This window comes from Paenibacillus sp. FSL W8-0187 (assembly GCF_037969755.1).
Taxonomy (GTDB): domain Bacteria; phylum Bacillota; class Bacilli; order Paenibacillales; family Paenibacillaceae; genus Paenibacillus_AQ.
Window position 1 is genome coordinate 3,162,363 of record NZ_CP150206.1, and the last position, 57,671, is coordinate 3,220,033.

At 48.5% G+C, this 57,671-nt stretch carries 44 protein-coding genes (2 of these 44 cut by a window edge); 33 read left to right on the top strand and 11 right to left on the bottom strand.

Annotation, left to right across the window (positions count from 1 at the left end; translation table 11 throughout):
* Positions 1-380, bottom strand: partial view of an anthranilate phosphoribosyltransferase gene (locus MKY48_RS14360; RefSeq protein WP_339272764.1) — the 5' portion only. The gene continues 745 nt to the left of window position 1, outside the view; only the first 380 of its 1,125 coding nucleotides appear in the window; the start codon lies at positions 378-380; the stop codon falls past the left edge of the window.
* The gene (locus MKY48_RS14365) at positions 377-1,000 is read right to left on the bottom strand and encodes an ANTAR domain-containing protein (RefSeq protein WP_339293270.1); all 624 of its coding nucleotides are present in this window, start codon (positions 998-1,000) and stop codon (positions 377-379) included. The genes MKY48_RS14360 and MKY48_RS14365 overlap by 4 nt, the downstream gene beginning before the upstream one ends.
* 363 nt (positions 1,001-1,363) lie before the next feature.
* Here MKY48_RS14365 and nirB point away from each other — a divergent pair, with 363 nt between their 5' ends.
* The 6 genes from nirB (at position 1,364) to MKY48_RS14395 (ending at position 9,240) form a co-directional block, all read left to right on the top strand.
* Positions 1,364-3,796 carry a nitrite reductase large subunit NirB gene (gene nirB, locus MKY48_RS14370; protein WP_339293271.1) on the top strand — a complete coding sequence of 811 codons (2,433 nt, stop codon included), beginning with the start codon at positions 1,364-1,366 and terminating at the stop codon, positions 3,794-3,796.
* 12 nt (positions 3,797-3,808) lie between these two features.
* Entirely contained in the window at positions 3,809-4,129 is a 321-nt protein-coding gene (gene nirD / locus MKY48_RS14375) for a nitrite reductase small subunit NirD (RefSeq protein WP_339272770.1), read from the top strand.
* 22 nt (positions 4,130-4,151) lie between these two features.
* Positions 4,152-5,027 carry a formate/nitrite transporter family protein gene (locus MKY48_RS14380; RefSeq protein ID WP_339293272.1) on the top strand — a complete coding sequence of 292 codons (876 nt, stop codon included), beginning with the start codon at positions 4,152-4,154 and terminating at the stop codon, positions 5,025-5,027.
* A gap of 8 nt (positions 5,028-5,035) precedes the next feature.
* The gene (cobA, locus tag MKY48_RS14385) at positions 5,036-5,791 is read left to right on the top strand and encodes a uroporphyrinogen-III C-methyltransferase (protein WP_339293273.1); all 756 of its coding nucleotides are present in this window, start codon (positions 5,036-5,038) and stop codon (positions 5,789-5,791) included.
* A 321-nt stretch (positions 5,792-6,112) separates the two neighbouring features.
* Entirely contained in the window at positions 6,113-7,762 is a 1,650-nt protein-coding gene (locus MKY48_RS14390) for an FAD-binding dehydrogenase (RefSeq protein WP_339293274.1), read from the top strand.
* Positions 7,763-7,908: 146 nt separating this feature from the next.
* Positions 7,909-9,240 (top strand): MFS transporter, encoded by a 1,332-nt coding sequence (locus MKY48_RS14395; RefSeq protein ID WP_339293275.1) that lies wholly within the window; start codon positions 7,909-7,911, stop codon positions 9,238-9,240.
* Positions 9,241-9,289: 49 nt separating this feature from the next.
* On the opposite strand, the gene MKY48_RS14400 is transcribed toward MKY48_RS14395, so the two are convergent.
* Positions 9,290-10,207, bottom strand: a complete 918-nt coding sequence (locus tag MKY48_RS14400) for an aldo/keto reductase family oxidoreductase (RefSeq protein ID WP_076326090.1) — start codon at positions 10,205-10,207, stop codon at positions 9,290-9,292.
* A 213-nt stretch (positions 10,208-10,420) separates the two neighbouring features.
* Positions 10,421-11,665, bottom strand: a complete 1,245-nt coding sequence (locus MKY48_RS14405) for a cytochrome P450 (RefSeq protein ID WP_339293276.1) — start codon at positions 11,663-11,665, stop codon at positions 10,421-10,423.
* A 236-nt stretch (positions 11,666-11,901) separates the two neighbouring features.
* Here MKY48_RS14405 and MKY48_RS14410 point away from each other — a divergent pair, with 236 nt between their 5' ends.
* Complete coding sequence (locus MKY48_RS14410; protein ID WP_339293277.1) at positions 11,902-12,411, top strand: AraC family transcriptional regulator; 510 nt, start codon at positions 11,902-11,904, stop codon at positions 12,409-12,411.
* A gap of 320 nt (positions 12,412-12,731) precedes the next feature.
* Here the strand turns inward: MKY48_RS14410 and MKY48_RS14415 are convergent, their stop codons facing one another.
* Together MKY48_RS14415 and MKY48_RS14420 are read right to left on the bottom strand one after the other, a co-directional pair.
* Positions 12,732-13,451, bottom strand: coding sequence for a glycosyltransferase (locus MKY48_RS14415; protein ID WP_339293278.1), 720 nt, complete (start codon positions 13,449-13,451; stop codon positions 12,732-12,734).
* Positions 13,448-14,188, bottom strand: a complete 741-nt coding sequence (locus MKY48_RS14420) for a glycosyltransferase family 2 protein (protein WP_339293279.1) — start codon at positions 14,186-14,188, stop codon at positions 13,448-13,450. Before MKY48_RS14420 ends, MKY48_RS14415 begins: the two co-directional genes overlap by 4 nt.
* A 124-nt stretch (positions 14,189-14,312) precedes the next feature.
* Between MKY48_RS14420 and MKY48_RS14425 the strand changes: the two genes are divergently transcribed.
* From MKY48_RS14425 to MKY48_RS14435, 3 genes are all read left to right on the top strand, one after another.
* Entirely contained in the window at positions 14,313-15,296 is a 984-nt protein-coding gene (locus MKY48_RS14425) for an aminoglycoside phosphotransferase family protein (protein ID WP_339293280.1), read from the top strand.
* Positions 15,297-15,481: 185 nt separating this feature from the next.
* Positions 15,482-16,393 carry an NAD(P)/FAD-dependent oxidoreductase gene (locus tag MKY48_RS14430; RefSeq protein WP_339293281.1) on the top strand — a complete coding sequence of 304 codons (912 nt, stop codon included), beginning with the start codon at positions 15,482-15,484 and terminating at the stop codon, positions 16,391-16,393.
* Between the two features lie 238 nt (positions 16,394-16,631).
* Entirely contained in the window at positions 16,632-18,368 is a 1,737-nt protein-coding gene (locus tag MKY48_RS14435) for an ABC transporter ATP-binding protein (protein WP_339293282.1), read from the top strand.
* Positions 18,369-18,480: 112 nt separating this feature from the next.
* Here the strand turns inward: MKY48_RS14435 and MKY48_RS14440 are convergent, their stop codons facing one another.
* The gene (locus MKY48_RS14440; protein WP_076326096.1) at positions 18,481-19,305 is read right to left on the bottom strand and encodes a TerC family protein; all 825 of its coding nucleotides are present in this window, start codon (positions 19,303-19,305) and stop codon (positions 18,481-18,483) included.
* Positions 19,306-19,569: 264 nt separating this feature from the next.
* On the bottom strand, positions 19,570-20,493 hold the full coding sequence (locus tag MKY48_RS14445) for a DMT family transporter (protein ID WP_339272797.1): 924 nt from the start codon (positions 20,491-20,493) through the stop codon (positions 19,570-19,572).
* A gap of 127 nt (positions 20,494-20,620) precedes the next feature.
* Between MKY48_RS14445 and MKY48_RS14450 the strand changes: the two genes are divergently transcribed.
* The 4 genes from MKY48_RS14450 (at position 20,621) to MKY48_RS14465 (ending at position 23,667) form a co-directional block, all read left to right on the top strand.
* The gene (locus MKY48_RS14450; protein WP_339293283.1) at positions 20,621-21,490 is read left to right on the top strand and encodes a LysR family transcriptional regulator; all 870 of its coding nucleotides are present in this window, start codon (positions 20,621-20,623) and stop codon (positions 21,488-21,490) included.
* Positions 21,491-21,648: 158 nt separating this feature from the next.
* Positions 21,649-22,242: an RNA polymerase sigma factor gene (locus tag MKY48_RS14455; protein ID WP_339293284.1), complete on the top strand. Its 594-nt coding sequence runs from the start codon at positions 21,649-21,651 to the stop codon at positions 22,240-22,242.
* Positions 22,208-23,407 carry a DUF4179 domain-containing protein gene (locus MKY48_RS14460; protein ID WP_339293285.1) on the top strand — a complete coding sequence of 400 codons (1,200 nt, stop codon included), beginning with the start codon at positions 22,208-22,210 and terminating at the stop codon, positions 23,405-23,407. Before MKY48_RS14455 ends, MKY48_RS14460 begins: the two co-directional genes overlap by 35 nt.
* 83 nt (positions 23,408-23,490) lie before the next feature.
* A complete protein-coding gene (locus tag MKY48_RS14465) occupies positions 23,491-23,667 on the top strand; it encodes a hypothetical protein (RefSeq protein ID WP_339293286.1) in 177 nt (58 codons plus the stop codon).
* On the opposite strand, the gene MKY48_RS14470 is transcribed toward MKY48_RS14465, so the two are convergent.
* Positions 23,664-24,284: a flavin reductase family protein gene (locus MKY48_RS14470; protein WP_339293287.1), complete on the bottom strand. Its 621-nt coding sequence runs from the start codon at positions 24,282-24,284 to the stop codon at positions 23,664-23,666. The genes MKY48_RS14465 and MKY48_RS14470 overlap by 4 nt on opposite strands.
* A gap of 100 nt (positions 24,285-24,384) precedes the next feature.
* Between MKY48_RS14470 and MKY48_RS14475 the strand changes: the two genes are divergently transcribed.
* Positions 24,385-25,074 carry a winged helix-turn-helix domain-containing protein gene (locus tag MKY48_RS14475; RefSeq protein ID WP_339293288.1) on the top strand — a complete coding sequence of 230 codons (690 nt, stop codon included), beginning with the start codon at positions 24,385-24,387 and terminating at the stop codon, positions 25,072-25,074.
* 140 nt (positions 25,075-25,214) lie between these two features.
* On the opposite strand, the gene MKY48_RS14480 is transcribed toward MKY48_RS14475, so the two are convergent.
* On the bottom strand, positions 25,215-25,754 hold the full coding sequence (locus tag MKY48_RS14480) for an NADPH-dependent FMN reductase (RefSeq protein WP_339293289.1): 540 nt from the start codon (positions 25,752-25,754) through the stop codon (positions 25,215-25,217).
* A 305-nt stretch (positions 25,755-26,059) separates the two neighbouring features.
* On the opposite strand from MKY48_RS14480, the gene MKY48_RS14485 reads away from it, so the two are divergent.
* Positions 26,060-27,232 carry a GNAT family N-acetyltransferase gene (locus tag MKY48_RS14485; RefSeq protein ID WP_339293290.1) on the top strand — a complete coding sequence of 391 codons (1,173 nt, stop codon included), beginning with the start codon at positions 26,060-26,062 and terminating at the stop codon, positions 27,230-27,232.
* A 17-nt stretch (positions 27,233-27,249) separates the two neighbouring features.
* Positions 27,250-28,029, top strand: coding sequence for a GNAT family N-acetyltransferase (locus tag MKY48_RS14490; protein ID WP_339293291.1), 780 nt, complete (start codon positions 27,250-27,252; stop codon positions 28,027-28,029).
* Positions 28,030-28,636: 607 nt separating this feature from the next.
* On the opposite strand, the gene MKY48_RS14495 is transcribed toward MKY48_RS14490, so the two are convergent.
* Positions 28,637-29,329, bottom strand: a complete 693-nt coding sequence (locus MKY48_RS14495) for a DUF421 domain-containing protein (protein ID WP_339293292.1) — start codon at positions 29,327-29,329, stop codon at positions 28,637-28,639.
* A 267-nt stretch (positions 29,330-29,596) separates the two neighbouring features.
* On the opposite strand from MKY48_RS14495, the gene MKY48_RS14500 reads away from it, so the two are divergent.
* From MKY48_RS14500 to MKY48_RS14575, 16 genes are all read left to right on the top strand, one after another.
* Positions 29,597-29,743, top strand: a complete 147-nt coding sequence (locus MKY48_RS14500; protein WP_179090733.1) for a hypothetical protein — start codon at positions 29,597-29,599, stop codon at positions 29,741-29,743.
* 451 nt (positions 29,744-30,194) lie between these two features.
* Positions 30,195-32,111 carry a threonine--tRNA ligase gene (thrS, locus tag MKY48_RS14505; RefSeq protein ID WP_339293293.1) on the top strand — a complete coding sequence of 639 codons (1,917 nt, stop codon included), beginning with the start codon at positions 30,195-30,197 and terminating at the stop codon, positions 32,109-32,111.
* Between the two features lie 67 nt (positions 32,112-32,178).
* Positions 32,179-33,219, top strand: coding sequence for an AraC family transcriptional regulator (locus MKY48_RS14510; RefSeq protein WP_339272818.1), 1,041 nt, complete (start codon positions 32,179-32,181; stop codon positions 33,217-33,219).
* A gap of 271 nt (positions 33,220-33,490) precedes the next feature.
* Positions 33,491-34,951, top strand: coding sequence for an MFS transporter (locus MKY48_RS14515; protein WP_339293294.1), 1,461 nt, complete (start codon positions 33,491-33,493; stop codon positions 34,949-34,951).
* 76 nt (positions 34,952-35,027) lie between these two features.
* Positions 35,028-35,558 carry a ClbS/DfsB family four-helix bundle protein gene (locus tag MKY48_RS14520; protein WP_339272821.1) on the top strand — a complete coding sequence of 177 codons (531 nt, stop codon included), beginning with the start codon at positions 35,028-35,030 and terminating at the stop codon, positions 35,556-35,558.
* Between the two features lie 561 nt (positions 35,559-36,119).
* Complete coding sequence (locus tag MKY48_RS14525) at positions 36,120-37,241, top strand: glycoside hydrolase family 88 protein (RefSeq protein ID WP_339272823.1); 1,122 nt, start codon at positions 36,120-36,122, stop codon at positions 37,239-37,241.
* The gene (locus tag MKY48_RS14530; protein ID WP_339272825.1) at positions 37,231-39,399 is read left to right on the top strand and encodes an alginate lyase family protein; all 2,169 of its coding nucleotides are present in this window, start codon (positions 37,231-37,233) and stop codon (positions 39,397-39,399) included. Before MKY48_RS14525 ends, MKY48_RS14530 begins: the two co-directional genes overlap by 11 nt.
* Positions 39,400-39,467: 68 nt before the next feature.
* Positions 39,468-41,192, top strand: coding sequence for a histidine kinase (locus tag MKY48_RS14535; protein ID WP_339272826.1), 1,725 nt, complete (start codon positions 39,468-39,470; stop codon positions 41,190-41,192).
* Positions 41,189-42,778 (top strand): response regulator, encoded by a 1,590-nt coding sequence (locus tag MKY48_RS14540; protein WP_339272827.1) that lies wholly within the window; start codon positions 41,189-41,191, stop codon positions 42,776-42,778. The genes MKY48_RS14535 and MKY48_RS14540 overlap by 4 nt, the downstream gene beginning before the upstream one ends.
* A gap of 497 nt (positions 42,779-43,275) precedes the next feature.
* Positions 43,276-44,196 carry a sugar ABC transporter permease gene (locus MKY48_RS14545; protein ID WP_339293295.1) on the top strand — a complete coding sequence of 307 codons (921 nt, stop codon included), beginning with the start codon at positions 43,276-43,278 and terminating at the stop codon, positions 44,194-44,196.
* 12 nt (positions 44,197-44,208) lie between these two features.
* The gene (locus tag MKY48_RS14550; RefSeq protein ID WP_083659837.1) at positions 44,209-45,051 is read left to right on the top strand and encodes a carbohydrate ABC transporter permease; all 843 of its coding nucleotides are present in this window, start codon (positions 44,209-44,211) and stop codon (positions 45,049-45,051) included.
* A gap of 150 nt (positions 45,052-45,201) precedes the next feature.
* The gene (locus tag MKY48_RS14555) at positions 45,202-46,584 is read left to right on the top strand and encodes an extracellular solute-binding protein (protein ID WP_076326114.1); all 1,383 of its coding nucleotides are present in this window, start codon (positions 45,202-45,204) and stop codon (positions 46,582-46,584) included.
* A 120-nt stretch (positions 46,585-46,704) separates the two neighbouring features.
* The gene (locus tag MKY48_RS14560; protein WP_339272830.1) at positions 46,705-49,056 is read left to right on the top strand and encodes a glycoside hydrolase family 95 protein; all 2,352 of its coding nucleotides are present in this window, start codon (positions 46,705-46,707) and stop codon (positions 49,054-49,056) included.
* A gap of 76 nt (positions 49,057-49,132) precedes the next feature.
* On the top strand, positions 49,133-50,392 hold the full coding sequence (locus MKY48_RS14565; protein ID WP_339272832.1) for an alpha-L-fucosidase: 1,260 nt from the start codon (positions 49,133-49,135) through the stop codon (positions 50,390-50,392).
* Positions 50,393-50,429: 37 nt separating this feature from the next.
* Positions 50,430-52,289: a beta-galactosidase gene (locus tag MKY48_RS14570; protein ID WP_339272834.1), complete on the top strand. Its 1,860-nt coding sequence runs from the start codon at positions 50,430-50,432 to the stop codon at positions 52,287-52,289.
* 581 nt (positions 52,290-52,870) lie between these two features.
* Positions 52,871-57,671, top strand: the 5' portion of a protein-coding gene (locus MKY48_RS14575; protein ID WP_339293296.1) for a polysaccharide lyase family 8 super-sandwich domain-containing protein. 179 nt of this gene lie beyond the right edge of the window; only the first 4,801 of its 4,980 coding nucleotides appear in the window; it begins with the start codon at positions 52,871-52,873; its stop codon lies off the right edge, out of view.

Sequence of the window (57,671 nt, forward strand, 5' to 3'; positions counted from 1 at the left end):
AGTATATCCGACAAAGTGATCCCCCATTTCGGGGGCAGTGATGCAGTCCCGTGCAGAGTGACAGGCAGATCAGCAGCAGCCAGCACAAACGAGGTGGCTAACGTAGAGAAAAAGGAGGACTTTCTGCCATCATAAGGTCCTGCGCAGTCTACACCCTCATGTACAAACGAACGGTCCGCATATTTACGGCCAACCTTCACGAATGCCTCCAATTCTTCCACACTTTCCATTTTGATGCGTTCCGCAATGAAAAAGGCACCGATCTGTGCAGGGGTTGCCTTCAATCCGAGAATCGATTCTGCAGCCTGCAGCGCTTCCTCGTAAGTCAGGTCACGCGCGCCTCGTTTGCCGCGGCCGACTTCTTTTAATAAGTGGATCATAATTTTTTTGCACCTCCTGAACCGGTCTCCTGGAGCAATTGATACAACTTAACGATCGAGGTTGCGACATCCACCATTCTTTTTCTTTCATTCATCGCCTGTCTGCGCAGGACATCGTATGCTTCGGATTCCGAAATATTTTTCATCTTGCATAGAATGCCTTTGGCCATATCAATCCATTTTCGCTCTTCAATGCGGGCAAGGAGCTGTGTTCTTTCATTATGCCACTGCTCTCGTTCGTAAAAATGCTTGCAACTAAAATGCAGCGTCCAATGCAGCTCATGCTCTTTCATAGTGGGAAATAAAAGTCCATCAACTGTAACATCATCCTCACATGCTTCGAGAGATTGTGAAGCGGCATGATCGCTGCACCACCACAGAACCGGAACGCGTTTTTGCTGATCGAGGGTGCCGGACCACGATTTGATTGCGGCAACCGGGAGGTGGAGAATCGTTCCGTCTGCTTCCATGATTCTGGCCAGCGCTTGCTTCTCACTGCGGGCAAGGTGGACCTTGTAGCCATATGAACGAAGGATAAACTCCGGAAGAAGCGCCTTGGCATCTGTGCCACTTCGCTCTGATGCAGGGACCGGATGGTGAATAACCAGCAATGAACGCATGGATTGACGCTCCTTTCATAACATAAATGATATCCTGTCAGAGTTCTAAGCTGATAGCACAAAGCAGATATTATGTTAAATTATATAACATAAATCGCAGGGGGATGTCGATATTTAATAACAATTCTATATTTCATGTCAAATATGTTGACAATTGGTTTGGGTGTAGTGTATATTTCCCTCAAGAACTTTAGATTTCCCGGATACAACGGTGTATCCATTAGCGGCAAAGAAGCCTGCTTTCGTTCCTGGTAAGAGTGTGCCTACTCTACTGGAGCGAATGCAGGCTATTTTAATTTCTTTAAGGCTTCTGATGCATGAACAAGTACATTCTAAGGTGTTAGACGGAGGGGAGCGAAAACCATGACAAAAAAGAAGTTAGTCATGATCGGGAATGGTATGGCAGGGGTACGGGCAATTGAGCATTTAATTAAGCTTGCGCCTGACGCTTATGAGATTACGATATTCGGATCGGAGCCTCATCCAAACTACAACCGCATCATGCTGTCATCTGTCCTGGCAGGTGGTACCGATATGAAGGAAATCATCATCAATGATTGGGATTGGTATAAGGAGAATCGGATTCAGTTATATGCGGGTCATACGGTGACACGGATCGACACCCAGAATCGTCAAGTCTTTTCCGATCAAGGAACTGTTGCTGACTATGATGTATTGATTATAGCCACCGGTTCCAATCCATTTATGCTGCCTTTGCCTGGTGCCGACAAGGAAGGCGTTATCGCATTCCGGGATATCAAGGACTGTGAAACGATGGTGAAGACATCGCAGCAATACAAGAAGGCGGCGGTTATCGGCGGGGGTCTGCTGGGTCTGGAAGCTGCTAGAGGGCTTCTGCATTTGGGCATGGATGTATCCGTGGTTCACCTTAACCCCTATCTTATGGAACGACAATTGGACGAAACGGCGGCCAGAATGCTGCAGCGTGAACTTGAAACCCAAGGAATGAAATTTCTGCTGAGTAAAAATTCGGAATCCATCTCAGGGCGGAAGCGGGTGAAGGCACTCCGTTTTACGGACGGGAGCCGTGTCGATACCGATCTGATCGTGATGGCCGTCGGGATTAAGCCGAACGTTTCCTTGGCACAGTCCTCAGGGGTTGAAGTGCATCGCGGAATCATGGTTAACGACTACATGGAGACGAATATCCCCGGTATCTATGCGGTGGGCGAATGCGCTGAGCATCGAGGAATCGCTTATGGTCTTGTGGCACCACTATACGAACAGGGAGCAGTTCTTGCCAAGCATCTGGCGGGTGTGGAGACGAGTGGATACGCCGGTTCCGTAACGTCAACGAAACTAAAGGTATCCGGCGTGGATGTGTTCTCGGCAGGTCATTTTTCAGACCCGGAAGGAACAAGATCGATGCGATATCAAGATGAAGTTGAAGGAGTATACAAAAAAATCGTGATCCGCGAAGACCGGCTTATCGGAGCCGTCATGTTCGGCGATACGGGGGATGGACCAAAGCTGTTCTCACTTATGAAAAGCGGCGAGTCAATCAAGGGCCGAGAGAAGGAGCTTCTGTTAGGCTTCACGGGTCATGCCGGTACCGTATCGACGGAACAGCGGCTGGCTCAGCTGGCGGATGATGAGATCATTTGCGGCTGTATCGGCGTATTGAAAGAAGCGATAAAAGATGCCATTCTTACGAAAAATTGCAACACCGTTGCTTCCGTTAAAGCTTGTACAAAAGCATCGGGATCCTGCGGCGGCTGCAAACCGCTCGTTGAGGGACTGGTTCAGTTATACGCCGGAGATGCAGCAGGGGAGCCCGTGAAAGAAGGGATATGCGGGTGTACATCGCTAGGCCGGGATGAAATTATCAGCGAGATAACCCGTCTTGGACTTGGAACCGTCAAAGAAGTGATGAATGTGCTGGGATGGGACAATCCGGAGGGATGTTCTAAATGCAGGCCATCCTTGAACTACTATTTGGGCATGCTGTTTCCGGAATCCTACGTGGATGAGAAGGAATCCCGCTTCACCAACGAGCGATACCATGCCAACATTCAGAAGGATGGCACCTATTCCGTTGTTCCCAGAATATATGGCGGGGTGACGTCGCCTTCGGAGTTAAAGAAAATTGCAGAGATTGCGGAAAAATTCGATGTCCCGATGGTTAAGATTACAGGCGGACAACGGATCGACTTGCTTGGCGTTAAGAAGGAGGATCTGCCGAAGATGTGGGAGGAGCTGGATATGCCTTCCGGTTATGCTTACGGTAAAGCCCTCCGTACCGTTAAAACTTGCGTGGGGTCCACGTTTTGCCGATTCGGCACCCAGGATTCCATAGGCCTGGGTGTGCGCTTGGAGAAAGAGTTTGAGCGGCTGTGCACCCCGGCTAAAGTGAAACTCGCGGTTTCCGGATGTCCTAGAAATTGTGCAGAAGCGACCATCAAGGATTTTGGAGTCGTAGCGATTGATGGCGGATGGGAACTGCACGTCGGCGGTAATGGAGGCGTTCATGTTCGGGCAACGGAGTTATTATGCATCGTGAAGACGGAAGATGAGGTGCTCGAATGGGCCGGGGCATTTATCCAATACTATCGGGAAAACGCGCAGTGGAATGAGCGGACATCGGTTTGGATCGAGCGAGTAGGCTTGGACCATGTGAAAAAAGCATTAGAGAAGAAGGAGGACCGCGTCGCGCTCTTCTCGAGAATAAAGTTGGCTTTAAGCAAGCAGAAGGATCCGTGGAAGGAAATTACGTCGGACAGCGGGCTTCGTAAAAACTTCGTGCCTTTACCTGATGCTGAACCTGTGACGAAATAGGGGGAATCCAAAATGACGAAACTTCATGTAGGATATGTGAACGAAATTGATCATAAGGGCTCAAGGACCCTTGAGGTCGGTGGAACGGAAATCGCGCTGTTCCGTTTATCGGATGGGGATATTCTGGCCGTGGAGAACAAGTGCCCGCATAAAGGAGGCAAGCTTTCGGAGGGAATGGTGTGCGGGAAGCAGGTGCATTGTCCGCTGCATGATTGGAAGATTGACTTATGCAGCGGGCAGGTTCAAGAGCCGGATACGGGCAATGTAAACACCTATCAGGTAGAAGTTGACCCGGTGAGCGGCGCGATTTACCTGCAGGATCGTACGGCTTAACGCATAAGAGAGGGTGCAAAATATGGATTATGTGAAACCGAATCAGGTAATGAATGACATGATCGAAGCCGGTGCTGCGAAAGCCTGGCTGAAGACTTCGCAGATGCTCATCCGCGGCATGTTGTCAGGCGCCATCCTGGCGTGTGCCACCACGCTGGCTTTTACCGCTTCAAACCAAACGAATATCCCGATGGTGGGCGCACTCCTATTTCCGGTTGGCTTTGTGATGATTGTACTGCTGGGCTTAGAGTTGGTAACTGGAAGCTTTGCACTCTTGCCATTAGCCGTCCTGCAAAAGAAGGCTTCAAGTGCTTCCATGCTTGCGAATTACGGATGGGTTATTCTCGGACATGTGATAGGCTGTCTGATTTATGGGGGGCTCTATGCTCTTACCGTGACCAAGATGGGGACGGATATGAGCCATCCGCTTGTTCAGATGATCATCGACACGAGCGAGACGAAGACACTCGGCTATAAGGAGCTGGGCATGAACGGCATGCTGCTGGTGATGATCAAGGCTATGCTCTGCAACTGGATGGTGACGTTAGGCGTTGTCATGGCGTTTACGTCAAGCTCAACGATAGGAAAAATCGTTGCGATGTGGCTGCCCATCCTGATCTTCTTCGGTCAAGGATTCGAGCATGCCGTGGTTAATATGTTTGTGATTCCGGCGGGCATGATGCTCGGAGCGGATGTCAGCATGGCCGATTGGTGGCTCTGGAACCAAATCCCCGTTCTCATAGGTAATTTTATTGGCGGAGCGGTATTTACCGGGGCGATGTTGTACTTATCCCAATATGGATTCGGAAAGCGCAGCGAGGTTAAACCGATAGCGAAGACCCAGCATGGACTCAGGGTTATGGAGGAGACGGCGGTTCCGGTCGATAAAAGACGATGAGGCCGGGCATGGTGTATATTGTTGGCGCAGGTCCGGGAGATCCGGAGCTGATTACGCTGAAAGCCCTCCGGCGTATTCAGGAAGCGGACGTCATTATGTACGATCGACTGGTAAACGATGAGCTGCTGAGTTACGCGAAGAAGGATGCTTTGCTCGTATTCTGCGGTAAGGCACCCGGCAGCCATTCCATTCCGCAGGAGAAAATTAACGAGAACATGGTGACTTATGCCCTTACCGGTCATCATGTCGTAAGGCTCAAGGGAGGCGATCCGCTGATCTTCGGACGAGGTGGCGAAGAGGCGTGCGAATTGGCTGCGCGAGGCATTCCCTTCGAGATCGTGCCCGGCGTTACCTCGGCTTTGGGCGCAGCCTCCTCCACAGGGATACCTCTGACCCACCGTGGAGCCAGCACTTCGGTAGCTTTTGTCAGCGGAACGAGCTGCAATGGAAATGAACGAAGCGTGAAGTGGGACTTGCTGGCTCACAGTGTGGATACGCTTGTGGTGTACATGGGCGTCAGCAGAATGGACGACATCTGCAAGGAGATGCTCGCTCATGGCAAGTCGCCGTCAACTCCCGTTGCTATCGTAGAACAGGGGACACGGGCAGAGGAGCGAACCATCACGGGAACGCTCGGAACCATCCACAAGATTGCCCTTCTTATGAACGTGAAGAATCAAGCGCTTCTGATCATCGGTGACGTTGTGCGAGTGAGGGATCAGCTCCTCAAACTGGCTGCGGAGGCGGAGGAACGAACAGGATAAAGCTTATGCAGGTGTGAGGACGATGGATGACGAAGCATGAGCATCGTTTAGTACATTGGAACGAAATACAGATACGCTGACAAAAAAAGTGAACCCTTATCCACTCGGGGTTCACTTTTATTTTGGTGTTAAACATGTTTGTGGCACAGGGAAGGCATACACTATATGAATCCGGCAATATGAGGTTCCACGATTCCATTTCGCAGTAAGAGGGAAACGCTTACACATCGGAGAATATCATGTTTACACAACCAGTCATGATATTGCGAGAGTGTTGAAAGTTTTACATGTTTATATCTGAAAAAAATGGAGGTGGCACATATGAAATATGACGTAATCGTGGTGGGAGCAGGCTTATCCGGTCTGGTGGCAACCGCGGAGATGGCCGAGGCCGGCAAACAGGTGCTGCTGCTTGATCAGGAACCGGAAAGTTCGCTGGGCGGGCAGGCATGGTGGTCTTTTGGCGGGTTATTCCTTGTTGATTCGCCGGAACAGCGAAGACTGGGCATCAAGGATTCCCGTGAACTGGCGTGGCAGGACTGGCTGGGAGCCGCTGGTTTCGATCGGGAGGATGACGAGGATCGATGGGGGCGGAAATGGGCAGAGGCCTATGTCGATTTTGCGGCCGGCGAGAAGCGGGCATGGCTTCATTCGTTAGGGGTTCGGTTCTTTCCGGTTGTAGGCTGGGCCGAACGCGGCGGATATCTCGCGGAGGGTCATGGCAATTCCGTGCCACGCTTTCATATTGTGTGGGGCACAGGTCCTGGAGTCGTACAACCATTCGAGTCCAGAGTCAGAGACGCCATACGTTCAGGAATGGTTGATTATCGCTCCCGTCACCAAGTGGATGAACTTATTACGCGGGATGGTGCCGTGACAGGCGTAAGGGGTTCAGTCCTTGCTTCGAGTTCTGCTTGTCGTGGCGAAGCAAGCACGCGGGAAGTAGTCGGCGACTATGAATTTTTTGCAGAGGCCGTCGTTGTCTCCAGCGGAGGAATCGGCGCCAACCATGAGCTGATCCGGCAGCATTGGCCGTCTCGGCTGGGGAAGCCTCCCCAATCGATGCTCTCTGGCGTTCCCGCACATGTGGATGGACGGATGCTGGGAATTACGGAGCAAGCAGGCGGCCGGATCGTCAATAGAGACCGGATGTGGCACTACACGGAAGGGATTAAGAATTGGAGCCCGGTGTGGTCACAGCACGGCATCCGGATACTGCCGGGTCCTTCTTCTGTTTGGCTTGATGCCAAAGGGCAAAGGCTCTCCGCCCCGAATTTCCCGGGTTTCGATACGCTGGGAACCCTGAAAGCCATTCAGGATACAGGCTTTGATTATTCCTGGTTCATTCTCACCAGAAAAGTGATAGAGAAGGAATTCGCCTTGTCCGGATCAGAGCAAAACCCGGATTTGACCGGAAAGAGCATCCGCAAAGTGTTAGGCAGAGCAGGTTCGGGTATCCCGGGGCCGGTGCAAGCATTCCTGGATCATGGGGAGGATTTTGTTGTTGCCGATTCCCTGCCCGAGCTTGTGGACGGTATGAATAAACTGACAGGCAGCGATCTGATCAAGCGGGTGGACATTGAGCGTCAGTTGGCCGCAAGAGACCGCGAGATGGATCATGCATTCACCAAGGATCTGCAGATTACAGCGCTTCGGGGAGCAAGGAATTACATCGGCGATCGGCTGATACGCGTAGCCAAACCGCATAAATTTCTTGATCCGGCCCATGGTCCTTTGATCGCGGTACGCTTACATATTCTTAGCCGAAAAACGTTGGGCGGGCTGCAGACGGATCTATCCGGGCGGGTACTGAATGCAAACGGCGAGCCGGTTCCCGGACTCTACGCGGCTGGAGAAGCAGCGGGATTCGGAGGGGGAGGCGTTCATGGATACCGTGCATTGGAAGGAACATTTCTGGGAGGCTGCCTGTTCACGGGGAGACAGGCAGGCCGGAGCATTGCGAAGCTCTGATGATAGGCTGTCCGTGTTTTGGGTCAACGTACGGCAGATTGCCGTTTAGTTAGCAAATCCTGTATGAGGAAGCGAAATGAAAATTTCTTCTTACTGTAAGATAGTCTATGGTATTCTGTTTGGTAGCACATGAAAGGAGAATGTCCATGTCCCATGAACAGGATATTACTGAAACCAACACAAAACGGCTGTCTCATATTCAATCTTACATAGATTCGCCCGACTTGCAAAACAAGCTGTATAAGAAGACCCTCATCGTTGTGATCCTCTCGCAAATATTCGGTGGGGCTGGTCTGGCCGCAGGATTGACGGTCGGTGCGCTTTTGGCACAGGATATGCTCAAGACGGACGGCTATGCAGGAATCCCGGTTGCTCTTATAACGGTCGGTTCCGCACTGGGGGCCTGGTATATTGGCCGGCTTACCCAGCGATATGGAAGAGGGCCGGGTTTGGCTGCCGGATTCCTGGCGGGCGGTATTGCCGCGATCGGAGTCATATTGGCTGCCGTTTATCAAAATATTTATCTGCTGTTCGCTTCGTTGTTGATATACGGTGCAGGTACCGCAACGAATATGCAAGCTCGTTATGCAGGCACGGATTTGGCTAAACCTTCACAGCGGGCAGGAGCGGTCAGCATGGCGATGGTTTCCACCACCTTCGGTGCCGTTGCAGGTCCGAATCTGGTGGGGGTTATGGGGAACGTTGCGGAATCCTTCGGGATTCCTGGATTGGCAGGACCGTTTATGTTGGCGGCCGTGGCTTTTATTCTGGCAGGCCTGATACTGCTAGTATTCCTGCGTCCGGATCCCTATGCGATTGCCCAAGCGATTGAGGAAGCTAACATTAAAATTTCCGGTGATTCTTCGGCCGGAACGGTAAACGGATCAGAACGAAACAAACGGGGAATCATGGTTGGAGCCTGCGTGATGATATTGACTCAGGTGGTCATGGTCTCAATCATGACCATGACACCCGTCCATATGAAACATCACGGCCATGATCTGAGTGCGGTTGGTTTGGTGATAGGCATTCATATCGGAGCAATGTACCTGCCTTCGTTAATCACAGGTTTCCTCGTGGACAAAATCGGCCGCATCAGCATGTCAATCGCTTCCGGAGCCGTGCTTCTGAGCTCCGGGATTCTAGCCGCTGTGGCTCCTGCCGAATCCATGGCGCTGATCATAACGGCGCTGGCTCTGCTGGGGCTGGGTTGGAACCTTGGCTTCATCAGCGGAACGGCGCTCATCATAGATGCTACCCATCCTTCCGCCCGCGCCAGAACGCAGGGAACGGTGGATGTCTTGATTGCTTTATCGGGAGCGTCGGGCGGCGCTTTATCCGGTATGGTGGTTGCCCATACCAGTTACGGTACACTCTCGATTGCGGGAGGTTTGCTGTCACTGGTGATGATACCTGTTTGTCTAAGTTCGGTGAACAAGCGCAAACCTTCGTCATCCTCAAACAACGCGGCATTATAATGAAACAGCCTCCTATCGTAGTCGATAGGAGGCTGTTTAGTAATGGCCATTAAGGAAGGATATTGCCTGCCGCACGGTAAATGGCATACCATTCTTCGCGGGTGAGCGTTACATCGCCGGCTTTAATGCAGTCTTGCAACCGACTGATATTCATCGTCCCGATAATTGGCTGCATGTGTGCAGGGTGACGAAGAAGCCATGCAATGGCAATCGTCGTGTTGGTTACGTTGTATTTTTCCGCAATCTCATCGATCTTCTGATTAAGTTCAGGGAACTTGTCGCTTCCAAGGAACACGCCTTCAAAGAACCCGTATTGGAAAGGCGACCAAGGCTGAATCGTAATGTCGTGAAGTCGGCAGAAATCCAGTACGCTGCCATCACGGTTAACTGCGGCATCATTTTCCATATTGACGTTGATTCCGCTTTGAATCATGGTGGTGTTCGTGATGCTAAGCTGCAGTTGGTTGGCTACGAGCGGCTGCTTCACTGCTTTTTTCAAAAGCTGGATTTGCATCGGATTCTGGTTGGATACGCCGAAATGACGCACTTTACCGGAGCTTTCGAGTTGATCGAATGCTTCAGCCACCTCTTCAGGCTCAACTAACGCATCCGGACGGTGAAGAAGGAGTACGTCGAGATACTCGGTTTTGAGTCTTTTCAGGATGCCATCGACGGAATTCAAGATATGCTCTTTGGAGAAATCGAACATGCCTGGACGAATCCCGCATTTGGATTGCAGAATGATCTTCTCGCGGACTTCTGCATTCATATGTATAGCATCCGCAAAAATTTCCTCGCAAGCTCCGCCGCCATAGATGTCGGCATGGTCGAAGAAGTTAGCGCCTTCCTCCAGTGCGGATAACACAAAACGCTCGGCTTCCGCTTTTTCCAGCGAGTTTATACGCATGCAACCCACGGCTACAACAGGTACTTCTAGTGAACTAGTTCCAAGCTTCATCGTTTTCATGATTACGGTCCTCCAATTCAAAAATAGGTTGATTGTGCGACCACCTCGCTGTAGTTGCAGGGGGCAGCAGAGAACTTGTAAGCGAAACTACGTGGATGAATAGGTCCATGCTGACAGTCTCTAGTTTATTGTGACATGCAGGTGGTGAGGTGTACAAGCTTAAATTTGACAAGAGTGCTGGGATGAAATAAATAGTTGATGGGACTTGGCTTATTACAGTCCTTTGACATTCCGGATGACGATACGGCTGTGAGGAAGAGACGGCATATTATGAAAGCTGAAGCTTACGTCCTGTACAGGCACTTCATAACTCATCTTGTTCGCAAGAAAGTCGAGGCTCTCCTTCATGATCTCGAGCGTAATCCACTCCCCGGCACAGCGGTGTCCCCTATGATGGTCTCCGCCTCCTTGGGGGATGAAATTAAAGGGGCTCCCGTTCCAATCGTCGAAACGATCCGGCTTGAACAGCTCCGGCTGATCCCATAGATCCGGATGATGGTTCGTTCCGTATAAATCGAGGATTGTGAGCACACCTTTATCGAATGCATATCCGTTCCAGGTAAAATCCTTCCGTGCACGCGCAGGCGCAAAGGGGAAGAAGGGGTAGAACCGCCGCACTTCTTGAACAAAATTCTTGAGCAGCTTCTCGTCGGACGTCATCAATTTCTCACGCTCTTCGGGCTGCTGAATGACAGCTAAAGCAGTAAAGCACACATAAATGGCAACCGCTACGATGGGACGAAGAATGTTAAGGATTTCTACCGCTGCGGTTTCCTTGTCCAGGAGCTCGCCCCTAAGATCGCGGTGCCAGGACATCGTATGCAGGGTGCTGCCCTGTTGCGGATCTATTGCTCCACTGCGCACGTCATCTACGAGGTACTGTATCCATTTTTCCGCTTTGGCACGGGCATATCTTCCCTTCCTATGCTTGATACCCAAGGCTGCTGTAGCCTCAATCAAGCCCGTTTTCTCTTTCACTTCCGCTTCGGGAAGTGGCACAGCCGCCCATTCGCAGGCCACTCGGCACAGAATTTCTTGAGCTTCTTTATAAATTTCGACTTTATCCTCAGATTCCCATCGTCTTACAGCAAGCTCCCAATGTTTGCGGGTGATTTCTCTTATGTTATAGAGAGCCTCCCTGGACATCAAGGACATGAACATCGTTTTGCGATGATGATGCTCTTCGCCATCCAGCGTCTGTACACCGTCTTCACCGAACAGGGTTTTCAGCACGCGTTTCGGTGCTGCACCACCTCGAACAAACTTCTCCTGGTCATAAAATAGCCTGGCCGCTTCTTCTCCGCGCATGCAGATGGCACGTTCGCCCAATAGACGCGTCTCGAAAAGATCAGATTGAAAGCCGATGGTTCTGTTGGTAATGAACAAGTAGCCTTCGCGCAGCACATTCAAGCTGTGGTCCAGCCCCTCTTCCTTGGGAATCGGTTTGATATTTTCCATAACGGTCGCCTCCTGGATATTCAAGATTAGAAATGATTACGTGCTTCCAACACAATATCTTAAATACCCGTTCTCATCCGATTTGAACAAACCAAGTTTCTACTCCCATGTCTAAAGACTGGCCATCTGTTTTAGAAATATGCGGGCTTATGGTCCATCCTTTGCAGGATTCTCATGCTTGCGAGAGAAATCAATTAGAATGTACATAACTAAAAATGAGCAGGAGGGTGAGGATCGTGACAGCAGAAGTAACCAAGGTATATAAAGAACATAGCCCGTCAGCGCGCTTGATCGGCAAACGGTATTCCGATGAGCATCGGAATGCGGCCGGAAGCTTCGTGGACCGATGGGATGAATGGTCCGCCAATGGCTGGTTCGAAGAGATCGGGAAGCTTGGCGCACTGCCGGAATCTGAGGGTTCTTCTTACGGTATCATGCGAATGAGCGGGAATCAGTTTGAATATTGGATCGGGATGCTGTTCCCGGAGCACACGGAAGTGCCGGTAGGGTTTGATTATGCAGACCTGGCGGAAGGCGATGTGGGGATCTGTTGGTTGTACGGCAATAGGGATAATGGTGAGCTTTTCGGTATGGAACCCCATAACGCATGTATGGCTAAAATCGCCGAACAAGGCTGGATCTTGGACGACAATCCGTGGTTCTTCGAACGCTATCACGATATCCGATTCATGACGCCGGATGAACAGGGGAATGTCATATTGGACTACGGTGTTTACGTGAAATGAGACGTACGATTCGCGTTGTATGATTAATGGGGCCGTCCCAAAAGTAGATTTAGTTTCTTGGCGTACGGCTCTGGGACAAGCGTCAGCGCTCGCCTTTGCTCCCCCATTTCGTCCTTGCTCAGAACCATTCCAAGAAATGTGGGGGCAACAGCGACGGTAGGTACGATTCGTACATGGAGCGTCTTCTAACAGCAAAAAGGGGCCTCCCGCAAGATCTAAGATCTTTTGGGGCACCCCCCTTATCTATTCTTCTGATTCAGTTATGCAAACTACATGCCAGAACTTGATCGCCAAACGATCGGATAATATGAATGCTGCGCCTAGCTTCTGCTCGCGAATTTCTTAGCGTTCTCTACATTCAGCCTTTTAACGTGTTGAGTTAATAGATTCTTATCACTTACGATCCAAGTGTGATTTTTGGAGTTCTGTCTCCGGTTCGCTATGAAATGGTAGGGACTTCCAGAGTATATTCTAAAGTTACGAGTTATACAATCAGCACAAAATTTGACGCACTCGCTGCGGTTTTGGTTCGGAAATGCTACCTGATTGAATACGTTCCGTTTAACCAGAAGGGTCGCCCCTTGAACAAGGGGAACCCATTGATTGGCCATGTTGGGGTAACGGTACAGAAGATCCTTTTGACCGGCAAGCTGCATAAAGTGAGCCCTTTTTCCTACAATATCAGCACGAGTCTTGATCATGAGGTGGACGCTATCTTTCAGATAATCGGGAGCGTAATAATCATCGTCGTCAAACTTAGCAATGACGCTGTGCTTAGAGACCTTTACTCCAAAATTAAGGCACCTGCCGAGCGATAATTCTTCAGGCTTTCTATATATTCTCACGTTGCGATATGGCTTGGCTGCCATTTGATATTCCGATAGCTTCAGGCTGCTATGATTTAATATGACGATTAACTCTTTGTGCCTGTAATTCTGTCTGGTGTAATTCTCTAACAGATCGTGTAGGCATTCCGCTCTTTTGGTACAGGTGATGATCGAAACAGTGGGCTGTGATGGAGAGATTGACGGTCTCGTCAAGTTCGATCGCCTCCGGATTTCCGTTGAACGAATGTTTTGTAGTCTTTTACGTACGGAACTTTAGGGTGATTGTTGGTGAGTTCTTTATCACTGATGACCCACGTATGGCTTGATACATTTTTCCTTCGGACTGCCGCGAAATGATACTTATCACCGGAATAGATCCTGTAACCCTTACTCTTACTTCTCATGCAAAATAGATCGTCTTCACCAACGTTTTGATTTGGGAATCGTACTTTGTTATGGACGTTCTTTTTAAACATGAGCGTAGCACCAGGTAGTTTGGTTACGGAGCGATTTTCATCGTTAGGAAAACGTAGAATTAGAGTTTTGGAGCCTTGTAAATACATATAATGTGCGCGTTTTCCTATAATATCGGCGTTCGATCTTCTTAATGACTTCAGGCTGTCCGACAAATAGTGGGGGGCGTAATAGTCGTCGTCATCGAATTTGGCGATAATGCTGTATCTCGTTTTGCTCACGGCGTAATTTAGGCACGCACCCAGCGTGACATGTTCGGGCATGCGGTAAACTTGTATGTTTCGATGCTTGTTTGCCAGTTGTTTGTAAGGAGAGAGGGCGATTGAACTATCGTTGATGACAATAACGAGCTCTTTCTTGGAGTGCGATTGTCTAGTGAAATTACGAAACAAGTTTTTAATATAATTAGGGCGATTGGTACAGGTAATAACCGATACGCCTTGCGGTGTTGAACTATTTTTAAAGCTAGCTGCCATTATATCACTCTCCTTATCTGTGAAGATAATTTCATATATCACATTAGAATATGTAAACTATAAATAGAGGTAACGGCATTACTGCATGTCAACTTTAAAATTTTTATAATAGGAGGGCATCGAGATGAAAGAAGGATGGGAACGCGCAGTGCCGCCGATGCAACTAGACATCACACAAATTCATGACATCATTTCACCCGTATTCCCCGGTAAAAAAGTAGCAACCGCTGAACGGATCGGTACCGGACTTAGCAATACCAACTACAAAATTCGTCTGGAAGGCAGTGCAGAGCCTTATGTGCTGCGCTTGTTCAGGAAAGGTCGGGAGATTGCCGAAAAAGAGCTTGCTATCATTCGAAGAGTACGCCAAACCGTTCCTGTTGCCGATTATATCTATGCGGATATGAGCAGCGGCGTATTCGATAAGCCATGGGCGATAATGGAGTGGAAGGAAGGCGGTCTTCTTCGTGACGTGATGCAGGGCGGAAGCGAGCAGGATCTCGTTGCCGCTGCAGCCTCTGCCGGACGCACTCTCGCCAACATCCATAAACACACATTTACGGAATCCGGTTTCTTCAATGGGGACATGGAAGTCCAGGATCCGATGAGGATGGACGGGGAACGGTTTCTCGCATTTATTGAACAAAGCCTCTTTCAGGATCTATGCGGCCAATGGCTCGGGGAAGAGCTAGCTCAATCGGTATGGTCCTTCAGTCAAACGTACAGTCATTTATTGTCGGAGATTGAAGATACGCCTATGCTTGTTCACTCAGACTATAATGGCTTAAATATATTAATGCGGCATGGTCTTGAAGGTTGTGAGGTCTCGGCAGTGCTTGATTGGGAGGACGCTTTTTCATGGAACCGATACGTAGATATAGCCAATATGCTTCGATACGAACCTGATGGATCTGTATTTGAAAAGAACTTTGTTCGTGCATATCGTGAGGAAGGTGCGGTTCTGTATGATCATTGGAAAATCCTGTCCAAGCTTGAGGATCTTGTTGCCTTGTGCGATATGTTAACCCATTCCAGCTTGGCTACGCCCAATCGAATGCATGATCTTCAGCGATTAATTGCGGGAACCGTTCAGGTTACGAAGGGCTGAGTTTTTTTGATTCGTAAATCAAAATAAGAATTGCATTATAGACTCAGTTTGTCTATAATAGACATTGTAAGTCTGTAATAATGAATCTTGGTGGCAGTCTTCCTTGAGCACGAAGAAAAACAAGAAGGAATGTCTTCTTGTACTTTTATTATAGACATTAAAGATCCGGAAAGGTGTTGGTATAAATGAGTGAACAAATGCATGATGTCCTTATTATTGGTGGGGGGCCGGCAGGCTTGAATGCTGCGTTGGTATTGGGGAGAGCTAGAAAACATGTGGTGCTGATGGATGAAGGGAAGCCACGAAATCGGGTTACCCGCGAGACTCATGGTTTTCTTACCCGAGATGGCATTAGCCCATCGGAATTTCGCAGGATCGCAAGGGAACAGATTAGCGTTTATCCTTCTGTTAGTTTTGTAGAGGATACAGCCGCTTCGGTCACAGGTGTCGATGGTGATTTTCAAATCACAACAGGTCAGGGGACGGTATACCGTAGCAAAAAGCTGCTCTTTGCCGTCGGAAAGAAAGATAGCCCATTGGATATTAACGGATTGGCAGACGTATATGGGAAAAGCGCCTTCGTCTGCCCATATTGCGATGGATGGGAACTGCGGGATCAGCCGCTTGTCGTGATTGCCAAGGGTGCGGGTGCAGCGCATTTAGCCAAAGTCATTGCAGGTTGGAGTGATCGTTATACGATCTGTACCAATGGACCAGATGAACTGACGGATGAACAGCGCCAAGAATTGGAGGAGCATAACATCCCCGTATTCAGCTCCCCAATTCATCGCATTGAGTCGAACGAAGGGATGGTACGTCAAGTCGTGCTGGAGAATGGAGAGATCATTCCTTGCACAGGCATCTTTTTTGCGCCGAAGCTGGTCTCCGGCTCTGAATTGCCGGCCGCCATCGGCTGTGATATCAATGAAGCCGGAAGCGTGGTCATTGATGCCTTCGGCAAAACGAGCGTGCCGGGCGTCTACAGCGCCGGTGATGCAGCCACTGAAATGTATCAAGCCATTGCCGCCGCTTCGATGGGAGCCATGGCTGCGGTAGCCATCAATGGTGAACTGCTTAACGAACGTTGGAATCGTTAAAACTTGAATAAACGAAAGGCAGGCTTGGTTTTATCTATGCCTGTCTTTTTTTATGCCATTAGGGGATTTTTTGATTATAAATGATTCTTACACTCCGGGGTGGTGCCGTTTGTGGGTATGATGGAGTTATCAAGTAAAAGGAAGGGTGTTTAGAATGAGAAAAACAATGGACTATATCATGAATCAAGTTTGGAGGGACATGAACATTTAACCCTCCGACATTATGGAGGAGATCGATTTGAATTCTCGAACCAAGAAATTTTTGTCCTATTATAAACCGTATCTGGGGTTATTATTTGCAGACTTGGCATGCGCTTTTGTGGTCTCGGCCATTACACTCATGCTTCCGCTCTGTATACGATATATCACCATTAACGTGTTGGAAGGGAACTCCCCGAATCCGCTGAACCAAATCTATGGGGTGGGTGCCGTCATGCTGGCCATGGTCCTCATCCACACCTTCTGCGATATGTTCATTTCTTACAAAGGACATATGATGGGGGCTTATATGGAGAGTGACATGAGACGGGAGCTGTTTGACCATTTTCAGAAGCTGTCTTTTGGGTTCTACGATGAGAACAAAACCGGGCAGCTCATGACCCGCACCACCAATGACATTCTATCGCTAACCGAATTGTACCACCATGGACCCGAAGATATCCTCATTTCCGTTCTGAAGTTCCTCGGCGCATTCATCATCTTAATGTATATTGACGTGAAGCTTACCCTCATCGTGTTTCTCTTTCTGCCGGTGATGGCTGTGTTTGCTTTTTATTTTAATAAGAAGATGAATGTGGCGCTGCGGGTAAGCAAGGATCGGATCGGGGATATCAACGCGCAGGTGGAGGATTCTCTATCGGGTATCCGCGTGGTGAAGTCGTTTACGAACGAACATGTGGAGAGGAAGAAATTTGCCTACGCTAACGGGCGGTTCGTTGACAGCAGAAGGGAAGGGTATAAGAGTGAAACCTACTTTCACGAAGGGGTGGTCGGGTTTACCCAACTCATTACCATCGCGGTCATTGTGTTTGGCGGAGCCGCCATCGTGGATGCCTCGCTGGAACTGGCGGATTTGCTGACCTTTTTCTTGTGCATCGGCATTCTCATCGAACCGATCCAGCGGCTGGTTAATTTCGCCAGGCTGTATCAGGAGGGGATCACGGGATTCGACCGGTTCATGGAAATTCTGGAGGTAGAGCCGGATATCGAGGATTCCGTGGATGCTGCGGCGATCACGCAGGTTCAGGGGAATATCACATTTCAGAACGTGAGCTTTAAATATAAAGATAACTATGAATATGTGCTGAAACATGTATCGCTGGACATCGAGCCCGGCGAATATGTGGCATTGGTAGGCCCATCCGGCGTCGGCAAGACGACATTGTGTTCGTTGATTCCGCGCTTTTATGAAGTGAGTGAAGGACGCATTATGCTGGATGGACGCGATATCCGGAATATCACACAGCACTCGTTAAGAAGTCATATTGGGATTGTTCAGCAGGATGTGTATTTGTTTGCGGGGACCGTCTTCGATAATATCCGGTATGGCAATATGGAGGCCAGCGAGGAGGAAATCATCGAAGCTGCAAAAAGAGCGAATGCCCATGATTTCATTATGGCACTGCCGGACGGTTATGATACGGATATTGGGCAGCGCGGCGTCAAGCTGTCCGGAGGGCAGAAGCAGCGGCTCAGCATTGCACGCGTGTTCCTAAAGAATCCGCCGATCCTCATTTTTGATGAAGCGACTAGTTCCCTGGATAATGAAAGCGAGAGAGCTGTCCAGGATTCGCTGGAGCGGTTAAGTAATAACCGCACAACGCTTGTCATCGCTCATCGCCTGACAACGGTACGGAATGCACAGCGAATCGTCGTTTTATCCGAGGACGGAATTAAAGAACAGGGCACGCATGATGAATTAATTGCTCGTCAAGGCGCTTATGCCAATTTATATAATATGCAGTTAACCATATAAGCAGGAAGAAAGGCGATTTGTGATCAGTTTATGCACCGGTCAGCAAATCGCCTTTTTCCTATTGTTGGATCGATTTATGGATTACGTTGTCCTGTTTCATCCGAAACAGGATTTACCCTTGAAGCGTTTTTCCAGGCTGTTGATCTTCCACTTCCTTGATTGCATTGTCCTCGTCTTGTACCTTCTCTTTCGATGAACTAAACCATCCGATAACGGCAATCAGCACAAGAACAATATAGAAGGATGCCTTCCAGATCGTGCTCTCCGGGAAGTGATGGTCGATAAGGGCAACATCGGGATGCGCAAGGGTGATGACTGCAAGTTTGACCCCAACCCAACCGACAATGAGGAATGCCGCCACTTCAAGTCCGGGGCGCTGCTGCAGCAGCTTCACGAAGTAGGATGCCGCGAAACGCATGATGATCAGACCAATGAATCCTCCCAGGAAGATGACGATAAATTGACCTCCGTCCAAGCCGCCGATGTTCGCCAGACCGCTTGGAGGCAGCGCCACAGCCAGCGCTACGGCTGCAAGTATCGAGTCTACGGCAAATGCGATGTCTGCAACTTCCACTTTGAAGACGGTCATCCAGAAGCCGGATTGCTTCTTGGGTTTGTCCGGTTTCGGCTTGGCGTCTTCCGTCGGTTTCTTGCCTTTGATCACGTGTTTCAATGTGTGATTGATCGAAATGTAGAGAAGATAAAGTGCGCCAATGGCTTGTACCTGCCATACGTCCACCAGGAACGAGATTAAGAACAGTGATCCGATGCGGAAGACAAACGCTCCGAGCAACCCGTAAAATAAAGCCTTTTTACGCTGTTCCTCGGGTAAATGTTTTACCATAATGGCAAGGACCAGCGCATTATCTGCTGCAAGCAACCCTTCCAGTGCGATAAGCACCAACAGTACCCATCCATACTCCAACAAAAGCTCCATACCAGTTCCTCCTAGTTTTGTAGTATTGAAGGCACAAAAAGACCTCCACCGGCAGGTGAAGGCCCTTTATAATCCAAAAGAGACCTTCACCACAGAGTGTGGTAAAGGTCTCGCAAACAACGTATCGTTGCCAACAAAGCCGGGGAACTTTCCCGTAATGACGACTTTGTTGTGTCAGCTACTCCCCTTTAATCACGTTCCTGCATAACTGATATCGTCATCAGTTAAGCCGTGATATAAAGATATAAATTTTTGGGGCATAAGTCAAGCTTTTTTACTTGAATTCAGCAGAATACGACTCCATCGGAACGGTCTATTCTTAATGGTAGAGCGTCTCCTCGCTTTTACATTAACGCTTGATAAAACCACGCTAAGGAACACAAGGACAGCACCCCAATATTGATTGGAATTCATGATCTCGTGTGCAAACCAAAATCCGACCAGTGCCGCGAATACAGGTTCCAGGGAGAACACAAGTCCCGTCCGGGTAGCTGTGGTATATTTTTGGGCGATCGTCTGGAAGATGAATCCGACCGCGGTGCATACAACGCTAAGAACAAGGACGGCAATCCATGAGTGGGTCGTGCTTGGCCATACTGGAGTTTCAAAGAGTAGAGACGAAATGTACGCATACAATCCCGTGAACCCAAGCTGCAGGATGCCGAGGCTTAGCGTATCGACCTTCTGCGCGGCAGTGCTTACCATATTAATATGAAGTGCATAACATAATGCCGCCGCTATACAGAACAGATCACCGATCTTAAATGTAAAAGGAAGCTGGATGGTCAACAGCGCAATGCCGGTTAAGGCTAGCAAAATACTGACAATCACTTTGTTCTCTATTTTTTTCTTAAATAGAAACGTATGTAATAAAGGGACAAATACCACCGTTAAACTGACCAGAAATCCGGCATTGGATGTTGTCGTGGTCTTCAGACCGAAGGTAAGCGCGGTGAACATGATAAATAATATAAAGCCTAGGAGCATGGCATACCGAATCGTCTTTACGTTAACCTGGCGCAAGCGGGGGAAGAAAATCACTCCTGCGAGTATAAAGGCCAATCCGAAGCGTAGGGCTATCAAATTAAACTCTCCTAGCGAATCTAGTCCCACTTTCATAAAAAGATAGGACGAGCCCCAACAAATGGTGATGAACAAAATCATAAGATCGGCCTTCAGCGGTTTCAAGTTCTTTTTCCTCCTTCTAGTGATTGAACAAAATCAGTATACTCACGTACAATAGACAAGTAAAACGAATGTTTCTAATAATAAATATGAGTAAAATTCATGTATGAAATGATCAGGAGGATTTCCCATGAGTATAAATAAATTCAAAGTATTATTGAAGGTCGTCGAGCTCGGCAGCTTAACCAAAGCCGCCGAAGTTATGGGATTTACACAGTCCGGTGTCAGTCACATGATCAACAGCCTGGAAGATGAGTTTGGTTTCTCATTGCTGATACGGAATCGTTCAGGAGCGAAGCTGACGACCAATGGCGAGGAGATTCTGAAGACGATACGTGAAATCCTGAAGTGGAACGAACATTTGGAGCAGCAGGTGGCTTCCATTCATGGTATCGAGCTGGGTACCATTCATATCGGTACCTTTACGAGTGTCGGTGTTCACTGGCTGCCGGGGATTATTCAGGATTTCCAGCGGGATTATCCCCATATCGACATTCGATTGGTTGAAGGAGATTACCGGGAAATTGAGGATTGGATCGCGGAGGGCAAGATTGATTGCGGCTTCCTGTCACTTCCAACTTCGGATATATTCGATGCGATTCTCCTGCACCAAGACCCAATGCTTGTATTGCTGCCAATGGAACATCCGCTCAGTTCGGAGGACTCTATTACATTGTCCCAGATTGAGAATGAACCGTTTATTATGCCCAGCCAAGGTTCCGATTATGATGTGAACCGGATGCTGGAGAAGGCCCGGATCAAGCCGGATATCAAATATACACTTGGTGACGATTATGCCATTATGGCCATGGTGGAGAAAGGCCTTGGCATTAGCATTCTTCCTGAACTTGTGCTGCGAGGGCAGCAGCGAAATATACGGTTGATCGGATTGAAGGAGAAGAGCTTCAGATCGCTCGGCATTGCCGTAAACTCCATGCGGGAAATATCTCCAGCTACGAAGCGATTCTTGAATTATGTTAAGAGTTATCCCAAGCTGTAGCTGCTAAACGGACGCTAAATGAAACTCATACCCAGCATCTAGGCTCTATTACAAGGCAAGAGCTTCGTTCATGTTATTTCACTACATAAAACAATTCGTGTCACAAAATCGCTTGTTGGGATTGTTATATAGGTAAACAAAGAAGGAGGTGAGCTCGCTTGCAGCCAACCATCCCCGGGGAAGCGGAAGGAAAAAGAGAAGCCATTGAAGCGGTTGTAGAACAAGTCAAAGCAGGAGACAAACAAGCATACCAAGCGATCATCATCCAGTTTGAGCGGCAGATGTACACGTACTGCTACTATATTCTTAAAAATCATGCGGAGACCGAAGATGCGGTACAAGAGATTTTTATTCGTGCCTATGAACATCTTCATCAGTACAAGAGACAAGTGTCTTTCTCCGCCTGGTTGTATAAAATGGCCTATCATCATTTGATCAATATTAAAAAGAAGCAGAGCCGCTTTCTTAACCTGATCGAGCATTGCAAGGAACAGCAGCCGGTTATGCAAATATCTCAGCACGAGCCGGTTGTGTACGAGCTGTTAGCCTACCTGACAGCAGAAGAACGACACATACTGCTGCTGAAGGCGGTTGAACAGTATACCTTTGAGGAAATCAGCGACATTATGGGAATCAAATCAGCAACGATACGAAAGAAGTATGAACGGTTACGACATAAACTGATGGACCGAATAAGCCAAAAAGGAGAGGTGGCACGTGGGACAATCGCCGAAACAAACGGAATTCGCTGAAATGAATGCACTAGAAGAAATGATTCGTGAATCGTCTTTACCGAAGAATAGCATGAGCTATCAAATTATGAACAGGATTGGAGAACGTGAAATGACAAGGACAAGAACATCATCCAAACGAAGACCGAATGTTTTAAAAAGAACAATACTCGTTGCATCCGCAGCAGCTGTGCTGGGAGGAAGCATAATCGGGTCAGGATTTGTATCGCCGGTCATGGCAGCAACCTTGAAGCAAATCCCAGTGCTTGGCGTGTTATTCGAAGGAACCAGCGAAGATGCTGTTAAAGCCGCTATAGAGCAAGGGATTCTATCCGAACCTAACTTGAGCGTAACTCACGATGGCGTGACGCTGAAGGTAGCTGACCTTCTATATGATGGAACCCGGTTGTCCTTTATACTGGAGCGCGAGGGAGTGGATTTACCGAGTACAGCTTCTCCGTATTTTAGCGAAGATGCTAAATTCATCAGTAATCCCGATAGCGAGTATGTTAAGTCGAGGACAGTAGCTAAGGAAGATCAGGAAAAAGGCTATATCGAAATGCCGCGAATTCTGGTAGACGGACAAGAAGTGGCGATGGGTGAGGGCAACTTCGGAGACTATCCTCAACTGGACAATGCCTATATCGTTGAGCTTACCAAGAGTTTGAATTTGCCTGATCAATTCGAGCTGACCATTCAGGCCAACGTAACTCAAGTGAATGAAACCTTTGAATTCAAGGTCCCTGTGAACGTCACTAATAAATCGGTTGTCGTAAAGCCGGAGCAGGCTACGAAATCGGATGGACAATTCAGTTATACCGTCAAGCAATTGGATATTTCACCGGTATCGACCCGCCTGGTTCTGGATAGTAAAGGCGAGGTGCCGGCTTCTGCAGAGCAAACAGGCGATTATAGCGCCAGCATGGTATATTACGAACTTGTGGATGATCAAGGGAATGTGCTGAATCCTCGAAAGTTTGATTACTTTAACAGCAAGCCCGAGACTGAATATCATATCGATCAATTGTTCAGTCCTGTAAACGGAACTCCGAAATCCATAACGATTAAGCCGTTTACCCTGACCGTAAATAACAAGGATTGGAGCGTTATCGGTCAAGGGAAGGACAGCCGCGGGGATAAAACATATCTGAAGGATCTGGAAATGACCATTCCGGTTCAACCATAACAACGAGTGTAAGTATAAGAGGGGTGTCCCAAAAGATCTTAGATCTTTCGGGAGGCCCCCTTCTTTCTGTTAGAAGACGCTCCATGTTACGAATCGATCCTCCCATCGCTGATGCTTGTCCGGAATCGATTCGTCCTCTCCGCTACGCCGTCCAGATTGCTTACCTTTATCTGACAACCTTTCTGTTTATGAGAGTCGTACGTCAAGCAACTAAATCTACTTTTGGGACGGCCCCTTCATTCATCATCACGCTGGCTTAAGTTTCGGCCCGAAATGTTTTGCCTAACGGATTGCCAAGACCATAATAATGCCGAAAATTATAGATTAGCGGACTCCATTTGGCGGGATCAATGTGATGTTCATTCAAGATGATATTGTTATGGGCGTGTACATGGATCGTCTGTGTTTCGACCATGGCAAACATGGAAGAATAGTCGGGAATCCGAATGTTTTTCACGGTAGCCTCGATTTGAATGGGACACTCCATAATGCGAGTTGGCTTTACGGTGACAGAATCCGCAGGCGTTAACCCACACACCGCATATTTATCTTTTTCATATGAAAAACCGTTCTTTGCCTTATCATCAGGAACTGGATATTTTCCTGTATGAGGGGCTAATTGCTCAACATTCTCCCACAAGGAAGGGTCGGGAATGTTGATGACACATTCAGGATGTCTTTCCAAGTTCTCAATCGCTTTACCCCCGAGTCCGATTCCTAAAATAATGTATTCCCCGAGCGCCCATGAAGAGGATATGGGACTAATATTTACGGTATCATCTTCATTTAGCGTATTGAGTAAAATAACCGGAGTTCCATAGTAAAGAATTTTCGGTTTAATGATGTCCGTGCCGATCATGCCAGTAATTTCCTTCATAAAAAAATTCCTCCCAAATGATCTGTTCTATCCAAAATCATTGTAAAATAGAAAAGATTCGATGCTCATCGAAATGTGGATTACATGAGGAGGGATAAAGATGTATGCGAATCCAAACGCAGCCTTGGTAGCATCACTCGTTAGTGATGCATCGAGAGCTGCTATATTAACCGTCCTATTGGATGGGCGATATCACCCGGCAAGCGAGCTGGCGTACATGGCAAAAATCAAACCGCAAACGGCCAGCTTCCATTTATCGAAAATGGTAGCCGCGAATCTGGTCACCGTCGAACAACAGGGAAGACATCGTTATTACGGAATACAGAATCAGGAGGTTGCCCAGGTCATGGAGACACTTCTATCGATAACGCCTTCTGTCGAAATAAGATCATTAAACCAAGCCTCGGAGACTGAAGCCATACGTCAGGCAAGGACTTGCTACGATCATCTTGCGGGGAATTTGGGAATCCAATTGACAAATTCGCTGCTCAGCGCCGGGGTCATATCTGAAGTGGAAGATCAATATATGGTTACAGAAAAAGGGGAGAACTTCTTCAAGGAATTTCAGATTGATCTGAGTCGTGTTAAGCGCCAACGCCGATCTTTCGCACATCGATGCTTGGATTGGAGTGAAAGACGCCATCACCTGGCCGGAGCATTGGGCCATGCCCTGCTCGAAAGATTACTCGAGTTACATTGGATACAACGCGTCCCAAGAACAAGAGCCATACAAATTACGCCTGAAGGCAAAGAGGGGTTAAAAGAAACATTCCATATTGATATGGAGTAGGAACGGGGTTTAGGTATAGGACTAATGGTGCAGATCGACGATGCAGATACATTTATGGATGCAGAAATATGGATGCAAAAAAATAAAAGGACTGCCCTCAGCTCATCGGAAGATGAAGGGGACAGTCCTTGGATTAGAGATTAGCGCAGTGTTTTCAATGCTCCGCTCCATGCAAGCACTTGGTCAAGCATGCCATTCAGGTTGACGAGATGAAGATCAGCTGGTTTGAACACGGAGCCATTCTCGAAATCAGTGAATAACGAAAGTGCTGGGTGTACACGGACATCCGCTACGGACAATTCACCCAGAATTCCACGGAGATGTTCGGCAGCACGAGCGCCGCCAACAGAACCATAACTTACGATACCTGCAGCTTTATTGTTCCATGGCTCACGAGCAAAATCGAGTGCATTTTTCAAAGAGGCAGAAATACTGTGGTTGTATTCTTGTACGATGAATACAAAGCCGTCAAGAGTATTCAGCTTATTGTTCCAAGCGGTTGCTTGCTCTGTAGCATCAGCCTCGCCAAAAAGCGGGAGCTTGTAATCAGCGATATCTACGATTTCGTAGTTTGCATCTCCGCGTTCATCAGCGATACGTTTAACCCATTCACCTACTTGTGGGCTCAAACGGCCTTGACGTGTGCTGCCTAAAATGATACCGATATTCAATTTGGACATTGTTGTTACCTCCTGATTATTTTGAATTTATTTTTATCTCGATGTGTTTGTTATTTTGCATGAGCTAATCATAATCTCAGGGGGTTAACTTTGTCAAGTAGCTTACAAAAAGTTTGTGAGGTATATTGAGTTTTTTTGTATCCAAAGTACGGTTGGATTTGTGCCTGATTCGGACGTGTTTTGTACCGTATAGGCAGCAGCAATGTTATACTGATCATGTGCCCTGGAATAAAATTCCCGTGCCGAGAAAACACGCGTAATTCAGCACTTAAAGTACATATAAAGATTGGAGAGGTGAAGCAAGTATGGAACTGAGACAATTAAGGTCCGACGAGTTTGAGATCAGCACAAAATTATCCGAATATGCCTTTCAATATACACTGACACCGGAGCAGCGAGAGTCCAATCAAAAGCATTTTGAACCTGAACGCTTCTGGGGGATTTTTGACGGAGAAGAGCTGCAAGCGAAACTGACCATCATCCCGCTGCAAGTTTATATGCATGGAAACCTTTTCGATATGGGCGGTATTGCCGGCGTGGCAACATGGCCGGAGAACCGCAGACAGGGACATGTATCTACATTGCTCAAACATGCATTGCAAGAAATGAAGAGCAAAGGCCAGACCCTTTCCTTCCTGCATCCGTTTTCGATTCCGTTCTATCGTAAATTTGGCTGGGAACTTTACGCGGAATATAAAAAGTACATCATTCCGGTACCAAAATTCCCACGTAAGGTGGAAGTGCCTGGCCGCATTGTAAGAGGCGTAACCGATATTCCAACACTGGACGGCATGTATCAAGCCTATGCCAGCCGCTATAACGGTACGCTTGTGCGGGATGACACTTGGTGGACAAGATTCGTGCTGCAGGGGGACAATCACAGCGTTGTTTATTATTCAGCTGAGGGCAAACCGACGGGCTACGCGTTATATGAGCTCAAAGACAAAGATCTCGTGTGCGACGAATTTGTATACCTGAATGAAGAAGCCCGAAGCGCACTCTGGACCTTTTTTGGAAACCATGATTCCAGGATTGAGCAGGTTACGATGACAATGGTGCCTGGAGATGATCAGCTGCCATTTATGCTGCCGGATCCACGCGTTACCCAGGAAGTGGTCCCATACTTCATGGCCCGCATCGTGGATTTGAAATCCTTTGTGGAGCAGTACACTTTTGAAGAGCATCGGGAAGCCGTGATGACTATCGAGGTGGAAGATTCCGCTGCGCCTTGGAATGCAGGCCGATGGAGTCTGTCGGTTAATCAAGAGGGGAAAGCGGAGCTGTCGGAGCTACCGCCCGATCATGGGGAGCAGGCTGATTTGTCGACCGATATTCAGACGTTGTCGGCGCTGTTTGCGGGATACAAAAGACCACAGGAGCTGCATGCCATTCACCGGCTATCCGGAAATCCCAAGGCTGTAACACAATTGGAGTCGATGATTCCCGTCGGTCAAACCTACCTCATGGATTTCTTTTGAGAAAGGGAGAAGACTTGGTGATTCGCAGACTTTTGCCTGAAGAGCTGGGGAGCCTCTTGGATACGATCAACAGGGAACAGCATTTCTTATATTATTCCTACCTTACGTGTCGGAAGAATCAGACCGTTCATTATGGGCAGTTCTCAGAACAGGGAGAGCTGCTGGGTGTTACGGCTTTTCTGAGAGGGTTGCCTTTCTATGCCTTTTCGGTGTATCCTCTTCAGACATCATTTCGATTTCAGTCCGTGCTGTCCCGAATGAAACGAGATCTGGAATTACCTGATGGGGAACTAGGGAGCTTTATCGTGAATGAGGATGAATGGGAGGTTCTTAATCTTGAGACTGATGTGATGAAACCTCCCGCAGGCATCCTACTCATGAAGCATCGGCACCTTGAAGATTTGCCGTCAGGAGATGACGAGGTGTTTCGTTTAGACCCTTCATACTATGATATGATCGAGTCGAAAATGGTGGAATTCAATACGATAGCTTTTGCAAAGGAAGAGCTTCAAAACCCCTTCTATGGGGTTATTCAGGACCAGGAGCTCATCGCTGTCGGCGGATACCATATCTATAGCGATGATTATGTTGAGCTTGGGAATATTGGCACGGATGCTGCGTGGAGAAGACAGGGGTACGGCAAAAAGGTATGCGCGGAATTGACCCGTAAGGGGCGTGCAATCACTCCCCATGTGTATCTGAATGTGCTGGAGAAGAACGTAAACGCGATCCGGTTATATCAGTCCCTGGGATATGTTACGGTGTGCAAACAGTACATCGTTGAATTCGCTTTGTAGATAGAAGCAAGGAAAAGAAGCCTGACCAGTCAGACTTCTTTCGTATGATTAGGTCAACCAGAAACAGCTGGTTGGCCTTATTTTGTAGTTGCTTTAAATGGTCGATATCCGGTATAACGAGGGGCTTCTAGCGGAACCGACCCGAAACAAAACTGTTTTCCCACTACCGTCCCGTGAGTTTCTCTCGTTTGTACGATTTTTGGTACAAATCTCTTACAGCCGCTGGCATTAGGATCTCGTTTGTACGATTTTTCATACAATTGTTCTATTACGGCTCCCCTTCGTGCCCGTTTTTGTACGATCTTTCGTACAAATCTCTTGAAACAGCTAGCATTAAACTCTCTGTTGTACGATTTTTCGTACAACTTCATCGGTGGTACCTCTTAACCCTCAGATTGTAAGTTGTTCCGTACAATTTTATGTTGGACTAAATGACGCACACATGTTGGTGATCATAACGCAGAATTCAAGGGGGCGTTTCAACCTGTTTTTCGAAACGACGCACCATGTGCTTGCGGGTAGCCTAAGGGGCGAAACGGAATCAGAAAATCTGGAGAAGAGGCAGGAAGGCCTTATGCAAAATCAAGGTGGGATAACCTATATAAGATCATTCCAGAACCTCCCTTTTAGAATAAACATAAAGCTTCCCGTCATCTCCATATTCCGCGTAAGCGATTTCCTCCAAGGAGTCATAACCTTGTTCCCGGGCTTTCGATTTGATCTCGCTATGATCAATGGGTTTGCCCAGCATCGATTCCTCGAGCAGCTTTCCCTTGTCGATGACCGTTACCGTAAAGGTGTCCGCTTTGGCTTCCATGCCCATATCCTGGGCCGTAGGAGGCTCGTACTCGGGTTTACGCATGACGGACAGCGATCCGTCCGTTTCCAGAATGGCGTATTTGACTTCAGTTAACGAGAAAATGCTTTGCCGTCTCAGCATGGATAACAGTTGTTTATATTCCATATCGTATTTGTTCAGCAATTTTTGGTTGAGCTTTCCGTTATCGATCAGAAGGACCGCCCGGCCTTCCGTTAAATATCCGAACTTAACAAAGTGGGTGGTTGCCTTTTCGAAGAGGTAAGACATCGTCGTCCAGAGCGCAAGAGCGAATAACAAATGATATATGTTTACCTTATCATCGTAGAGGCTTGCCCCGACAATTTCACTCAGAATTAAGGAAGACAAGAAATCAAGCGGTGTAAGCTGGCTGATGGTTTTTCTCCCCGTAACAAAAGTGATTATCCATAACCCAAAAAAGCTGATGACCAGTTTAACCCCTAAATCCATATACATGTCCATGGGTCAGCCTCCTTGAATGGCAATATAATATGCTAAGATATTAAACGTGTTGGCTTCAAGCAGAAACAAGGGAGATTTAACCGTTTACTTCGAGGGTGGTGGTGGAGACCCGGAAACCATATTACGATACTCCATCCGCGATCGCCTTAAAACCTTACTTTTTTACGTTACCCCCTTGAAAGTGACGCGACGTCATCTTGTAAGATGTATTTTGTGATAGAAAATTACGAGCTATGTCATAAATACATACAGAGGGAGATGGACGGAATGAATAAGGGAGATGTCATTATTTACGCTTGCGTCATCATCGGGGCGGGTATTGGTTTAGCGCTGGGAAGTGCGTTTCCAGGAGTTCTGGTCGGTTTAGGTGTTGGATATCTGATTAAAATATCTATGAACAATGAAGAAAAGTGACCATGGTAGAGATACTGACATAGGATGTATTGGGAGACTGAAAGTTATCCATATTACATGGATCTGTCAGTCAGATTCTGTTTGACAATTAGAAAAAACTGACTTATAGTACTTTACTATCAGCAACCATCAAAGACATGATTCTTGAAACGACCTGCCCAGAGAGGGAAGCGATTGGTGAAAGCTTCCTCCGTGCTTGCTTCTTGAATTACCCCTTTGTAGCTGTGTTTTTGAACCCTGATCGGTCGTTTGACTATCGAGATATGGAACTAGAAAACACCGAGTCATCCCCGTTACCGGATGTCTGAATGAGGATCGAAAAGAGCACGCTGGCCGTATGAGCGAATGCAACTTTCGATCAAATTAGGGTGGAACCACGAGCTGAACGCACTCGTCCCTTAGGGATCGAGTGCTTTTTTGCGTTCAAACAAAATTTGATGGAGGGATAACAATGTCAATTGTAGTAACGCTGCCGGACGGAAGCCAAAAGGAGTATCCCGCACAAACGACGATGAGCCGCATCGCGGAATCCATTCATTCAGGTCTAAAGAAACAGGCTGTTGCCGCCAAAGTGAATGGGAAACTCGTGGATTTGGATTATGAGCTGTGTCAAGATGCGGAAGTAAGTATTATAACGCTGGATTCGAAGGATGGACTATACGTGTATCGGCACAGCGCGGCTCATCTGATGGCCCAGGCGGTTAAACGGATCTATGGCAGGAAGTCCGTCCATTTTGGGGTAGGACCTGTCATTGAGGATGGTTTTTATTACGATATGGATCTGGGGCATTCGATTACAACCGATGATTTGATTGCCATTGAGCGAGAAATGCAGAAGATCGTTCAGGAAGACCTGCCGATTATTCGTAGGGAGGTTGGTCGTCAGGAGGCCGAACGTATTTTCAAAGATGACCCATACAAAATGGAGCTGATCCGTGAATTGCCGGAGGACGAGGTCATTTCGGTGTATGAGCAGGGGGAGTTCGTTGATTTATGCAGGGGGCCGCATCTTCCTTCAACGGGTAGAATCAAGGCATTCAAATTAATGAGTGTGGCGGGTGCTTATTGGCGAGGGAACTCGGACAATAAAATGCTGCAACGAATATACGGAACGGCGTTTCCGAAGAAGTTGCAGCTCGAGGAGCATCTATTGCTGCTGGAAGAGGCCAAGAAACGGGATCATCGGAAGCTGGGAAAAGAGCTGGGGCTCTTTATGTTCTCAGAAGAAGCGCCCGGCATGCCTTTCTTTTTGCCAAACGGGATGATCATCCGCAATGAGCTGGAGCAATTTGCAAGAGAACTTCAATTCCATAGCGATTATGATGAAGTGCGCACGCCGCTGATGATGAACAAGCGGCTGTGGGAAATGTCCGGTCATTGGGATCACTACAAAGACAATATGTATTTCACGCAAGTGGACGAGACGGAGTATGCGCTGAAGCCGATGAACTGTCCAGGGCATATGCTAGTCTACAAAAATTCGCTGCACTCCTACAGAGAGCTGCCCATTCGTATTTCCGAATTTGGTCAGGTGCACCGCCATGAGTTCTCAGGCGCGCTTAACGGCATGATGCGGGTTCGCACGTTTTGTCAGGATGATGCGCATATTTTTGTGAGACCTGATCAGATCCAGGAAGAAATCAAGCAGGTTATTAATTTTATCAGCCAGGTTTATCAAATTTTTGGCTTTGATTATACAATCGAGTTATCGACAAGACCTGATGATTCTATGGGCTCTGAAGAATTGTGGGAGCAGGCGGAGTCATCGCTCCAGCAGGTGCTGGACCAACTAGGGCTGCCGTACCGAATTAATGAAGGGGATGGCGCGTTTTATGGACCGAAAATCGATTTTCATATCTTGGATTCCTTAAAGCGAAGCTGGCAATGCGGTACCATCCAACTGGATTTTCAATTCCCTGAAAAATTCGATCTTTCGTATATCGGAGAGGATAACCAGAAGCATCGGCCGGTTGTTATTCACCGGGCGGTATTTGGATCCATCGAGCGATTTATCGGGATTCTTACAGAGCATTACGGTGGGGCTTTCCCGATGTGGCTCTCTCCCGTACAGGTTATGATCATTCCGGTGTCAGATCACTATATCGATTACTCGTTAAAGGTGAAGAAACGTCTGGAGAATGCCGGCATACGGGTGAATGTCGATGTAAGAAATGAAAAGCTGGGTTATAAAATCCGTGAAGCGGGTCTGTTGAAAACGCCTTACACGCTGGTTCTTGGCGAGAAGGAAATGAACTCCGATCACGTATCGGTCCGTAAACGGGGCGAGGGCGAACTTGGTGAGAGTGCCCTAGATGATGTGATCGCAAGGCTTCGGAAAGAGATCGAGTCCAGAGGATATGAATCCTAAGATCAAACCCTGTTTCTAATTTCTGTTGAATGACGATGGGTTGTCTTCAAGAGGTTTGGAGCGTACAATGCAGCTAACGCAAGATTACAGGGATAAGAAGGTGTCACCATTGACTTTAAATATCGTGAATGCCGAGGTTCATAGCCTTTTTGATCAGTTCACAGATCTCGTTCAGGGATCTTCCCAGTTTAGCGAATGGCAGGAGCATATCTCCATACCACCGGCGGTGGGACAGGGAAGCATCAGGAGGACACGGATTCGTTCAGGCATGGAGATCGTAGTGACGGATATTACCTTCGCACAAGATATGAAGCTTCACATTCAGGAAGCATGCCAGCTGTTTGAGTTAAGCTACTGTTTGAACGGCGAAATTTATTGTGAGTGGAATGGAAGGGAAAGCTTCACGGAGAAGATGACAGGCAACGTTCTCTTTTTTGAGGATGAGCTTGTATATGAAGAGAAGAAGGCCGGCATTAGGCAGCATATGCTTGAGATTCGTTTGTCCCCCCAAGAGCTGCTTCATTATGCTGGAGACATCACCGAGAAACACAGGATGGAATCATGGCTGCATCGGCATAAAGGGCAAATCGACGAATATCCGAACACGCCTGCTATCCATAAATGCGTATCGGATATGATGAACTGCAGTTATAACGGTACGATGAAACGATTGTACATGGAGAGCAAGGCGATGGAACTCATCGCATTGTTTGCGGAGGTTGAAGGACATGAGACGGTGGGCGGCAACCGTTTTCTAAGCCGTGACGATCTGTCCAAGTTGGAGCAAGCCAGACAATTAGTCATCCATCATTTTGAACAGCCGCTATCGATTCAACAGTTAGCAAGAAGAGTTGGACTGAATGAATTCAAATTGAAAAAGGGGTTCCGCGAACGATTCGGCATCACGATTTTCGAACTTGTGCGCAAGCAAAGAATGGAGAAGGCCATCTGGTACATGGAAACGGAAGGCTATAATGTCGGAGAAACGGCCGTATCTGTCGGCTACAGCAATGCCAGCAATTTCGCGACTACCTTTCGCAAGTATTATGGCTGTAATCCGGGAGAATATCTGAAAGCTATAGGTCACAGCCGTACGTCAAGCCCTTAAAATAAATACGAAGAAGAAAAAGGATTCTAAACATGTTTGTCATGTTTGGAGTCCCTTTTTTTGTAGATCCTGACTCCCTCTACAAGGAAAGAAAATACCTTGGCAGGTAGATCAAAACGCCATCATCGATGATAATGATTATCAATTGGTTGAATTGATACGCCAAGTCTATGAAATCGATAGTGATCTTTATGCGAATCCGCTCAATGGGAGGGTGGCATTTGCTTTAAAATGCGGACGCAGCTCATGAAAATGGAAGAGAGGGAAACTCATGAATAAAATCGCTATAACGGATATGACAGCACAACAGGTAGTCCAGCCAGCTGATCCACGCCGCTGGGTCGCTCTTATTCTGATCCTGCTTCCGACTCTTCTGATCTCTCTGAACAATTATATGATGCAGGTTGCACTTCCTAATATGCAAGACAGCCTGCACGCCAGTTTTGCCGAGGCACAGCTTATTTTCTCAGGGTATTCATTAGGTCTTGCTGTGGCCTTGATCTTGGGCGGAAGGCTGGGTGACATGTATGGCAGAAAACGAATGCTGCGCATTGGGGTTTTGGGCTTTACGGTGATGAGTGTTTTCGGGGGATTCGTTTCAAGTCCACTTCTACTCATTAACGTGCGCGTCATCCAGGGGTTATCGGCGGCGATGATTCAACCACAGGTCCTATCCATAATCCAGCGAACCTTTCCTCCGAGCGAAAAAGGGTTGGTTTTTGCAATCTACGGAGCGGTGATCGGGACAGGATTCACGCTTGGTTTAATCCTTGGCGGAGTTTTGGTGGATTGGAACTGGTTTGGGCTTGGCTGGCGATTGGTATTTTGGTTTAATGTGCCTTTTGGCCTCCTTGTGATTACAGGCCTGCCGATCGTCCCTGAGTCCCGCGGACCTGGAAAGCAAAGCATTGATTGGATTGGGACATTGCTGCTCATATTCGGGTTATTCTTGCTGATTTATCCACTCACGGTGGGGCAAAAACAGGGATGGCCATCATGGACATGGGGATGCGTACTGTTATCGATTCTGATTCTCCTTGCCTTTATTGTTTTGCAGAAACGGAAGGGAAAGGAGCAGGATACACCGCCGCTCATGGATCTTTCCATTTTTCGAATACGTTCTTTTCGTCGGGGAGTCTTCACGGAGATGATGATTTACCTCAGCATGTTCTCATTTTTCTTCATATTGAATTACTTTCTGCAAACAGGATTGCATTTCAATCTGAAGACAACAAGCTTGGTCTTTCTGCCCCTGGGTTTGGGGTTGTTTGTTACCTCGTTGCTGTCATCCCGGATGGTCAATCGATGGGGGAACACTGTATTAAGGTCAGGCGCGCTAATTATGGGCATTAGCATACTCCTGCTTGTAGTATCACTGAATATGGATCCCATTCATTTGTTTCATATCCATAATATCCTTATTCTATCGTTGTATGGAATAGGTCTGGCTATGGCGACAACGCCGCTTGCGAATATGATTCTTAGCAGTGTACCAGCGGCATCAGCAGGAACAGGCTCGGGTTTGTTCACCACCATGATGTATCTGGCTAATGTATTGGGCGTTGCATTTATAAGCATTTTGTTCACTCACTCGCTTGGGCTGTCCCTCTCAGATGCAAGCCTGGCGGATTATGTAAGAGCCTTCTCGATCACTGCTGGAGCTAGTGGATTATTAGCTTTCATGGCTTCTATTTGCTTAGGTTTAAAGCGCTACCGGGTCGAGAGAAGCTAGATGATATTCATCACCGTGCATGGCCTCAGGGCATGGTATAATTTGGATGCCCCTCTTAAGTGGGTGGAACATGTAGATGATGAAGGAGAGGGTACCGTTGCAAACGTACCAGAGCAAAGAAGCTTTAATCACTGAAATTCAAAAAACGTACAAGCTTTTTGACCAAGAATTTGATGATGTTCCAGAGGATAAAAGGAATCTGCGTATAGGCGAAGTGGACAGAACACCCCAAGAGATGATCGCCTATCAGCTCGGATGGCTAACGCTGGTGATGAGCTGGGAGAAGGATGAACTTGCGGGTAAAGAAGTTACGACGCCAACCCCTGACTATAAATGGAATCAATTGGGGGCGTTGTATCAGCAATTCTATCATACGTATGATGCACATTCTTTGGAAGAATTACGTTCGTTGTTGAAGCAGAGGATAGAAGAATGGTGTGAATGGATCAACCAACTGAGTGAGGAAGAGTTATTTCATTCGGGTGTTCGCAAGTGGACGGTAACCAGTGCCAACTGGCCGATGTGGAAATGGCTGCATATCAATTCCGTCGCACCGTTCAAAAGCTTCAGAAGCAAAATCAGAAAGTGGAAGAAGTACGACGGCTAGACTATATCGCTCGGCAGACATGAGAGGCCGTCCCATTTAGATCTAGTTGCTTGACGTACGGCTCTCATAAACAGATAGTGTGTCAAATAAAGCTATGGCGGTGCTCAGGATGTTATTCCCACACCGCTATAGTTTCTGTTTGATCAGATAGAGTTGGTCCATGGTATATTGAATGTACAAAAGAAACCGTTCCTTTCGTAAATGGTTTGGGTAGCACCTCCATTTTACCAAAGAACGGTTTCTCTGCGTCTAAAAAAGTAAGCAATCTGCACGGCGTAGCGGAGAGGACGAATCGATTCCGGACAAGCAACAGCGATGGTAGGAACGATTCGTACATAGAGCGTCTTCTAACAGCAAGAAGGGGGCCTCCCGAAAGATCTAAGAAGCCCCTTTTTTTAGTTGGATTCGAGCGAAAAGGAACAGGCTTGTTCCATTTCTACCACCCTAGAGACCCGGAAGTCAAAATATTGCACATCAAGGCAAAAATCGGCTCTACAAGAACGGGGTGACTCTCCTTATCATGAATCGTAATCATGATCGATTTGAAGGGAGCAAGAGGTTATGTGGAGCAGTGCGATTAAAGACGCCGTAGAAAAAATCCGGAAGAACATGGATACCTACGGGACAAGATTTCCCCACGTCAGTAGGGACGGAGCTTATTTGTTGAATGACAATGACGACTGGACGAACGGCTTCTGGAGTGGCCTTCTCTGGCTATGTTATGAATACACAGGTGACGAGGCCTTCAGATTGGGGGCGGTGCGAACCGTAGAAGATTTCCGCCAACGCTTTGCGGATAAGCGGGTGCTGGATCATCACGATATCGGATTTCTGTATTCCTTGTCCTCCAAAGCGGAATGGATCGTTGATAAGAACGAGAGTGCCCGCGAGTTGACACTTCAGGCTGCGGACTTGCTGCTGAAACGCTGGCGTCCGGGCGGAGGATATATTCAGGCCTGGGGTCCTGAAGGGGATGAACAGGAGGGAGGCCGCATCATTATCGATTGTTTGATGAATCTGCCGCTCCTGTTCTGGGCTGAACTGCAAACCGGAAAGTCCCAATATCGAGAAATTGCAATCATGCAGGCGGAGAAGACAAGGCGTTATCTGGTGCGGGGAGATGACAGTTCATACCACACCTTCTTCTTTGATCCGCATACCGGGGAACCGATCGGAGGTGCTACGCATCAAGGCTATACAAACGGGTCGACATGGACGCGGGGACAAGCCTGGGGGGTATACGGCTTCGCACTGGCTTACCATTATACAGGAGATCATGTATACCTCGAGACTTCTAAAAGAATGGCAAGGTATTTCCTTGCGCACTTACCGGAGGATCATGTCGCCCTTTGGGACTTTAATGCTCCCGTAACCGCCGAGACTTATCGCGACAGCTCGGCTTCCGCTATTGTGGCAGCAGGCTTGCTGGAACTGATTGGACATTTGGAGGAGGAGGATTCCGATAGAGCCGACTTTGAACAAGGTCTTAAGGATTCCATGACCTCGTTGGTACGAAATTATTCCACGATCGGCCAAGAGGCAGAGGGCCTGCTGCAGCATGGCTCTTATCATGTGCGCGGCGGATTGTCCCCGGATGATTTCATGATCTGGGGGGATTATTTTTACCTGGAAGCTTTGATTCGGATGGAGACCGGCAGCAAGGGGTACTGGTATGAACGCTGATGCTACGGAAGTTTCGGTGGATGCCGTTTTAGCGGTTTTGAATCTGGAGGATTCCGCCATGCGTCCGATGCAAGATGCAGACGACGAAGGTCAACGGCACGATATAATGAGTAAGCTGCACAAGTACTTCTCTTGTCGGAGGACACCCGGATGGTGGACGAGCAGTGAGGATAAGCAAAGAATTACGGAATATGTGAAGCATTACTGTGCAGATGAACTGGAAACCGTGATGAAGACAGCGGATGAGGTGGTGCGGCAGACGTTCCTGTTCCGCTTTCCATGGGATATGGAACGGAGTGTAGTGCCCGTCACATTTGACGGTGATATAGACTGGTGCCATATTCCCGATCAAGACGTGGAGTGGGCTTATATGCTGAATCGCCACCGTTATTGGGTTGCGCTAGGACAAGCGTATGCGATGACAGGCGATGAGAAGTATGCGGAGGTGCTTGGCCGCCAGCTTGAAGACTGGATAGATCGGAATCCTGTCCCCCAAGAACCTACGACGGATACGTTGACATGGCGCCCGATCGAAGCGGGTCTGCGCAGTGTGAACTGGATCAAGGCACTTCGATACATGATCGGCAGTCCATCCCTGACTCCGTCGCTGCTCGGTAAAGCGCTGATTTCGCTTCACGAGCATGGGGAGTATCTGGCTGCTTCCTTCACCAGCTGGAAGCATATCAGCAACTGGGGTGTCCTGGAGACTTGCGGTTTATACCATATTGCACTGTTCTTCCCCGAGTTTAGCAAGTCGGCAAGGTGGCGGGAAATGGGGGAAGAGAGACTGAAGGAGACGGCCCGGCTCCAGATCATGGCGGATGGGATTCACTGGGAGCAATCGCCAACGTACCATCATGAGGTGCTGGCTTGTTATCTTGACTGCGTTCACCTCGCCAATCTCAACGGGTTGGAGCTTGACGGTCCATTTCGGCGTACGGTCCGCGAGATGGCCGGAGCCTCCCTGTACTGGGCGAAGCCGAATCACAGGCAGCCGATGCTGGGAGACAGCGACGACAGCGATATCCGTTCCATTCTGACCTATGCCGCGTGGTTATTTGGGGATTCCGTTCTGCGCTTTGGCGGCAATGCTCGGCCGGATTATGATAATGCCTGGCTGTTCGGCATAGAGGGAATCCGTGATTATAAAGCAATGGTTCCTTCGGAACCGCTATACCTGAGCAGAGCATTTACCCATTCCGGTCATTATACAATGCGAACGGGCTGGGACGAAGAAGCGCTGTACCTTTATTTTCACTGCGGTCCGCTCGGGGGAGGCCACGGGCACGCTGATATGCTGCATATTGATCTCCATGCCTACGGCCGTGATCTGCTCACCGATCTTGGGAGGTACAACTATAGCGATCATACACCGCTGAGAACAGCATTAAAGGAGAGCTCAGCCCATAACACAACTGTTGTCGACGGAATCGGATTTACCGGGGTCAAGGACACCTGGTCTTTCGACCGGATTGCGGGGCCACTAGGCTGCAAATGGATCAGCAGGCCGGAGTTTGACTATGTCGAGGGGGCGCATGACGGCTATCTCTATGGGAATGAGCCGTTGTATCCGCGCAGAAGGATCATCTTTATCAAGCCATACTATTGGCTGCTGATCGACAGCTTGGTGTGCCTTGAGCAGCATACCTTTACTCAGCATTTTCATTTTCCACACCCTCCAGGAGAAGTCTTGATGGAAGCGGAATCATTGATTTGCCGTACAAACACCCTTGGGGAAGCGAATCTATCCATCATCCCCGTAACCACAGACGGCCTGCGTGCGGAAGTGGGCGAGGGCGTGATCTCCCGTGAGTATAACCTGCTGGAACCTAATGCGAATGCGGCCTACTCCCGGACTGGGAAAGGTTTGATCAGCATCATGCAGGTGCTTTATCCTCATCGTCCAGGCGAAACAGCCGCTCCGCGAGTCCGTAAGGTACCTGTATATCGTCATACGGGCGAACGGGTTCATGACGGGCAAGCTGAGGCATGCGGGGTTCAGCTCCCGGGAATGGAAGAGGAGTTTATTCTCGTTGTTAGTCACCGTGCGCCATCCGGTCATTATGATTCTTATGTGGTGGAGGGCATGCAGATCTTCGGAGAGGTTGTGCTGATGACCCTCCAAGGAAGAAATAAGCAAGTAACCGTAATCATTTAATGAATGCTTCCGTCACAGAGGACTGATAGAATAAAGAGGACAATAGCATAAGAGAGGCGCAGAGAAAAATGTTCAAATTCACCTACTACAAACGCATCCAGCTGTCGTTTCTTTTGCTGATCTTTATTCCGCTGATTGCGGTTTCTATCATTTCGTTTGTTCTGATCCGGGATACGATGGTAGAGAAGCTGCAGCTCAGCAACGAGAATTTCCTGAACGTCATGACGGATGAGCTGAGCAAGACAATTGATGATGTAACGTTTGCTTCCCATTTTATAGTGAACGATACGAATGTTCGCAATATCCTGAAGTCATTTGCAGACACAAAACGGCTGGCTACTTATCAGGATTATGTGCATTTTAGACAAATTCAGGATGTGTTTTCCCTGATTAACTCCAAGCCGCTGAATAATAACGTCCGCATGTACTTGGTCAACCGTCAGCATTTCGTCATCTCTTCTGGCACGGAGGATTTGACCGCCATTAACGGAAGTGTCGACAAGCTGATGCAGCGCGTCGATCTCAATAAACCGGAAAGCCTGCAATGGCTTGGGATGGCGGGCGGCGACTCGGCAGGGAAGGGGAAAAGTTACTATATCGCCAGGGTCATTTATGACAGCCGCGAGAAGAGGCAAGTGTCCGTATTGCTCAGCGCCATTTCCGATACTTACTTCAACAGGCTGCTTGGTACGGTCGACTTTGGCAAGGTGGCGCTCTTTGATACAACAGGGGAATTCATCGCAGGCGACTCGGGGCTAATCCCGAATCATATGGAGACTAAGGGCAGTGTCCGAACGGACAGGACCATTTTGAAATCGAACTGGAAGCTGGCCTATGAGGCTTCGGAGAAAGAGTGGTCGGGGCAAATCTCCCGGACTTTTTATACCGGTCTAGCCGGGGTCATTCTGCTGTTTCTCGTTTTCTCCGGGATGTCCATCCTGATCGCCAAAAGGCTGCACAGTCCGATTCTCAAGCTGCAGCGGGTTGTACGCCAGTTCGGAATGGGAAACCTCGATGTCAGACTGGAGGTCAAGGGCAAGGATGATATCGCCGAATTGGGGCAGACGCTGAATACGATGCTGGATCAATTACAGCGGCTGATTCACGATATCGAACAGGAGCAGGAACAGAAGCGGGTGATGGAGCTCGAAGCCTTGTTTATGCAAATTCGCCCTCATTTTTTGATTAACACGCTGAATTCGATCAAGTGCAGTCTGATCTTGACGAAAGATACACTTCATAGTGGAATTATTGATTCCTTGATGAGTTTGCTTCGAGCTTATCTCAAGGTCAATGAGCCGGCCACTTTACGCGAGGAATGCAAGCTGCTGGGCCATTATGTCGACATTATGAAGATCCGCAATGAAATCCCGCTTCATTTAGAGGTCGATCTGGATCCGGAAACCGAGGGGCTCATTTTGCCGAAACTTATTTTGCAGCCTGTCGTTGAGAATGCCATCGTCCACGGGCTTGTCGATCATCAGACTCCACGCATTGAGATCCGTTCCCTAAGCAATCCGGACGGAGTCCGAATTGAGATTACAGACAATGGCTTCGGGGCCGATGAAGATATGCTCCAATGTCTGAACCGTAGGCTGGGAAAACCAAGCGGCGAGCAGGATGGGGCTTATGAGAGAGTGGGTCTAATGAACATCGTCCAAAGACTCCGATTGACCTTCGGACCGGAAGCGAGTTTGACACTCGCCAACCTTCCGCAGGGTGGAATGTCAGTTTCACTGTATTTGCCCCAAAGTCATCATCATGGTTTTTTACCGGAGGGAGAGGAAGAATGATGTATAGAGTAATGCTCATTGACGATGATGTTCCTATGCTCAAGGTACTGCAACAGATGATTGACTGGGAGGCAAACAATCTGCAGATAGCCGGCAGTACGTATTCCAGTGCGAAAGCGCTGCATATGTTTGAGGAATTACGTCCGGATATTGTCATTACGGATATCGGACTGCCGCAAAAAAACGGCATTGAGTTGGCAGACCATTTTATTCGCGTGAAGCCGGAGGTTCGGATTATCTTCCTGACCTGTCATGAGGATTTTCATTACGCCCAGCAAGCCGTAAAGCTGCAAGCGGATGATTATTTAATCAAGGATCAGCTTACGGCTGAGCAGTTGGAGCAGAGTCTTGGCAAATCCATGCACTTGTTAAAGACGCGGGCCGGTCTGATTAATCGCGAGGCGGCGAGTTACAACAGCCAGCTCTTTCGGCAGGATTTGCTGCAAAGGGTAATCAATGGCTCGCCGTCCGAAGCCACTTTGGCTTATGCGGCACAGATCGGCATCTCTTGGACGTATCCGTGGTTTATGCTGGGACTGGTCAGCATTCAACTGTCCAGCTTTGACAAGCGTTTCAGACAAACGGAATTTCCACTGATTTTATACGCTGTCTACAATATCGCGACGGAATTGTCCGAATCGTATGAAGGAATTACGCCGTTCATGGAGCAGGGAAACATTGTGATTCTTCATAACTTTAGGGTGAATCTCGCACAAAATGCCAGCTTGAATCTTCATAATTACTTGCAGCGGCTGTGTTACCAGTGTGTTCACTTTCTGAAAATTCAACCCAACGTTATCGCGGTCACGGACAAAATGGAATTAAGCTCGATTGGTTCTATCTATCAGGAAATTCTCCATGGCAAGTGCGAGTTTTACGCAAATACCGACTATACGATATCCGAAATTTCGCAAATAAGGTCGCGTTGGTTTCAAGCTGCGCCACAGGGGTTTCTTGACAGCTATGTTTCAGAGCTCGAACGGATGCTCATCAAGCAGGATCTCGACGGAATACGTGCTGCGCTTCAGAAGATCGCCGGGACCGCAAAAGAGCTGTCGATTGATCCGAACGACTTTGCCAGGGACCTTTCCTCCATGCTTCGCGGTATCGAGCTGATGTTCTCCAGTCTGAAATTCGATGAGGATCTGTTTGCCTATCTTGCTTTAGCTCGCACCTTGGAGGATATGATGGAACTGGTGGAGAGAAAGCTGATCCAGATTATCGGAACCCGGCAAACGGGAGTAGGAAGCTCCCCGAATGAGCCGAAGCTGCAGGTGATCCAGCAATATATCGATCAGCATCTTGACGATAACATCACGTCGATCGATATGGCACGCTATCTGTTTTTGAATCCGAGCTATTTTTCGCGATATTTCAAACGGATGACGGGGTTGACCTTCACGGATTACGTGCATCAGTACAAAATGAAGATGGCTACCAAAATGCTCAGAATGTCTGGACAAAATCTGGAGTCTCTTGCTATGGGATTAGGTTATTCAGATCGGACGTATTTTTCAAAAGTGTTTAAAAAATACGTGGGGACCACGCCGAGCGAATATAAAGCGAAGTACACCGCGCGAAAATAAGTGGACCGCTACAGTTCAATTCACATTTACAGCAGCAAGCCGCCTGGCAAGGGCGGCTTTTTAAGATTTAAGAATGTATAAGTTTTCAGCGAAGCGTTAGCCATAATGTATTCGCATTTATATGTTTTGGGGTCCCCGCAAAGTATCTGGAATAACCATCGGAGCATAGGCTCCCCTTTGTGGGGCTTTATGTTTTGGGGTCCCCGCAAAGTATTTGGAATAAGCATCGGAGCATAGGCTCCCCTTTGTGTGGCTTTTTGTTTTGGGGTCCCCGCAAAGTATCTGGAATAAGCATCGGAGCATAGGCTCCACTTTGTGGGGCTTTTTGTTTTGGGGTCCCCGCAAAGCATTTGGAATAAGCATCGGAGCATAGGCTCCCCTTTGTGGGGCTTTTTTTAGGTCAAAATCTTGCACATGGCTGGTCATAATCCCTCCTTCTTGCCGATAGCGGATGTATTACTATAATGACAACTTACAAATTGTTGAGGTGATGTTACATGGAGGCTGTACAACAACCTGTGCCCAAGAGCCGGCGGAAGTTTTGGACCCCCAAGCGGAAAGAGGCTTTGATCGGGTGGCTCTTTCTGGCCCCGGAAATCGTCGGAATGCTGCTATTAAACGTATTTGCCCTTGGATTTTCTTTGTATTTGAGCTTATCCGATTGGGATATGCTGTCGGGTGTCCAGGGTATCGAATTTACCGGACTGGATAATTTCATCAAGATGTTCCATGATCCAACCATTATGCAAGCGATAAAGAACAACTTGATCTATATGGTTCTTACGGTGCCGATCCCGATTGCGATCGCCTTGGTGCTTTCGGTATTGATTCACAACAGCGTGTTCTTCAAGAGTTATTTTAAAGTCGCGTTCTTTATTCCTTATATCTCTTCGATCATCGCAGTTGCTGCGGTGTGGAGCGCATTATTTCACCCATCGCTGGGTCCGATCAACCAGTTTCTGATGGACATCGGGATCAGCAGTCCGCCGAAATGGCTGGTCGATCCGAAAACGTCGCTCTTGGCGATTTCGATTATCAGTTCCTGGGCGGGACTGGGTTACACGATCATAATCTACATGGCCGGGCTCACGAACATTTCGAATGAAATTTACGAAGCGGCGGATATTGACGGTGCCAGTTCGATCAAAAAGTTTTTTGCGATCACGGTTCCGATGCTCCGCCCGACGACCTTCTTCCTGTTGATTACGATGTTGATTGGTTCGTTTAAAGTGTTTGACATCATTGCCTTTTTAACGGAAGGCGGCCCGAACAATTCTTCTACCGTGCTTGTATTCCGCATCTATGAGGAAGGCTTTAAATACTACAATATGGGATACGCTTCGGCCATTTCTTGGTTGCTGTTCGCGATTATCGGTATGATTACCGCGCTTACCTGGAAAATGAGAAATGAAGAATAAGGAGGGAGAGTAATGTACATGCAGTTGCTTCGAAAAAACGTGTCCAAAGTGATAATCACCCTTATCATGGGGGCATTGTCCATCGTGTTTCTCGTTCCGCTTATCTGGATGATTTCCGCGGCTTTTAAATATGAGAAGGATGTTATGCGGTTCCCGATTCAATGGATACCGGAAAAGGTGAATCTGGCGTACAATTTCAAGATGGTCTGGATGGGAAGAGTTCCCTTCTATGATTTCTACTTTAATTCTTTTAAAATAGCGATTATTACGACTTTAATTACACTGATTATCTCATCCATGGCAGCCTATGCGCTGACGAAGATTCGCTTTAAAGGACGGAACCTCGTCTTTATGGCCTTGCTCTCGTTCATGATCATTCCGGATCAGGCGACCCTGATTCCTCGATTTTTGCTGATTCGCTGGTTTGGTCTCTACAATACGCATGCAGCCATCATATTCATGAGCATGTTCTCGATCTACTTCACATTCCTGCTGCGTCAATTTATGATCGGGATCAGTGATGAATACTTGGAAGCGGCCAGAATTGACGGAGCGGGTCATCTGCGGACATTTGCTTCCATTATGGTTCCGCTGTGCAAGCCTGTGCTTGCTACGGTAGCGATTATTAAATTCATTTGGACCTGGAACGATTACCAGAATCCGCTCATCTTCTTGCTGGACAAGGACTTATACACGATTCCGCTGGGGATGACGCTGTTCCGTGATGACTATACCAACAACTACGCTATTATGATGATGGCGTCCGTATCGGCGATTATTCCGCTGGTCATTGTGTTCATCGCATTGCAAAAGCAGGTTATAAACGGCATTGCTTTGGGCGGGGTAAAAGGTTGATACGAAGTCTAATGTCAACAATCAGAAGTTCGGAAAGTCAAAAATGTAATCCTAGAACCTCAAAATTGTGCACTTGATCCGCCATGCTGGTGCCTATAATGAACATGAAAACAGCACCACAACTAATTTATCTGTGCAGGGGGAAGTAAGATGAAGAAAAAAAGTAAACACAGATTATCCGTCATTCTTAGCACGATCCTGGCGAGTACCCTGGTCTTAAGCGGCTGCGGGAATTCCGGGTCTGAAAGCGGTGCCAGCAAGGACGGTGGAAGCGGTCAGACGGACAAGCAGGTTACCGTCAAGTATTACAACTGGGATAACGAAGCTCAACAGGCGGGTACGGACGCCATGCTCCAGGAATTTATGGATCAGAATCCGAATATCAAGGTCGAACATGTGGTTCTCGTCCCAGGTGATTCCGTGGAAATGTTGAAAAAGCTTGATTTCCTGATCTCATCCGGTGAAGCGATCGATGTTATTCAATTCCCAAGCTTAGGCGGAGTTCTCGAACGCGCCTCACGTGGAGCACTTGCTCCCCTGAACGAGTTCTATGAGCAGGAAAGTCTCGTTCCGGAAGACGAATACTTTGTCAATGCCAAGTTAGAAGACAAGTATTATGGCATGCAGTACACCAAGAGCATGAACTATGTGATGCTCAATAAGGATGCCCTGGATGAAGCGGGACTTGAAGTTCCGAAATTCGGCTGGACTTGGGATGATTACCGCGACTATTCCAAGAAGCTGACCAAGGGCGAAGGCGTAGACAAGCGTTACGGGTCTTACTTCCATACATGGGAGCTTTATATGAACGCTCCGGCGCAAACCATGATGAAAGATCCGTTCGTATATGAGGACGGAACTACCATTCTGGCCGATCCGACTTACAAGTATTTCTTCCAGCTCCGCAAAGATATGGAGGAGACGGACAAGTCGGCCAAACCTTACAGTGACGTACTTGCCGCGAAGCTGAACTACCGTACTGAATTTTTTAATGAAGAAGCTGCTATGATTCTTACAGGCAACTTCACGATAGCGGACCCAGGCAATACCGAGCAATATCCACATGATTTTAAAACAGCTTTCGCTCCTGTACCTGTGCCTCCTGCGGGAATGGAACCTAAAGAGTATGAAGGAAAATACTTCACCAGCGGCAGTATGCTTGCGCTGGGTGCCAATTCAACCAACAAGGAAGCATCCTTCAAGCTTATGAAATTTATGACAACAGCCGATTCGGACAACAGACTTGAGTTCTCTGGCTACAAGAAAGCGAATAACGAAGAATTGTTGACAAAGCTGGTTGCCGGTAAAGAGGATAAGTACGATATGGATTCGCTGAAATATACGCTGTTTAGCGATGAAATCCAGTATCTTGATGCAGCTAAAGTCATGATGACGGATACTTCGGAATTGACCAAGATCATTGATGACGGCTTTGCGAAATTCATGCTCAGCAACGAGCCGATTGATGAGGTTCAACAATGGATGGTCGATGAAGCTACAAAAATCATTAACGAAAAAGGCGTTGTTAAGTAATCGGGCCGGATGGAATCCTAAAGGTTGATGCTTAGCTATTGATTGGAAGGGCTGTCCTCAGTAATCATACATCTGAGACAGCCCTTATTCTATTGTGATACTCAAAATAGGAGCAGAGCGATGATCAACGAAACTAGAAAGCTTGTAGAACGACGGCCTGCAAAGGTCTGGACGGAGGCATTTCCCGTCGGCAACGGGAGACTCGGAGCCATGGTATTTGGCGGTGTGTCCACCGAGCGGATTGGTTTGAATGAAGATTCGGTATGGTATGGCGGACCGAAGCAGCACGACAATCCAGAGGCGATACAAAAGCTGGATGATATCAGATCTCTTCTTCGCTGTGGGGAGCTGCGAGAGGCGGAGCAGTTGGCGCTTACACATTTTACGAATGCTCCGCAATACTTTGGACCTTACCAGCCGCTCGGAGATCTGCTGCTTCAGTTCAAGTCGGGCACATCCGAAGTTAATCAATACAGGCGGGAGCTGAATCTGAGGACGGGCGTTGCTTCCGTATCCTGGGAAGAGAACGGCATTTTCTATGAGAGGAAAGTCTTTGCAAGTGCTGTTCATCAAGTCCTTGTCGTTCGTATTTCTGCATCGGAACCTGCAGCTATTCATTTATCAGCCCGGTTAAGCAGGCGACCCTTCGATGGAAACATAAAGCGGGAAAATGAACGTACATTGGCGATGGAGGGCATATGTGGGCCGGATGGTGTTAAATACGCGGCAGTACTTCATGCATGTACGATTGGCGGCAAGTGTCAAACGGTTGGCAATTACCTCAATATCCAGTCTGCCGATGCCGTTACCTTGCTGTTCGCCGCTCAAACATCGTTTCGCTGTGATGATCCGTACCGGGAGGCACTGCAACAGGCGGGATCCGCTGCATTGCTTCCATATGGCTCATTGCTGGATGAGCATATTGCTGATCATTGCGCTTTATTCGAGCGAGTAAGTCTGGAAATCGAAGTTTCTGATACATTGATAACTCCGATAACGGAAGATGGCGCTTCAGAGGCAGAAGATGCACTTGTTGATAGGTCTACTTCGGAGAGACTACAGCTTTATCGGCAAGGGGTTAATGATCCTGGACTTGAGGCGTTATTCTATCAATATGGTCGTTATTTACTGATGGCAAGCTCGAGACCGGGGAGTTTACCTGCCAATTTGCAGGGAATCTGGAATGAAAGTTTCACGCCACCCTGGGAGAGTGATTATCATCTGAACATTAATTTGCAGATGAACTATTGGATTGCCGAGACAGGCAATTTGCCGGAATGTCACGAGCCATTGTTCGATTTTATCGATCGGTTGGTCATAAACGGGCGGAAGACCGCGGCATCTCTGTATGGGGCGAGAGGGTTTACGGCGCACACATCATCGAATCTGTGGGCAGAGAGCGGCTTGTTTGGAGCATGGACACCTGCCATTTTCTGGCCGATGGGCGGGGCGTGGCTGGCCCTGCATTTATGGGAGCATTATCGCTATAATCTGTCAGAGTCATTCCTGCGAGAACGAGCTTATCCAGTACTGAAGGAGGCTTCCTTGTTCTTTCTTGATTTTCTTGTTTTTGATGAGAACGGCTGTCTGGTTACTTCGCCTTCGCTCTCACCGGAGAACAGCTATATTAACGAGAAAGGACAGATGGGTTCCTTATGCTCCGGCCCTTCGATGGACTCACAAATTATATATGCATTATTTACCGCTTGTATTGAAGCAGCGGAGATTCTGGGGATGGATGAGGAATGGAGTAAACAATGGAGCGGTACGCGGGCAAAGCTTCCTCAGCCCCAAATCGGCCGATATGGACAGGTCATGGAATGGGCTGTCGATTATGAAGAGTTTGAGCCGGGTCATCGCCATATCTCACATTTATTCGCTCTGCATCCGGGAGAACAGATTATCCCTCATCGAATGCCCGAGCTAGGAGAAGCTGCCAGGGCAACGTTGGAACGGCGCCTGAAGTATGGCGGAGGACATACCGGTTGGAGCCAAGCGTGGATTACGAATTTCTGGTCTCGACTTGGCGAGGGAGAGAAAGCACATGACAGCCTACGCGAGCTGCTGGCCAAGGCAGTACATCCGAATTTGTTCGGTGACCATCCCCCTTTTCAAATTGATGCCAATTTCGGTGGAGCAGCCGCGATCCAGGAGATGTTGCTGCAATCCCATGGAGGCGAAATTCGCTTGCTTCCCGCTCTGCCGTCCTCATGGTCAAGTGGTTCGGTGAGGGGACTTCGTGCTAGAGGGGGTTATACAGTGAATATCAGCTGGAAAGAAGGCAAGCTTGAAGCGGCTGAGATTTATTCTGAGAATTTCCGGAATTGTGTTTTATTTAGTGGGCACCAGCTTGTAATACTTGATTCCACGCATGTTCCTGTACCTATAACATGCCTAAGCTCAGGCTCGGGTTATCAATATACGTTTGCGGCAGAGGGGGAAGAGACCTATCAGATTGTATTAAAAAGATAATGAACCGTGTCATTCACTGTGTAGTTGGAATCAAGTTTCATATGTAGCATAACTCATGTGAGGGAGTGAAAAAGAGATGAATGAAGATTTGAAGGGGCATTCGGATCATCTTGCTGTTTTGCCGACTCCAGAGCAGCTAGTCTGGCAGGACATGGAGCTCGGGATGTTCTGCCATTTTGGAATCAATACTTTTTGTGATCAGGAGTGGGGAGAGGGCAAGGATTCGCCCACATTGTTTAATCCACTACAGCTAGATGCCCGGCAGTGGGTAAGAACGGCAAAAAAGGCCGGGTTCCGTTATTTCATATTGACGACAAAGCACCATGACGGCTTTTGCCTGTGGCCAACGGCGACAACGGATTACTCCGTAGCCTCGAGCCCGTGGAAGGATGGTCGGGGCGATGTCGTAAAAGAATGTGCGGATGCTTGCCGGGAAGAGGGCATCGGCTTCGGTATTTATGTATCCCCTTGGGACAGGCATGAGCCATGTTATGCCGATCCGCAAAAGTATGATGACTTTTATTGCAGACAATTGGAGGAGCTCTTAACCGGCTATGGTCCGCTTGTAGAAATCTGGTTTGACGGTGCGGGGTCGGAAGGCCGCGAATATGACTGGCCTCGAATCATGGATCTCGTGAAAAAGCATCAGCCCAGCGCGATGGTGTTTAATATGGGCGCGCCCACAATCCGTTGGGTCGGCAATGAGGATGGCGTCGCTCCGTATCCTTGCTGGAATACGGCCGATTCTTCCCGAGGCAGCATGTTCAGCGAAGAATCGCTGAAGTGGCTGCCGGAGACGCCGGGCTGGGTGCCCGCGGAATGTGATGTCCCCATCCGAAAAGACCGCTGGTTCTGGCATCCTGACGAAGAACACTTGCTGTTGTCTGTTGATCAACTAATGGAAATCTATTATCGATCGGTCGGGCATGGGGCAACCTTGCTGCTCAATGTCGCTCCAGACCATCGGGGGCTGCTTCCGGAGGCCGATGTAAAGCGGCTTCTGGCATTTGGCAGAGAGATCGAGCGTCGGTTTGGTCATGCCCTGGCTGAAAGCTCGGGATCGGGCGAGGTCGTTGAAATGACCCTTTCCCGAGTATGCGTGATCGATCATGCCGTTGTCATGGAGGAGATCGTTTACGGAGAACGTGTAAGTCAATATGTGCTGGAAGCGTTCATCGATGGAGAGTGGCTTGAGCTTACGCGCGGCAGCGCGATCGGTCACAAGAAAATCGATGCGTTCTCGCCAGTATCTACGGACAAGGTGCGTTTACGTGTACTGAAATCGGCCGCAAGTCCGAAAATCAAAAAAATGGCGGTTTATCGCTGCGGGCAATAAACGTTGGATTTTATCAAGAAGTGTGGAGGGATCTGTAATGGGAATGCTCACTTGGAAGAACGGGCAATACTTGCTGAACGGGCAGCCGTACCGGATTATATCGGGAGCGATTCACTATTTCCGTGTGGTTCCTGGATATTGGGAGGACAGGCTATTAAAATTAAAGGCCTGCGGCTTCAATACCGTTGAAACTTATATTGCCTGGAATGTACACGAACCCAAAGAAGGGGAATTTAACTTTAGTGGCATAGCCGACGTCGTATCGTTTATCGAATTAGCTGGGAAATTGGGCCTGCACGTTATTGTCAGACCCAGCCCGTTCATCTGTGCGGAATGGGAATTTGGAGGTTTGCCAGGCTGGCTGCTTGGTTATGGAGAAGTCCGGCTTCGTTGCAGTGATCCGCTCTATTTAAGCAAGGTGGATCATTATTACGATGAGTTGATCCCAAGACTGGTTCCGCTGCTGTCCACACATGGAGGGCCGATTCTGGCCGTTCAGGTCGAAAATGAATACGGCAGTTACGGCAACGATCACGCTTATCTGGAATATTTGCGCGCAGGACTGGTGCGGCGTGGCGTGGATGTGCTTCTCTTTACTTCCGACGGGCCAACAGACGAGATGCTACTAGGCGGGTCACTTGACGATGTGCACGCGACTGTGAATTTCGGTTCCCGGGTAGAAGAATCCTTCCGCAAATACCGGGAATATCGTACGGAAGAGCCGCTGATGGTCATGGAATTCTGGAACGGCTGGTTTGATCACTGGATGGAGGACCATCATGTGCGGGATGCGGCCGATGTTGCCGGCGTACTGGATGAAATGCTGGAGAAAGGCTCCTCGATTAATATGTATATGTTCCATGGTGGAACCAATTTCAGCTTTTACAGTGGAGCGAATCACATCCAGACCTATGAGCCAACAACGACAAGCTACGATTATGATGCCCCTTTGACGGAATGGGGGGATAAGACGGAGAAATACGAGGCGGTCCGGTTGGTGCTCAGCAAGCATGGTTTTGCGCCGGGTTGTGTGTTCCCGGAGCCCGTTCCTAAGGCAGCTTACGGAAAGGTGGCTTTATCTGAAAAGGCCGGTCTATTTACGGAAGCCAATCTACAGCATCTCTCAGAACCGATACAAAGCGTATGCATCCAGCCGATGGAAAAATTCGGACAGTCCTATGGTTTTATATTGTACAGCACATTTATTCAGGGACCGCGGCAAGGACAGCAGCTGCATATTCAAGAGGTCCGAGATCGCGCCCAGGTATTTCTGGACGGTCGGCCGCTTGGCGTGATCGAACGTTGGAATTCAGAGCCGCTCGATATTACCGTTCCCGCAAACGGAGCAAGGCTGGATATTCTCGTCGAGAACATGGGCCGGATCAATTATGGACCGCTTATCCGTGATCCCAAGGGAATCACGGAAGGTGTGAGAATCGATAACCAGTTCCTGTATGATTGGACGATCCGGACCCTGCCGCTGGAGTCCGAAACGCTGACATCACTCTCTTATAAACCGGTTACCGATGATGGGCAGACGGAGCAAGAAGAGCTGTCCACACCGGAATCGGAAAACGCAGACCTGCCCGGATTTTACCGCGGACATTTTCAGGTGGAGGACATCGGGGATACGTTTCTTCGCTTTGATGGCTGGACTAAAGGTGTCGCCTGGATCAATGGCTTCAATCTGGGCCGGTACTGGAAGGCGGGGCCGCAGAGGGCGTTATATATTCCCGGCCCTTTATTGCGTAAAGGGGAAAACGAACTGGTTCTGTTTGAACTGCATGGCCGTCCCGCATCTTGCGAAGTCGAACTGTCAGATCGACCGGACCTCGGACAGACCGCTGCTGTGGACGAAGCTGTGCTCAATTTCGTACAGGACGGAGAAGACAAATAGTCCATACAGGCACGGATATTGTACAGTTCGTCAAGTTCAACAAGGGGCCGTCCCAAAAGCAGATGTAGTTGCTTGACGTACGGCCCCCATAAACAGGAAGTGTGTCAAATAAAGCCATAGCGGTGCTCAGGATGTTATTCCCACACCGCTATGGCTTCTGTTTTGATCATTGGCCGCCATCTGCACGGCGTAGCGGAGAGGACGAATCGATTCCGGACAAGCGTCAGCGCTCGCCTTTGCCCCCACATTTCGTCCTTGCTCAGAACCATTCCAAGAAATGTGGGGGCAACAGCGATGGTAGGAATGATTCGTACATGGAGCGTCTTCTAGGGCCTCCCGCAAGATCTAAGATCTTTTGGGACACCCCCTTTAACGTATGTGCCCTGAACAGGAGTCCAGGACAATGTCAGAAATGTATACGCTTTCGGTCAAAATTCTCCACCTTCCTATTTTTTCAACTAAGTAAGATTACAAGTAACACGAGGCCTGATGCGGGTATTGAGCCGTAGAGTCTTAGAAAGCTGAGGTGTACGCGTACCAGGTTTGTGGCTTGTACTTTAACCATATGGCGGGGTGAATTAATGCGAAAAACCAGTCTGGTGTTAGCGCTTATGCTTGGGATAGATCTCTTGTCCGCAAGCATCGGGAGTTTCACAGCCGGGGTAGCGTCGGCTGCATCTACCAATCTTATGCTTAATGGAAGCTTTGAAGAAACGACTTCCACGGTAAGCGGGGCCTGGAAAGGGATCGCGGATCCAGTTCCGGTTCATTGGGATTTATGGATTCCAACCGGCAGCGGCAAAGAGCCGAACAAAACGGCAACGGTCAAAATCGATACGGGACACTCGCATGAAGGGAAACAGTCACTGTTGTTTGATGCTTTTAACACGAGTCGAGTATCCGTCAAGCAGGTGGTCACATCTGTGACACCCGGCAAATCCTACAAGCTTAAGCTGTGGTTGAAGACGGATAACATATCCGGCCAGGGCGTTTACTTCCGGACCCAATACTATAATACGGTCAAGGTGGGGGACGGACCTGCTTCCGAAAGGTTGACGGGAACCCGGGATTGGACGATGCAGCAGGTGGTCCTGACGATTCCCGAAACAACAACCAAGTTGACCATTGAGCCATTTCTGGAGACAGGGAAAGGGAAGGTCTGGTTTGACGACCTGGTGCTGGAGGAATATTCAGGTTACACCGGAATCACGCTGAATCAAACGGCCTTTTCCATGGCAGTTGGTGGCAAGGTTACGTTGTCTCCGACCATGACGCCTTCTACGGCATCGGACAAAAGTGTAAGCTGGACTTCGAGCAACCCCGATGTGGCGATCGTAAATGATCTTGGCGAGATTACCGGAGTAGGTATCGGTACGACAACAATCAGAATTTCAACACCGGATGGTCTGACGTTTGCAGAATGTTTGGTAAATGTGGAATCAGCTTTAGACATGGAGGCCTACGAAAGCTTACGTGCAAAATGGCATACACGTCTGACTGGCGGCGCATTTGACGAAAGTGATCCTGATATTGTCGCGGCTGTAACCGCCCAAGCGAATAAGGCTTCTGGATTCTGGAAGTCGCTGGACAAGTCACCCGGGCGCACATGGTTGTGGAGTGATATGACCAGCACGACTGATTCCAGCCAAATCACGACAGCTTATAACCGACTAAAAACGATGGCATTAGCATATTCCGTTCCGGGCTCCGATTTGTTCGAAAACAAGGAGCTTGCGAGCGATATTGTCAGCGCACTCGACTGGATGTACGCAAATCGCTACAACGGCAGTAAAAAAGCCTACAATAACTGGTGGGACTGGGAGATTGGTGCTCCGCAAGTACTTAATGATGTGATGGTTTTGATGTACGACAATCTATCTCGGGAACAAATCACCCGTTTCATTTCGGCAATCGATACATTCTGTCCGAATCCGAAGGTAGGATCCGTGCTTGGCGTCAGCGGGGTCAAAATGACCGGTGCCAATTTATTGGATAAAGCGTTTGTGGTTACACTTCGTGGAATTATCGAAAAAAACAGTGCCAAAATTATGCTGGGTAGAGATTCGATCGGTTCCGAATATGTTTATGCGACAAAAGGGGACGGCGTATATCGCGACGGCTCCCTTGTGCAGCATTCGAATATCGCTTATACCGGAGGTTATGGATCGGTATGGTTGAAAGGCACGGCGGACATGTCCTATCTGTTGACCGATTCGCCATGGCCGATCACGGATCGTAACGTATTGAATGTGTATGACTGGGTATCGCAGACCTATGAGCCGATCATTTATAACGGGCAGTTCATGGATATGGTCAACGGAAGGGGGATCTCCCGCAGTGGCAGCGGTAGCGCCCGCAGTACGATCATTACTTTGCTGCGCATGGCGGAATCTGCACCGGCTGATGTGGCCATATCCATCAAACAAATGGCAAAGGAATGGATATCCAAAGATACAACCTACAGTAATTATTACGAAGGATTGTCCCTTGGCGATATCATGGTCATCAAAAAGCTGATGAACGAGGATGCGATTACACCGAGGGGCCACCTGGTAAAAAATCAAGTGTTCGCAGGCATGGACCGGGTCGTTCACTTGCGGGATGGTTTCGGATTTGGGCTGAGCCTGTTTTCGGATCGCATCTCGGCCTTTGAGAAGGGAAATAACGAGAACCTGAAGGGCTGGTATACAGGGATAGGCATGACTTATTTGTATGACCGGGATTTCGGGCAGTATCGCAATGACTTCTGGCCGACCGTCGATTCCTTCCGTTTGCCGGGGACCACAACGGACGGATCCGGACAAGGGCGGGTTCCCGGAGAATGGACCTCATACATGAATACCCAATCTTGGGTCGGGGGCGTATCGCTGGATGGCGAATACGGAGCCGCCGGCATGGATTTCTCGCTGGCTAAAGTGACGGGCAGCGATTTGAAGGGCAAAAAATCCTGGTTCATGTTTGATGATGAAATCGTCGCGCTTGGCTCCGGCATTACCAGTAATGGAAGCGGGCCTCAAACGGTTGAAACCCTAATCGAGAACCGCATGTTGAATGCTGCCGGGGACAATAGACTCATTATGGACGGCGTTGACCAGCCGTTAGCGACCGGATCCCCATATAAGACGAGCGGTGTGCATTGGGCACATCTCGACAGTAATACGGATGGCGCCGGAACGGGGTATTATTTCCCGGATGCAGCGGAATTGTCGGTACTCCGTGAGAACAGAACCGCCAGTTGGAAGGAGATCAACAGCGCGCAAGCGGATACTCCGATTACACGGAATTATTTAAGTCTGGCCTTCGATCACGGAGAAACGCCAGCTAACGCCTCTTATTCATACGTTCTGCTGCCTGAGCAGGGTGGGGAGGCAACCAAGCAGTACAGTGAGAATCCGGATATCGACGTGTTGGCAAGCACGATAGACATCCACGCGGTGAAGGAGAAGACGCTTGGCCTCACAGCGGCTAATTTTTGGAATCCGGGTACCGTAGGCGATCTGCGTTCGGAGCAGCCGGCTTCGGTGATCATGAAGGAAACGGACGACGGTTTAAGTATCGCGGTCTCCGATCCGACACAGCAGCAGTCGGAAATAACGCTGTATTTAAATCGCGCGGGGCTTGTATTAGCAAGTGCTGATCCAACTGTAACTATTGAACAAACGGCGCCGTACATTAAACTGCGCTTGAACACGAACGGATCATTAGGTGCGGCGCATACCGTTGTTTTTAAGAAAGAGGTGCCTGTCTCTTCCTTGTATTCGACGCTTCAAACCGAAACGAGTGTCGATCTGGAATGGACGGTCCCGGATGGCGTGTCGGGAATAGAAGGTTATGAAATTACCAAAGACGGTGTTACGGTAAGTGACGCTACTTACCGTACAGTAACATCTGACACCTACACTGCGACCGTGGACGGCCTGCTGCCTGGTACCATTTATCACTTTGAGGTATCGGGCCTTGATGGAGGCGGCCAGCGGGTGGGAGACAGCCGGGAGATTACGGTCGCGACTCGTGATGACACCCCGCCAAGCGCGCCTGTGCTGAGTTATACATCGGTGACAGATACTTCAATTGCCTTAAAGTGGTCCGAATCTTCCGACAATGTAGGAGTATCCGGATACAGCCTTTACAGAGATGGGCAGTGGGTGACGAGTGTGTCTGCATCGGTGTATAACCAAACGCTGGACGGGTTGCTTCCTGCAACCGAATACGTGTTTAGTGTGAAGGCATCCGATGCCGCAGGCAATCTGTCGGAGAGCAACAAGCTGCGAGTAACGACGGATACATCCTCTACCGAGGGTGGCACGGATAATGGCTCCGGTAACGGGAATGGATCGGAGAGCAATTCGCACGACAACACGTCCGGCAATGAAGGGATGCAAGGTAATTCGGACACTTCAACGGAAACGAGCCATCATGAAGCGACCCACGGGGTCAAAATTGTGAATGAAAAGACGCTTCGGGCGCCAGTGGACGGCGTAGTCTCGATCTCACTCACTGAAGAGGAAACCAAGATCAGCCTGCCCCAACAAGCCGGAGCGCATCTTGGAAAAAGCAAGCTGGAAATCAAGAAGAAGGGCGTAACTCTTACACTCGATTCGGCGCTGCTTTCGGCAATCGAAGCCGATTCGGTCGGCCATACGGCGGTGCTGCTGACATTCGAACCGGTTGGGGAACAGGAAGCGTCCGTTTTAGTCGGTGGTTCCCATGGATCGAATCTTCAGCTCCGATCCGGCGGGATGATGAAATTCGGCGTATTTCTTGGCGGAGCAGATGTGGAAAAGGAATATAATCAACCTTTTGCGGTGCCTGCTCGGATCCGTTTTGACGCCTCGGCTTATGCCGGATTGGATCCTGAACTGTTAGGGATTTATGTATATGATCAAGATGTTCAAACATGGAAGTATGTCAGCAGGTTAACCGGGACCCACAAAGAATCAATCGAAGCTTACATAAATAGTCCTGGATTATACACTGTGCTGGAATACAACAAAGGGTTTAACGACCTGCCTGCTTCGCACTGGGCGAAGCGCGCCGTTAAAGTATTGACCGCACGGCATATTGTAAATGGTCGGACGGAAACGGAGTTTGCTCCGGACTCGGCGGTAACACGCGCCGAATTTATCTCATTGATCGTACGGACCTGGGGCTTTGCGGCAAGTGACAAAAACGCATTTGATGACGTCAAACCGCAGGCCTGGTATGCGGATGCGGTTGCCGCTGCCTATGAAGCCGGGCTTGTAAAAGGTAAAGCGGATGGTATATTCGACCCCAATGGGCCGATCAGCCGGGAGGATATGGCTGTCATGGCTGCAAGACTTTCAACGATGATCAAGGGCAGTATGGAAGGACAGGTTAAAGAAATCAAGTTCATAGACGCGG

Bases quoted from the DNA above. Each gene is read 5' to 3' on its own strand.
- MKY48_RS14365 (WP_339293270.1), bottom strand. From the start codon at position 1,000: ATGCGTTCATTGCTGGTTATTCACCATCCGGTCCCTGCATCAGAGCGA.
- nirB (WP_339293271.1), top strand. From the start codon at position 1,364: ATGACAAAAAAGAAGTTAGTCATGATCGGGAATGGTATGGCAGGGGTA.
- nirD (WP_339272770.1), top strand. From the start codon at position 3,809: ATGACGAAACTTCATGTAGGATATGTGAACGAAATTGATCATAAGGGC.
- MKY48_RS14380 (WP_339293272.1), top strand. From the start codon at position 4,152: ATGGATTATGTGAAACCGAATCAGGTAATGAATGACATGATCGAAGCC.
- cobA (WP_339293273.1), top strand. From the start codon at position 5,036: ATGGTGTATATTGTTGGCGCAGGTCCGGGAGATCCGGAGCTGATTACG.
- MKY48_RS14390 (WP_339293274.1), top strand. From the start codon at position 6,113: ATGAAATATGACGTAATCGTGGTGGGAGCAGGCTTATCCGGTCTGGTG.
- MKY48_RS14395 (WP_339293275.1), top strand. From the start codon at position 7,909: ATGTCCCATGAACAGGATATTACTGAAACCAACACAAAACGGCTGTCT.
- MKY48_RS14400 (WP_076326090.1), bottom strand. From the start codon at position 10,207: ATGAAAACGATGAAGCTTGGAACTAGTTCACTAGAAGTACCTGTTGTA.
- MKY48_RS14405 (WP_339293276.1), bottom strand. From the start codon at position 11,665: ATGGAAAATATCAAACCGATTCCCAAGGAAGAGGGGCTGGACCACAGC.
- MKY48_RS14420 (WP_339293279.1), bottom strand. From the start codon at position 14,188: ATGGCAGCTAGCTTTAAAAATAGTTCAACACCGCAAGGCGTATCGGTT.
- MKY48_RS14425 (WP_339293280.1), top strand. From the start codon at position 14,313: ATGAAAGAAGGATGGGAACGCGCAGTGCCGCCGATGCAACTAGACATC.
- MKY48_RS14430 (WP_339293281.1), top strand. From the start codon at position 15,482: ATGAGTGAACAAATGCATGATGTCCTTATTATTGGTGGGGGGCCGGCA.
- MKY48_RS14440 (WP_076326096.1), bottom strand. From the start codon at position 19,305: ATGGAGCTTTTGTTGGAGTATGGATGGGTACTGTTGGTGCTTATCGCA.
- MKY48_RS14450 (WP_339293283.1), top strand. From the start codon at position 20,621: ATGAGTATAAATAAATTCAAAGTATTATTGAAGGTCGTCGAGCTCGGC.
- MKY48_RS14465 (WP_339293286.1), top strand. From the start codon at position 23,491: ATGTTACGAATCGATCCTCCCATCGCTGATGCTTGTCCGGAATCGATT.
- MKY48_RS14470 (WP_339293287.1), bottom strand. From the start codon at position 24,284: ATGAAGGAAATTACTGGCATGATCGGCACGGACATCATTAAACCGAAA.
- MKY48_RS14475 (WP_339293288.1), top strand. From the start codon at position 24,385: ATGTATGCGAATCCAAACGCAGCCTTGGTAGCATCACTCGTTAGTGAT.
- MKY48_RS14480 (WP_339293289.1), bottom strand. From the start codon at position 25,754: ATGTCCAAATTGAATATCGGTATCATTTTAGGCAGCACACGTCAAGGC.
- MKY48_RS14485 (WP_339293290.1), top strand. From the start codon at position 26,060: ATGGAACTGAGACAATTAAGGTCCGACGAGTTTGAGATCAGCACAAAA.
- MKY48_RS14495 (WP_339293292.1), bottom strand. From the start codon at position 29,329: ATGGACATGTATATGGATTTAGGGGTTAAACTGGTCATCAGCTTTTTT.
- MKY48_RS14500 (WP_179090733.1), top strand. From the start codon at position 29,597: ATGAATAAGGGAGATGTCATTATTTACGCTTGCGTCATCATCGGGGCG.
- thrS (WP_339293293.1), top strand. From the start codon at position 30,195: ATGTCAATTGTAGTAACGCTGCCGGACGGAAGCCAAAAGGAGTATCCC.
- MKY48_RS14510 (WP_339272818.1), top strand. From the start codon at position 32,179: ATGCAGCTAACGCAAGATTACAGGGATAAGAAGGTGTCACCATTGACT.
- MKY48_RS14515 (WP_339293294.1), top strand. From the start codon at position 33,491: ATGAATAAAATCGCTATAACGGATATGACAGCACAACAGGTAGTCCAG.
- MKY48_RS14520 (WP_339272821.1), top strand. From the start codon at position 35,028: ATGATGAAGGAGAGGGTACCGTTGCAAACGTACCAGAGCAAAGAAGCT.
- MKY48_RS14525 (WP_339272823.1), top strand. From the start codon at position 36,120: ATGTGGAGCAGTGCGATTAAAGACGCCGTAGAAAAAATCCGGAAGAAC.
- MKY48_RS14530 (WP_339272825.1), top strand. From the start codon at position 37,231: ATGAACGCTGATGCTACGGAAGTTTCGGTGGATGCCGTTTTAGCGGTT.
- MKY48_RS14535 (WP_339272826.1), top strand. From the start codon at position 39,468: ATGTTCAAATTCACCTACTACAAACGCATCCAGCTGTCGTTTCTTTTG.
- MKY48_RS14540 (WP_339272827.1), top strand. From the start codon at position 41,189: ATGATGTATAGAGTAATGCTCATTGACGATGATGTTCCTATGCTCAAG.
- MKY48_RS14545 (WP_339293295.1), top strand. From the start codon at position 43,276: ATGGAGGCTGTACAACAACCTGTGCCCAAGAGCCGGCGGAAGTTTTGG.
- MKY48_RS14550 (WP_083659837.1), top strand. From the start codon at position 44,209: ATGTACATGCAGTTGCTTCGAAAAAACGTGTCCAAAGTGATAATCACC.
- MKY48_RS14555 (WP_076326114.1), top strand. From the start codon at position 45,202: ATGAAGAAAAAAAGTAAACACAGATTATCCGTCATTCTTAGCACGATC.
- MKY48_RS14560 (WP_339272830.1), top strand. From the start codon at position 46,705: ATGATCAACGAAACTAGAAAGCTTGTAGAACGACGGCCTGCAAAGGTC.
- MKY48_RS14565 (WP_339272832.1), top strand. From the start codon at position 49,133: ATGAATGAAGATTTGAAGGGGCATTCGGATCATCTTGCTGTTTTGCCG.
- MKY48_RS14570 (WP_339272834.1), top strand. From the start codon at position 50,430: ATGGGAATGCTCACTTGGAAGAACGGGCAATACTTGCTGAACGGGCAG.